Annotated in this window: 55 protein-coding genes (2 of these 55 running past the window's edge); 54 read left to right on the top strand and 1 reads right to left on the bottom strand. The window is 60.0% G+C overall.

The annotated features are described in order from the left end of the window. The 45 genes from ACVWYU_RS13915 to flhB all read left to right on the top strand — a co-directional run. A protein-coding gene (locus tag ACVWYU_RS13915; protein ID WP_457372913.1) for a flagellar hook-associated protein 3 crosses the window boundary here: on the top strand, positions 1–208 show its final stretch. 1,364 nt of this gene lie to the left of the window's left edge; 208 of the gene's 1,572 nt are visible here — the last part of the coding sequence; the start codon falls outside the window, past its left edge; its stop codon occupies positions 206–208. Between the two features lie 115 nt (positions 209–323). After that, positions 324–3,917 (top strand): glycosyltransferase, encoded by a 3,594-nt coding sequence (locus tag ACVWYU_RS13910; RefSeq protein ID WP_457372912.1) that lies wholly within the window; start codon positions 324–326, stop codon positions 3,915–3,917. 283 nt (positions 3,918–4,200) lie between these two features. Continuing rightward, entirely contained in the window at positions 4,201–4,974 is a 774-nt protein-coding gene (rfbF, locus tag ACVWYU_RS13905) for a glucose-1-phosphate cytidylyltransferase (protein WP_457372911.1), read from the top strand. Next, positions 4,956–6,038, top strand: coding sequence for a CDP-glucose 4,6-dehydratase (gene rfbG, locus ACVWYU_RS13900; RefSeq protein ID WP_248914804.1), 1,083 nt, complete (start codon positions 4,956–4,958; stop codon positions 6,036–6,038). The genes rfbF and rfbG overlap by 19 nt, the downstream gene beginning before the upstream one ends. Continuing rightward, positions 6,035–6,595, top strand: coding sequence for a dTDP-4-dehydrorhamnose 3,5-epimerase family protein (locus tag ACVWYU_RS13895; RefSeq protein ID WP_457372910.1), 561 nt, complete (start codon positions 6,035–6,037; stop codon positions 6,593–6,595). Before rfbG ends, ACVWYU_RS13895 begins: the two co-directional genes overlap by 4 nt. Next, positions 6,592–7,818, top strand: a complete 1,227-nt coding sequence (locus ACVWYU_RS13890; RefSeq protein ID WP_248914802.1) for a class I SAM-dependent methyltransferase — start codon at positions 6,592–6,594, stop codon at positions 7,816–7,818. Before ACVWYU_RS13895 ends, ACVWYU_RS13890 begins: the two co-directional genes overlap by 4 nt. Beyond that, entirely contained in the window at positions 7,815–8,936 is a 1,122-nt protein-coding gene (locus ACVWYU_RS13885) for a DegT/DnrJ/EryC1/StrS family aminotransferase (RefSeq protein WP_457372909.1), read from the top strand. The genes ACVWYU_RS13890 and ACVWYU_RS13885 overlap by 4 nt, the downstream gene beginning before the upstream one ends. After that, on the top strand, positions 8,933–9,598 hold the full coding sequence (locus ACVWYU_RS13880) for an acetyltransferase (protein ID WP_457372908.1): 666 nt from the start codon (positions 8,933–8,935) through the stop codon (positions 9,596–9,598). The genes ACVWYU_RS13885 and ACVWYU_RS13880 overlap by 4 nt, the downstream gene beginning before the upstream one ends. A gap of 30 nt (positions 9,599–9,628) precedes the next feature. Continuing rightward, positions 9,629–10,357, top strand: a complete 729-nt coding sequence (locus ACVWYU_RS13875) for a cephalosporin hydroxylase family protein (protein WP_247257692.1) — start codon at positions 9,629–9,631, stop codon at positions 10,355–10,357. A gap of 52 nt (positions 10,358–10,409) precedes the next feature. Beyond that, entirely contained in the window at positions 10,410–13,337 is a 2,928-nt protein-coding gene (locus ACVWYU_RS13870; protein ID WP_457372907.1) for a TIGR00180 family glycosyltransferase, read from the top strand. Positions 13,338–13,366: 29 nt separating this feature from the next. Then, positions 13,367–14,368 (top strand): UDP-N-acetylglucosamine 4,6-dehydratase (inverting), encoded by a 1,002-nt coding sequence (gene pseB / locus ACVWYU_RS13865; protein ID WP_090324317.1) that lies wholly within the window; start codon positions 13,367–13,369, stop codon positions 14,366–14,368. Continuing rightward, positions 14,365–15,522, top strand: a complete 1,158-nt coding sequence (gene pseC, locus ACVWYU_RS13860) for a UDP-4-amino-4,6-dideoxy-N-acetyl-beta-L-altrosamine transaminase (protein ID WP_457372906.1) — start codon at positions 14,365–14,367, stop codon at positions 15,520–15,522. Before pseB ends, pseC begins: the two co-directional genes overlap by 4 nt. A 31-nt stretch (positions 15,523–15,553) precedes the next feature. Further along, a complete protein-coding gene (locus tag ACVWYU_RS13855; RefSeq protein WP_390956964.1) occupies positions 15,554–16,174 on the top strand; it encodes a pseudaminic acid biosynthesis-associated methylase in 621 nt (206 codons plus the stop codon). After that, on the top strand, positions 16,171–16,878 hold the full coding sequence (gene pseF, locus ACVWYU_RS13850; RefSeq protein ID WP_390956963.1) for a pseudaminic acid cytidylyltransferase: 708 nt from the start codon (positions 16,171–16,173) through the stop codon (positions 16,876–16,878). Before ACVWYU_RS13855 ends, pseF begins: the two co-directional genes overlap by 4 nt. Continuing rightward, positions 16,875–18,380, top strand: a complete 1,506-nt coding sequence (pseG, locus tag ACVWYU_RS13845; protein ID WP_457372905.1) for a UDP-2,4-diacetamido-2,4,6-trideoxy-beta-L-altropyranose hydrolase — start codon at positions 16,875–16,877, stop codon at positions 18,378–18,380. The genes pseF and pseG overlap by 4 nt, the downstream gene beginning before the upstream one ends. Continuing rightward, positions 18,373–19,425, top strand: a complete 1,053-nt coding sequence (gene pseI / locus ACVWYU_RS13840) for a pseudaminic acid synthase (RefSeq protein WP_390956961.1) — start codon at positions 18,373–18,375, stop codon at positions 19,423–19,425. The genes pseG and pseI overlap by 8 nt, the downstream gene beginning before the upstream one ends. A 229-nt stretch (positions 19,426–19,654) precedes the next feature. Then, positions 19,655–20,581, top strand: coding sequence for a ketoacyl-ACP synthase III (locus ACVWYU_RS13835; RefSeq protein WP_090324307.1), 927 nt, complete (start codon positions 19,655–19,657; stop codon positions 20,579–20,581). Between the two features lie 93 nt (positions 20,582–20,674). Further along, complete coding sequence (locus tag ACVWYU_RS13830; protein WP_457372904.1) at positions 20,675–21,964, top strand: motility associated factor glycosyltransferase family protein; 1,290 nt, start codon at positions 20,675–20,677, stop codon at positions 21,962–21,964. Beyond that, positions 21,961–22,227: a hypothetical protein gene (locus tag ACVWYU_RS13825; protein ID WP_390956959.1), complete on the top strand. Its 267-nt coding sequence runs from the start codon at positions 21,961–21,963 to the stop codon at positions 22,225–22,227. Before ACVWYU_RS13830 ends, ACVWYU_RS13825 begins: the two co-directional genes overlap by 4 nt. A 242-nt stretch (positions 22,228–22,469) precedes the next feature. After that, a complete protein-coding gene (locus ACVWYU_RS13820; protein WP_390956958.1) occupies positions 22,470–23,321 on the top strand; it encodes a flagellin domain-containing protein in 852 nt (283 codons plus the stop codon). Between the two features lie 72 nt (positions 23,322–23,393). Beyond that, complete coding sequence (locus ACVWYU_RS13815) at positions 23,394–23,747, top strand: flagellar protein FlaG (protein ID WP_390956957.1); 354 nt, start codon at positions 23,394–23,396, stop codon at positions 23,745–23,747. A gap of 83 nt (positions 23,748–23,830) precedes the next feature. Then, complete coding sequence (fliD, locus tag ACVWYU_RS13810) at positions 23,831–25,267, top strand: flagellar filament capping protein FliD (protein WP_390956956.1); 1,437 nt, start codon at positions 23,831–23,833, stop codon at positions 25,265–25,267. A gap of 129 nt (positions 25,268–25,396) precedes the next feature. Further along, positions 25,397–25,792 carry a flagellar export chaperone FliS gene (gene fliS / locus ACVWYU_RS13805; protein ID WP_390956955.1) on the top strand — a complete coding sequence of 132 codons (396 nt, stop codon included), beginning with the start codon at positions 25,397–25,399 and terminating at the stop codon, positions 25,790–25,792. A gap of 10 nt (positions 25,793–25,802) precedes the next feature. Then, the gene (locus ACVWYU_RS13800) at positions 25,803–26,099 is read left to right on the top strand and encodes a flagellar protein FliT (RefSeq protein WP_457372903.1); all 297 of its coding nucleotides are present in this window, start codon (positions 25,803–25,805) and stop codon (positions 26,097–26,099) included. A 173-nt stretch (positions 26,100–26,272) separates the two neighbouring features. Beyond that, positions 26,273–27,748, top strand: a complete 1,476-nt coding sequence (locus ACVWYU_RS13795) for a sigma-54 dependent transcriptional regulator (protein WP_090324293.1) — start codon at positions 26,273–26,275, stop codon at positions 27,746–27,748. Between the two features lie 128 nt (positions 27,749–27,876). Then, complete coding sequence (locus ACVWYU_RS13790; protein WP_457372902.1) at positions 27,877–29,094, top strand: sensor histidine kinase; 1,218 nt, start codon at positions 27,877–27,879, stop codon at positions 29,092–29,094. 5 nt (positions 29,095–29,099) lie between these two features. Continuing rightward, positions 29,100–30,491, top strand: a complete 1,392-nt coding sequence (gene fleR, locus ACVWYU_RS13785) for a sigma-54-dependent response regulator transcription factor FleR (protein ID WP_457372901.1) — start codon at positions 29,100–29,102, stop codon at positions 30,489–30,491. A 258-nt stretch (positions 30,492–30,749) separates the two neighbouring features. After that, the gene (fliE, locus tag ACVWYU_RS13780) at positions 30,750–31,079 is read left to right on the top strand and encodes a flagellar hook-basal body complex protein FliE (RefSeq protein WP_248914789.1); all 330 of its coding nucleotides are present in this window, start codon (positions 30,750–30,752) and stop codon (positions 31,077–31,079) included. 15 nt (positions 31,080–31,094) lie between these two features. Next, positions 31,095–32,882, top strand: a complete 1,788-nt coding sequence (gene fliF / locus ACVWYU_RS13775; protein ID WP_090324285.1) for a flagellar basal-body MS-ring/collar protein FliF — start codon at positions 31,095–31,097, stop codon at positions 32,880–32,882. Beyond that, positions 32,875–33,894, top strand: a complete 1,020-nt coding sequence (gene fliG / locus ACVWYU_RS13770; RefSeq protein WP_007983391.1) for a flagellar motor switch protein FliG — start codon at positions 32,875–32,877, stop codon at positions 33,892–33,894. The genes fliF and fliG overlap by 8 nt, the downstream gene beginning before the upstream one ends. A gap of 4 nt (positions 33,895–33,898) precedes the next feature. Further along, positions 33,899–34,696, top strand: coding sequence for a flagellar assembly protein FliH (gene fliH / locus ACVWYU_RS13765; RefSeq protein ID WP_457372900.1), 798 nt, complete (start codon positions 33,899–33,901; stop codon positions 34,694–34,696). Next, complete coding sequence (fliI, locus tag ACVWYU_RS13760; RefSeq protein ID WP_090324281.1) at positions 34,686–36,044, top strand: flagellar protein export ATPase FliI; 1,359 nt, start codon at positions 34,686–34,688, stop codon at positions 36,042–36,044. Before fliH ends, fliI begins: the two co-directional genes overlap by 11 nt. A gap of 6 nt (positions 36,045–36,050) precedes the next feature. Next, a complete protein-coding gene (gene fliJ, locus ACVWYU_RS13755; RefSeq protein WP_090324280.1) occupies positions 36,051–36,500 on the top strand; it encodes a flagellar export protein FliJ in 450 nt (149 codons plus the stop codon). A 111-nt stretch (positions 36,501–36,611) separates the two neighbouring features. Continuing rightward, positions 36,612–36,920, top strand: a complete 309-nt coding sequence (locus ACVWYU_RS13750) for an STAS domain-containing protein (RefSeq protein ID WP_090324278.1) — start codon at positions 36,612–36,614, stop codon at positions 36,918–36,920. A gap of 5 nt (positions 36,921–36,925) precedes the next feature. Further along, positions 36,926–38,632: an ATP-binding SpoIIE family protein phosphatase gene (locus ACVWYU_RS13745; protein WP_457372899.1), complete on the top strand. Its 1,707-nt coding sequence runs from the start codon at positions 36,926–36,928 to the stop codon at positions 38,630–38,632. A 30-nt stretch (positions 38,633–38,662) separates the two neighbouring features. Next, a complete protein-coding gene (locus ACVWYU_RS13740) occupies positions 38,663–39,013 on the top strand; it encodes an Hpt domain-containing protein (RefSeq protein ID WP_390956950.1) in 351 nt (116 codons plus the stop codon). Between the two features lie 101 nt (positions 39,014–39,114). Beyond that, on the top strand, positions 39,115–40,488 hold the full coding sequence (locus ACVWYU_RS13735; protein ID WP_457372898.1) for a flagellar hook-length control protein FliK: 1,374 nt from the start codon (positions 39,115–39,117) through the stop codon (positions 40,486–40,488). Positions 40,489–40,723: 235 nt separating this feature from the next. Beyond that, positions 40,724–41,224 carry a flagellar basal body-associated protein FliL gene (fliL, locus tag ACVWYU_RS13730; protein ID WP_247257708.1) on the top strand — a complete coding sequence of 167 codons (501 nt, stop codon included), beginning with the start codon at positions 40,724–40,726 and terminating at the stop codon, positions 41,222–41,224. A gap of 9 nt (positions 41,225–41,233) precedes the next feature. Next, on the top strand, positions 41,234–42,202 hold the full coding sequence (gene fliM, locus ACVWYU_RS13725; protein ID WP_090324272.1) for a flagellar motor switch protein FliM: 969 nt from the start codon (positions 41,234–41,236) through the stop codon (positions 42,200–42,202). Between the two features lie 68 nt (positions 42,203–42,270). Further along, positions 42,271–42,729 (top strand): flagellar motor switch protein FliN, encoded by a 459-nt coding sequence (fliN, locus tag ACVWYU_RS13720; RefSeq protein WP_247257709.1) that lies wholly within the window; start codon positions 42,271–42,273, stop codon positions 42,727–42,729. Beyond that, positions 42,730–43,176: a flagellar biosynthetic protein FliO gene (fliO, locus tag ACVWYU_RS13715; RefSeq protein WP_247257710.1), complete on the top strand. Its 447-nt coding sequence runs from the start codon at positions 42,730–42,732 to the stop codon at positions 43,174–43,176. Continuing rightward, the gene (gene fliP / locus ACVWYU_RS13710; RefSeq protein WP_090324267.1) at positions 43,176–43,934 is read left to right on the top strand and encodes a flagellar type III secretion system pore protein FliP; all 759 of its coding nucleotides are present in this window, start codon (positions 43,176–43,178) and stop codon (positions 43,932–43,934) included. The genes fliO and fliP overlap by 1 nt, the downstream gene beginning before the upstream one ends. Beyond that, positions 43,931–44,200, top strand: coding sequence for a flagellar biosynthesis protein FliQ (gene fliQ, locus ACVWYU_RS13705; protein WP_057398373.1), 270 nt, complete (start codon positions 43,931–43,933; stop codon positions 44,198–44,200). Before fliP ends, fliQ begins: the two co-directional genes overlap by 4 nt. A gap of 3 nt (positions 44,201–44,203) precedes the next feature. Beyond that, positions 44,204–44,986: a flagellar biosynthetic protein FliR gene (gene fliR, locus ACVWYU_RS13700; protein WP_390956947.1), complete on the top strand. Its 783-nt coding sequence runs from the start codon at positions 44,204–44,206 to the stop codon at positions 44,984–44,986. A 3-nt stretch (positions 44,987–44,989) separates the two neighbouring features. Next, positions 44,990–46,129: a flagellar biosynthesis protein FlhB gene (gene flhB, locus ACVWYU_RS13695; RefSeq protein ID WP_247257712.1), complete on the top strand. Its 1,140-nt coding sequence runs from the start codon at positions 44,990–44,992 to the stop codon at positions 46,127–46,129. A 68-nt stretch (positions 46,130–46,197) separates the two neighbouring features. On the opposite strand, the gene ACVWYU_RS13690 is transcribed toward flhB, so the two are convergent. Then, positions 46,198–47,274, bottom strand: a complete 1,077-nt coding sequence (locus tag ACVWYU_RS13690) for an RHS repeat-associated core domain-containing protein (RefSeq protein WP_457372897.1) — start codon at positions 47,272–47,274, stop codon at positions 46,198–46,200. Between the two features lie 240 nt (positions 47,275–47,514). Here ACVWYU_RS13690 and flhA point away from each other — a divergent pair, with 240 nt between their 5' ends. From flhA to ACVWYU_RS13645, 9 genes are all read left to right on the top strand, one after another. Further along, positions 47,515–49,644, top strand: a complete 2,130-nt coding sequence (flhA, locus tag ACVWYU_RS13685) for a flagellar biosynthesis protein FlhA (RefSeq protein WP_090324260.1) — start codon at positions 47,515–47,517, stop codon at positions 49,642–49,644. Between the two features lie 11 nt (positions 49,645–49,655). After that, on the top strand, positions 49,656–50,984 hold the full coding sequence (flhF, locus tag ACVWYU_RS13680) for a flagellar biosynthesis protein FlhF (RefSeq protein ID WP_247257715.1): 1,329 nt from the start codon (positions 49,656–49,658) through the stop codon (positions 50,982–50,984). A gap of 116 nt (positions 50,985–51,100) precedes the next feature. Beyond that, the gene (gene fleN, locus ACVWYU_RS13675; RefSeq protein WP_008001746.1) at positions 51,101–51,931 is read left to right on the top strand and encodes a flagellar synthesis regulator FleN; all 831 of its coding nucleotides are present in this window, start codon (positions 51,101–51,103) and stop codon (positions 51,929–51,931) included. Further along, positions 51,928–52,668 (top strand): RNA polymerase sigma factor FliA, encoded by a 741-nt coding sequence (fliA, locus tag ACVWYU_RS13670; protein ID WP_007894214.1) that lies wholly within the window; start codon positions 51,928–51,930, stop codon positions 52,666–52,668. Before fleN ends, fliA begins: the two co-directional genes overlap by 4 nt. 166 nt (positions 52,669–52,834) lie before the next feature. After that, complete coding sequence (locus tag ACVWYU_RS13665) at positions 52,835–53,206, top strand: chemotaxis response regulator CheY (protein WP_003183998.1); 372 nt, start codon at positions 52,835–52,837, stop codon at positions 53,204–53,206. 19 nt (positions 53,207–53,225) lie between these two features. After that, positions 53,226–54,014 carry a protein phosphatase CheZ gene (locus ACVWYU_RS13660; protein WP_090324257.1) on the top strand — a complete coding sequence of 263 codons (789 nt, stop codon included), beginning with the start codon at positions 53,226–53,228 and terminating at the stop codon, positions 54,012–54,014. Positions 54,015–54,060: 46 nt separating this feature from the next. Further along, the gene (locus ACVWYU_RS13655) at positions 54,061–56,319 is read left to right on the top strand and encodes a chemotaxis protein CheA (protein WP_248914785.1); all 2,259 of its coding nucleotides are present in this window, start codon (positions 54,061–54,063) and stop codon (positions 56,317–56,319) included. Between the two features lie 49 nt (positions 56,320–56,368). Further along, entirely contained in the window at positions 56,369–57,499 is a 1,131-nt protein-coding gene (locus ACVWYU_RS13650) for a protein-glutamate methylesterase/protein-glutamine glutaminase (RefSeq protein WP_090324254.1), read from the top strand. Further along, positions 57,499–57,671: the beginning of a flagellar motor protein gene (locus ACVWYU_RS13645; RefSeq protein ID WP_090324252.1), read on the top strand. The gene runs 568 nt beyond the window's last position; 173 of the gene's 741 nt are visible here — the first part of the coding sequence; the start codon lies at positions 57,499–57,501; its stop codon lies off the right edge, out of view. Before ACVWYU_RS13650 ends, ACVWYU_RS13645 begins: the two co-directional genes overlap by 1 nt.

Here is a 57,671-nt window from a genome sequence, read left to right as displayed (position 1 = left end):
CTCGATCGGTGCCCGCGGCCAGTCGCTGGATAATCAGTCCGCGACCAACGAGAGCCTGACCCAGGCGAACGCCACGAGCCAGTCGTCGATCCGTGACTCGGACCCGGCGGAAGTCATGACTCGCCTGACCTTGCAACAGACCATGTTGCAGGCTGCGCAGTTGGCGTTCAGCAAGATTTCTCAACTGGGTCTGTTCAACAAGATCTGATGGTGGTCGGGCGCTCAGGCGCCCGTCTGCCTTGTCCCTTCAGTATTGATCGTCTTTTTTGCGGTATTCGAGGGCTCGCTTTTCAGGGCGGGCTCGCGCCGCCTGTGAGCCCGCCGTGAATTCACTCCCCCTTGTCAGCCTGGTCATTCCCGCCTTCAATCCACGCTTTTTCGGTCGCGCCTTGCACACGGCCGTGAGTCAGAGCTATGGCCATCTGGAAATCATTGTTTGCGATGACAGTCGCGGTCATGAGATCGAAGACATCGTCAACTCGGTGATCGAGCAGGGTGCGCGCATACGTTATGTGCGCAATGCACAAACCCTGGGGTTGGTCGGCAATCTGCAAGCTTGCCTGGAGCAGGCACAAGGCGAGTTCATCAAGTTTCTGTGTGACGACGATCAGCTGTTTTCCGCCTGTATCGAGCGTCAGGCCCAAGTGCTTATCGATTGTGCCGACGTCAATCTGGTGGTCGCCCAACGATTGTTCTGGGATGCCGACGACATGCCGTTGCCATCGCGCATGGAAAACACTCCGCTGTCTCCGGTGGGCGGGGTGTTCAAAGGCGATGACCTGCTGGCGATATTCGAAAACTTCCCGGTCAATATCCTCGGGGGCTTCAGCAACGCGCTGTTCCGTCGGGCAGATCTGCTTGAACTGTTCCCGGCATTGACCCAGCCCGGTCATTGCTTTGTCGCGACGCTCGATTTTGCCTTGTACGTCTGCCTGATGCGACGGGGCAATATGGCGGTGTCCAATCATGTGCTCGGCGTCGAACGCCTGTATCCGGAGCGTTTGAGCAGCCAGCAATCAATGAAGGATGCGGCGGAAATCGAGCGGCAATGGCTGTCGCAGATGCTCAAGGCGCGTAGCGGCGAATCGGCGCCGGCTCCAGGCTGGGTGCGCTACCTGCCGCTGACCAGGGTCGACGAGTCACCACGGGTCTGGGAAGAGTTGCCATTGAGCCGGACCCTGGGCACAAAGCAGACCACCCAGGGTTGGCATGTGGGTATTGACAGTGTCAGTTTCTCCCAGCTCTACGCTCAATGGCTGGAGTGCCGGCATCTGACTGACGGCCAGCGCAACCTGCTGCCAGACACGCTGGCAGCCTGGCCCAAAGTGCCGAAAATCGTTCCGGTCATCATTGATGAGGACGGCAGCCGTTCGGCGCTGGAGATCACGCTGCAGTCGCTCGCCGCGCAGGATTATCCGCCTGAGCTGACCGTGGTTCTGTCGACGTCCTGCACGCGGGTCGAACTGGAGGAGCGGGTTTTCCGCGTGCCGCTGCAAGACGACTGGCAGCAGCAGGTCAACGAGTTGTTGTCGCAACTGGAAGGCGCCGACTGGTTCTATCTGTTGCGTGCCGGCGATCGTCTGGTGGTGCCGGCTTTGTTGGTCATGGCCGAGCGAATTGCCCTCACGCCGGCGATGACCTGCCTGTACAGCGACGAAGGTGGGCTGTACCAGGGTGAATCCGCAGAGCCTGCGTTCAAGCCCGATTTCAACCTTGACCTGATGCGCAGCTACCCCTATGTCGGACGCGCCCTGGCGTTTGAGCGTAAGCGTTTCCTGGCCGTGGGCGGCTTCAATTCCCGGTTCGCCGAGCTGGCGCCTCACGATGTGCTGTGGCGTATGGTCGAAGATGACGGCACGCAGGTGGTCGGCCATATTGCCGAAGTTTTGCTGGAGTCCACCCTGGATCTGGCCAAATGGCTGTCGCAGCCGCAAGTGCTGGACACCAACCCGCTGTTGCTCGAAGCACACCTGCAGCGCCTGGGCATTGCCCATGAGATTCGCCCAGGCAGTTCGACGATCCTCAATCGTGTCGATTACCTTCATGGTGAGCGCTCGCTGGTTTCGATCGTCATCGTCAGCAAAGACCAGACCAGTGCCTTGCAGCGCTGCGTCGAGAGCCTGCTGGAGAAAACGGCCTACAGCGAATACGAGTTGTTGCTGGTGGACAATGGCAGTGAAGGTGTCGAGGCGCGCACCTGGTTCGACGGCATGGCGAAGCTGGGCAGTGAGCGGGTTCGAGTACTGAGACAGGAGCGACAAGGAAGTCTGGCGCAGGCGCGCAACTTTGGCGTGAGTCAGGCTGCGGGCGACTATGTCCTGATGCTCAACCCGTACACGGTCATCACTCAGGGCGAGTGGCTTTCCGAGCTGCTCAATCACGCGCAGCGTCCGGAAGTCGGCGTGGTCGGGGCCAAGCTGTTCAACCCCGATGGTCGAGTGCTGCATGCGGGCCTGATCCTTGGCTTGCAGGGGCCGGCCGGCGTGCCGTTCCATGGCGAGCCGATGCAGGCAGCGGGTTACATGTTCCGCTTGCAGACGGCTCACGATTTGAGTGCCGTGGGCGGTGATTGCCTGATGGTGCGCAAGGCGGTTTTTGAAACCGTCGGCGGCCTGGATGAGCAGGACCTGGCGCAGTCCCTCAACGAGGTTGATCTGTGCCTGCGCATCGGTCAGGAAGGTTATCTGGTGGTCTGGACGCCTCATGCCCAACTGGCTTTGGGGGTGCAACCGCTCGTGGCGGCGCAGGAAGGTGACCAGGCTCGCAGCGAACAGGAGCAGGAGGCTTTCTACAAGCGCTGGCTGCCGATCATTGCCCGCGATCCTGCCTATAACAGCAACCTGGCGTTGCAGGGTGTGGGTAATGCAAGCTTCAGTCTTGAGCCTGGTCTGCGTTCCGGCTGGAGTCCGTTTTCCCAGGCCCAACTGCCTAAAATTCTCGCGTTGCCAGTCAATGCCTCAGCCATCGGTCATTATCGGGTGACTCAACCGTTGATCGAACTGGAAGCCGCCGGCAGGGCACAGGGGCGCATTCACTACAATCTGCCGACCATCATTGAAGTCGAGCGTTATTCGCCTGATGTGATCATCTTGCAGGGGCGCTATTCGGAAGGGCCGATCAACGAAATTCCGAGCCTGCAAAAATACTCCAGCGCGCGACGCATCTACGAGCTGGATGACTACGTGATCAACGTGCCTCATCGCAATGCCCATATCCGCAACATGCCGGGCAAGGACGAGATGGAGAAACTGGTCCGTCGCGCCATCGGCATGTGCGATCGCGTGGTGGTTTCCACCGAGCCGTTGGGCAACGCCTTGTCGGACATGCATCACGACATCCGCGTGGTGCCGAACATGTTGGCGGCCCACTTGTGGACCGATTTGCGCAACCAGCGCCGCACCTCGAAAAAGCCGCGGGTCGGTTGGGGGGGCGGCACCAGTCACCACGGTGATCTGGCGGTCATCGCCGATGTGGTCCGTGAGTTGGCCAATGAAGTCGACTGGGTGTTCTTCGGCATGTGTCCGGATGATCTGCGTCCATACATGCATGAGTTCCACGGGGTGATCGGGTTGGACGTCTACCCGGCCAAGCTGGCCAGCCTGAATCTGGACCTGGCCCTGGCGCCACTGGAGTTCCACATCTTCAACGACTGCAAGAGCAACCTGCGCTTGTTGGAGTATGGCGCTTGCGGCTACCCGGTGATCTGCACCGACACTCAAGCCTATAGCGGCTACTTGCCGTGCACCCGCGTCAAATCCAACTCCACGGACGAGTGGCTGCAAGCCATTCGCATGCATCTGGCCGATCCGGAAGCCAGCTATCGCATGGGCGATGAGTTGCGCGAGATTGTGCTGCGTGACTACGTGCTGCGTGGCGACAACCTGCGTTATTGGGAAAACGGCTGGCTCGCGGACTGACAGTCCGGGCGTTGGTCAAGTCAAGGCAGGCGACGATGAGTCGCCTGCCTTTTTTTTGTCTCGAAGACCTTCGCGCGGCAACGCCGCAACCCTCTCGTCGTATCGCCTGGCGCCGGACCGAAAGAGCTGGCGCGTTTCCTGCAAGTCCCCTCTATATCGCCATAAAACGAGCACTTGCGGTGATTGCGCAGGTGCGTCGAACGGTACGCAGGTATTACCCAGATGGCCCGCAAAAGCTTGATACAGCTTGGCTGAGCCCTGTGACGAACAAGAGGGGAAGGGAATGAAGGCAGTTATTTTGGCGGGTGGCCTGGGCACGCGAATCAGCGAGGAATCGCACCTCAAGCCCAAGCCAATGATCGAGATCGGTGGCAAGCCAATTCTCTGGCACATCATGAAACAGTACTCCGCTCACGGAATACACGATTTCGTGATTTGCCTTGGCTACAAGGGCTACGCGATCAAGGACTTCTTCGCCAACTATTTTCTGCACACCTCTGACGTTACGTTCGACATGCGTAACAACCGCATGGATGTTCACCAGAATTACAGTGAGCCATGGCGCGTCACCCTGATCGACACCGGGGAAGAGACCATGACGGGCGGGCGCTTGCGCCGCGCTCGACGTTATGTCGAAGACGAACAGGCATTTTGTTTTACCTACGGTGACGGTGTGTCTGACCTGAACATTGGTGCGCTGGTCGACTTCCATCTTTCACACGGCAAGATGGCGACCGTCACCGCCGTCCAGCCACCTGGCCGTTACGGTTCGTTGAGTCGCGAAGGTGACCGCGTTCTGGGCTTCACCGAAAAACCGCGTGGCGACGGCGGATGGATCAATGGTGGTTTTTTTGTCCTGTCGCCCAAGGTGCTGCCGTTGATCGACGGCGACGAAACCTCGTGGGAGTCCGGTCCGCTCGATGGTCTTGCCGCGCGCGGCGAGCTCATGGCGTTCCAGCACGACGGATTCTGGCAACCCATGGACACCCTGCGTGACAAGAATCATCTGGAAGCGTTGTGGCAGAGCGGGGAGGCCCCATGGAAGCAATGGGACTGAGCCCGCAATTCTGGCGTGGAAAGCGGGTTCTGGTCACCGGCCACACCGGTTTCAAAGGCAGTTGGCTGACGCTGTGGCTGCAAAGCCTGGGGGCCCAGGTCAGCGGGTTTTCCCTGGATCCGTCCACCGAGCCGAGCCTGTTCGAACTGGCACGGGTGCACGAAGGCATCAACGATCAGCGGGGCGATCTGCGTGATCTCGGCGCCTTGCTGGAGCTGATCGCCGAAACCCAGCCGGAAATCGTCTTGCACCTGGCGGCCCAGCCGCTGGTGCGCGAAGGTTATCGCGACCCGTTGGGTACTTACTCCAGTAACGTCATGGGCACCCTCAACCTGCTCGAAGCGATTCGTCAGGTGGGCGGTGTACGCGCCTGTGTGCTGGTGACCACCGACAAGGTCTACGCCAATCAGGAATGGCTGTGGCCGTACCGCGAGAACGAAGCACTGGGCGGTCACGACCCTTACAGCAGCAGCAAGGCTTGTTGCGAGTTGCTGGCGCAATCCTATGCCGCCTCGTTCTTTCCTCCGGAAAAGCATGCCGAGCACGGCCTGGCCCTGGCCACGGCGCGCGCCGGCAATGTGCTGGGCGGTGGCGATTTTGCGCCGGAGCGTTTGATTCCCGATGTTCTCCGGGCCTGGTCGGCGGATGAGCCCGTGACCCTGCGCTACCCGCAGGCCGTGCGTCCCTGGCAGCACGCGCTGGAACCCTTGGCCGGTTATCTGCAATTGGCTGCCGGCTTGTATGAGCAAGGCCCGCAGTTTGCCGGTGCGTGGAACTTCGGCCCCAGCGAAGCGGACATGTGCAGCGTCGGCGAAGTGGTCGAATTGCTCGCCAATCGCTGGCCGCAGGCACGCGGCTTGCGCATCGAACCGAGCGACTTGCACGAGGCCGGTCTGCTGCGTCTGGACAGCAGCCGCGCCCGTCAATTGCTGGCCTGGCAACCGCGCTGGTCGTTGCAGCAGTGCCTGACCCAGACCCTGGATTGGCATCTGGCGTGGCAGAACGGTGACGACATGCGCCTTATCACCCTGAACCAGCTCAACCTGTACCGAGGCGCGCTGTGAGCGAATTTCTGTTGAAGGCGCTGCCGCTGGACGGGTTGTTCAGCGTGCAGCACAAACGCTTCGAGGACGAGCGCGGACACTTCGCCCGGCTGTTTTGCGAGGGCAGCCTGAGCGCCTTCGGCCAGGCGTTTCACATCCGTCAGATCAACCATTCCTGCACCCGCGAACGCGGCACTGTACGCGGCCTGCATTATCAGAACGCCCAGGCGCCGGAAGCCAAGTTGATCACCTGTTTGCGCGGTGAGGTCTGGGACGTCGCGGTGGATTTGCGCCCAGACTCCGAAACCTTTCTGCACTGGCATGCCGAGCACCTGCGCGCCGGCGATGGCCGCAGCCTGCTGATCCCGGCCGGGTTCGCCCACGGTTTCCAGACCCTGAGTGTCGATGCCGAGCTGCTTTACCTGCACAGTCACGATTACACGCCTGAGCACGAAGGCGGGTTGTCGGTGAACGATCCACGGCTGGCGATTGCCTGGCCACTGCCTGTCAATAATCTGTCGGCACGCGATGCCAGCCATCCGTCGCTCGATGAACACTTCGCCGGAGTGCGTTTATGAACTGCCGTGGTTGCGGTACTCCGCTGGCCTTGCCGTTGATTGATCTCGGCACCTCGCCACCGTCCAACGCCTACGTGCGCGCCGATCAGCTGGAGCAGGCCGAGCAATGGGTGCCGTTGAAAGTCGCCGTATGCCAGCAGTGCTGGCTGGTGCAGACCGAGGACTACACCAGCGCCGACAGCCTGTTCGATGCCGAGTACGCCTATTTCAGTTCGTTCTCCAGCACCTGGCTGGCGCATGCGGAAAAGTATGTGGCCGAGATGGTCGAGCGTTTCAGCCTGACCGCTGAAAGCCGAGTGGTGGAAATTGCCGCCAACGACGGTTACCTGTTGCAGTACGTGGCCAGGCGCGGCATTCCCTGCCTGGGCGTCGAGCCAACCCGCAGCACCGCGCAAGCGGCACGGGAAAAGGGCCTGGATATTCGCGAACTGTTTTTCGGTCGCGACACCGCTGCGCAATTGCTCGGCGAAGGCTGGGGCGCCGACCTGATGGCCGCCAACAACGTGTTGGCCCACGTGCCGGACATCAACGATTTCCTCGGCGGTTTCGCGACCCTGCTCAAGCCGACCGGCGTGGCGACATTCGAGTTTCCACAACTGCTGACCCTGATGGCCGGCCAGCAGTTCGACACGCTGTATCACGAGCACTATTCCTACCTGTCCCTGACCGCCGTGCAGACCCTGTGCGAGCGCAATGGCCTGGAAGTCTTCGACGTCAGTCAACTCTCGACCCATGGCGGTTCGCTGCGGGTATTCGTGCAGCGCCTCGATGGCGAGCGTCGTGAGGTGCAGCCAGCGGTTGCGCAGCAGTTGCAGGCCGAGCTGATTGCGGGGGTGAAAACCCCGGAGTACTACGCGACCCTGGCGCCGGCTGCCGAACGGATCAAGCACGAACTGCTGCGCTTTTTGCTCCAGGCCAAGGCCGAGGGCAAGCGCGTGGTCGGCTATGGCGCCGCCGCCAAGGGCAACACCTTGCTCAACTACGCCGGGGTCAAGCCGGATCTGTTGGCCTGGGTCGCCGATGCCAACCCGCACAAGCAGGGCAAGTTCTTGCCGGGCAGCCGCATTCCGATCGTGTCGCCGCTACAAATCGAAGTCGAAAAGCCGGACTACGTGCTGGTGTTGCCATGGAACCTGCTGGATGAAATCACCCAGGCCTTTGCCGGCATTCGTGCGTGGGACGGTCGTTTTGTCATCGCCATTCCTGAGTTGATTATTCGATGAGCCGAATTCATTACACCAAGCCAAGTGTTGGCGAGCTGGAAGCAGACTATGTACTCGACGCCGTTCGCCACGGCTGGGGGGAACGCTGCTACGAGTACCTCACCCGCTTCGAAAAATCCTTTGCCGGGCACGTGGGCGCGACCTATGCGATTGCAACCTCCAGTTGCACTGGAGCGCTGCACATGGGCATGGCGGCCCTGGGCATTGGCCCCGGCGATGAGGTGATCCTGGCCGATACCAACTGGATCGCTTCGGCCGCGCCCGTGACCTATCTTGGCGCGACCCCGGTATTCGTCGACGTGTTGGCGGACAGCTGGTGCCTCGACCCGCAGCAGGTTCGTGAGGCAATCACTCCAAGGACCAAGGCGATACTGGCCGTACACCTTTACGGCAATCTCTGCGACATGGATGAGCTGCTGGCCATCGGTCGCGAGTTCGGCCTGCCGGTCATCGAAGACGCTGCCGAGGCGATCGGCTCACAATGGCGTGGTCAGGCAGCCGGATCGCTGGGGGCTTTCGGTGCGTTTTCCTTCCATGGCACCAAGACCATGACGACCGGCGAAGGCGGCATCTTCGTGACGTCGGACAAGGCCTTGTATGAGCGAGTGCTGACCCTGTCCAACCATGGCCGGGTCGCAGGCAGCAGCAAACAGTTCTGGCCGGATTTCCTGGGCTTCAAATACAAGATGAGCAACCTGCAAGCGGCCGTCGGTTGTGCGCAAGTCGAGCGGATCGACGAGCTTATCCGGCGCAAGCGCGAGATCTTCGCCAACTACGCCGAGGCATTGCGCGATTTGCCGGGCCTGTCCATGAACCCTGAGCCGGAACATTCGCGCAACGGTTACTGGATGCCCACGGTGGTCTTTGACAGTGAATTGGCGATCACCCGAGACATGTTGATCGCAGCCTTCCAGGGCGCGGATATCGACGCTCGGGTGTTCTTCTGGCCGCTCTCGTCGTTGCCGATGTTCAGCGAGTTGACGGCTGCAACGCCTGTGGCCTGCTCGCTGCCGGAGCGCGCGATCAATCTGCCGAGCTACCACGATATGACCGATGACGATCAGCGTCGGGTCATCGAAGTCTTGCGCACCCTGGTGCTCAAAAGGACCCGGCTATGAAAGTGTATTTGCTGGGGGCCGCCAATCCTGAAGCGGTGCGGATGATCCTCACGCTGCAACGCTGCCAGCCGGATCTGCAGTTTGCCTTTCTCGATAACGACCCGGCGAAGCAAGGCACGCTGTTTTATGGCGTGCCGGTAGTGGGGGGCACCGACAGGGTTGCCGAACTGAAGGGGCCCGACACCCGCTTCGTCAATTTGATTACCGGCAGCACGGCGCTGCGTTATCAAACCACCTGCGAGATTGTCGAGGCCGGTGGCACCCTGGGCAACTTCATACATCCGGGGATCGACCTGACGATGATCACCCTGGGGGTCGGCACGTACCTGCAAGAGGGCGTGATCATGCAGGCGCAAGTCAGCCTGGGCGATAACACCAGTATTAGCGCCGGCAGCGTGGTCGGCCATGAGGGGCAGATCGGCCATTCGGTGTTCATGGCGCCCGGTGTATGCATCGCCGGTTGTGTCGAGATCGGTGACGGCACCTTCATCGGCACCAACGCAACGATCCTGCCGCGTTTGCGGATCGGCCGTTGGGTCACCATCGGTGCAGGCGCGGTGGTGACCAAAGACGTTCCAGACCATGCGGTTGTGGTGGGTAATCCCGCCAGGACCATCAAGACCAATCCTGTTTCCTTTCAAGACGGTCGGGTTTTCAACTAACCACCGCGGCTAAATTCTGGAGAGTGTGCAATGAATCCTCATGAGCTGTTTCGTGAAGAAGTAAAAGAGAACATCGAAGGCCTGCAACAGGACAAAGCCCTGCAAGCCACGTCGCTGGATTGGGTGGGTACGACCGCCCGGCACAAGTACACCTACAACTTCAGCTGGATGGGGCGCCCGATCATTCAGTTTCCCCAGGACATGGTCGCCATGCAGGAGATTATCTGGGCGCTGCGGCCGGACATCATTGTCGAGACCGGTATCGCTCATGGCGGCTCCCTGGTGTTTTACGCCTCGATGCTGGAGCTGATCGGTCATGGTGAAGTGCTGGGCGTCGACATCGACATCCGTCAGCACAACCGCGAGGCAATCGAATCGCACCCGATGAGCAAGCGGATTCAGATGATCCAGGGTTCAAGCATCGATCCGGCGATTGTCGATCAGGTCCGTCAGCGCATCGAGGGCAAGAAAGTGCTGGTGGTTCTGGACTCAAACCATACCCACGAACATGTCCTTGAAGAGCTGCGGGCCTATGCGCCGATGACCTCGGTAGGCAGTTACTGCGTCGTGATGGACACCGTCGTTGAAGACATGCCGGAAGATGCGTTTCCGGATCGTCCATGGGGCAAGGGCGACAACCCGAAAACCGCGGTATGGGCTTACCTGGAAGAGAACCGCGATTTCGAAATCGATCAGGCCATTCACAGCAAATTGCTGATCACCGTCGCGCCGGATGGCTATCTGCGTCGCGTGCGTTAATCGACAAGACATCGTTGGGTTTTTCGGCTAATGGCCGGTTGTGGGGAAATTTATGCAAGGCAAAAACAGTTCTGAACACGGTGCGGCACTTCACGAACAATTGACCGTGGTGCTGATGTCTCACGAACGTCCGGCATTTTTGCGCAGGGCAGTACGTTTTTACAGCGACTTGCCTTGCAGGATTCTGGTGCTGGACTCTTCGGCTCAAGCCCAGCCAGCAGACATGGCCGGGCAGTTTGCGAATGTGGATTACCAGCATGTGCCGCAGTACGGGTACTGGGGCGTTCGGGCCAAGCTGGCCTATGGCGTGGAACAATTGACCACGCCATTCATGGTGTTCGCCGCTGACGATGACTTCCATGTGCATGACGCCCTGCGCGAAGCCGTTGCCTTCATGGATGCCAATCCCGACTACGGCCTGTGCCAGGGTTACAGCCTGATGTACCTGGCACTGCCCAATAGCGTCAATTACTACCGTCGTGACAAGAAGGTCTGCGAAGACTATTCGGCCGAGTTGGCCCAGGATCGTGTACTGGAATACATGCACCAGTACCTCCCGCCTTTCTATGCGGTACAGCGCACCGAACTGGTACAGGACTGGTTTGCAGCCCTCCCTCATGACGCGTCCTTCCAATGGCAGGAAATCGGCCACACGTATTACATGCTGGCGCGAGCCAAGGCGCGGATTCTGCCGATCCCGTATGTCGTGCGCGAGATGAATTACGGGTACTCCGAGCACAATACCGAGATCTTTCACACACTGGTTCATAACGACGCCAAGTCAGTCGCCGAGCGTGAAACCTATGCGACTTTTCTCGCCGGGCTGCCGACTCAAGTTCAAGCGCAGGACCCCGAGCAAGGCAAGCAATTCGCGTTGCAGAGCTTTGAGGCCCTGGCCGATAGCTTGCGCACCGGGCGGGCATTGACGACCGAGCTGATATTCCAGTCTGGCTGGACGAATATCGCGTCAGGCCCCCAGCGCCGCTTCGGCCCCAGGCAGTACGTCGAAATGCCGTTCTACAATCAGGCGTTTTTCGATCAATTGACCCATTTCGAATTCCTGTTGCACGCCATGCCGGCCGGGCGGGTTCAACTCAGTGGCCTGGAGGGTGTATGGACCCGTCAGCAGAATCTGATGCTGGCGCGTAACAACGACACGCCGGAAAGTGTGGTCGATCGTTTGTGGCAGGCTCACGACATCAACGTGTTCAACCGCACGGTGATCAAGCATCTGGCGGCTCAATTGGAACTGCTGGGTGACGACGAAGAGGCGCAGACCCTGCGTGACTGGGCCGCGCGTCTTGAGGCGGTGTCGATCGAGGGCAATCGTGCGACATTCGACAAAACACTGTCCGGTCGATTGCTCAAGTGGCTTGAACCTCGTCAGCCCGATGCACAAGAGGCCGAATCGATTGCCCGCCACCTGGCGGCCAACGACGGTGGTCCACAGTTCGGGATCTTCCTGCTGGATCTGGATAACGATATCGAAAAACTGCAAGTCAGCCTCGACAGCCTGCTTGAAGGTCACAGCAAGGCATTCAAAATTGTCGTGTTCACCACGGGTGAAGCACCGGCGGCCACCACGGCGCAGAACACCTTGCACTTCGTCCGGGTCACTCAAAGCAACTATGTCGACAAGCTGAACCAGAGTGCTCGTCAGTCGCCTTGTGACTGGCTGCTGCTGGCTGAGGCGGGTGACGAATTCACCGCCGGTGGCCTGTTGCGTGCCGGCCTGGAATTGCTGGGCGCTGCGGACTGCCGTGCAGTCGCCACCGACGAAATCCAGCGCACCGCCGAAGGCGCGCTGGTGGACGTGTTCCGCCCTGGCTTCAATCTTGATCTGCTGCAAAGCCTGCCGGCCTTGATGGCGCGTCACTGGTTGGTGCGTCGTGATGTATTCATGGAAGTCGGTGGCTACCAGGCCGATTTCAGCAAGGCCCTGGAGTTTGATTTGTTGCTGCGTATCATCGAGCAGGGCGGCCTGAACGGGCTGGCCCACCTGGACGAGCCGCTGCTGATTGCCCGCGCACCGGTACTGGAAGAAAACGCCGATGAGCGCCTGGCGTTAATGCGCCACCTGGGCAATCGTGGCTACAAGGCCAAGATCACTTCGGCGCAGCCTGGCACTTATCAGATCGACTACCGTCACACCGAGCGCCCGCTGGTTTCGATCGTCTTGCCCGCCGGTGACGATCTGCCGGCCTTGCAACACTGCCTGCAAGGCGTATTGCTGCGTACCCGCTACAACCAGTATGAAGTCATTGTTGCGGTCAATCAGAATCAGTCGGCTGAGGTCAACGACTGGCTCGGCACTTATCAGCATCCGAAAGTCAGCATTCTGCGTACTGACAAGCTCATGAGCGTTCCCGCGCTGTACAACGCCGCCAGTCAGCAGGCCCGGGGCGAATACCTGGTGCTGCTGGCCGCCGACAGTGAAGTGGTCAACCCGAACTGGCTTGAGTCGCTGCTCAATCACGCCCAGCGTCCGGAAGTCGGGGTGGTCGGTCCCAAGTTGATCGACCGTGATGGCAAGGTCACCCAGGCCGGCCTGATTCTGGGCATGAACGGTGGGGTTGGCTCGGCCTTTGTCGGTGAGAAGCACGATGCCGATGGCTACATGCACAGGCTGGCTCTGGAGCAGAACTATTCGGCCGTGTCGAAGGTTTGCCTGATGATCGGTAAAGCGTTGTTCACCGACCTGGGTGGTCTGGACAGCTCGACCTTCGCTGAAGGTTTCAGCGATGTCGATCTGTGCCTCAAGGCAGGCCAGGCGGGCTACCTCACCGTCTGGACGCCACTGGTTCAGGTCATTCATCAGGGTGAAATGCCGCAGGCGCCGAACGCCCTGGATGTGCTGCGTGAAAAATGGGCTGCTGCCTTTACGCAGGATCAGGCCTACAACGCCAATCTGGCCTTGAGCGGCAAAGGGTTCTCCCTGGGTGAAAGCGCCCCGGTGGACTGGGCTCAGTTGCTCGCATAAGCCTGGCGGACAGGTATAAGGATTCAGGCATGTTCAACGGTAAATCGATTTTCATCTCAGGCGGCACCGGGTCGTTCGGTCGCAACTTCATCCGCCGCTTGCTGGAGCAATACCAGCCCAAGCGAGTGGTGGTGTTTTCTCGGGACGAACTCAAGCAGTACGAGATGCAGCAAACATTCAACGCGCCGTGCATGCGTTACTTCCTTGGCGATGTGCGCGATGCCGAGCGTTTGCGTCAGGCCATGCGCGGTATCGATTATGTGGTGCATGCCGCAGCGTTGAAGCAAGTGCCGGCGGCCGAGTACAACCCGACAGAATGCATCCGCACCAACGTCAACGGTGCGGAAAACATCATCGCCGCTGCCATCGACAACGGCGTGAAGCAAGTCGTCGCGTTGTCCACGGACAAGGCGGCCAGCCCGATCAACTTGTATGGCGCGACCAAGCTGCTGTCGGACAAGCTGTTCGTCGCCGCCAACAACATCGCTGGCGAACAGCAGACCCGTTTTGCCGTGGTTCGCTACGGTAACGTGGCCGGTTCCCGTGGCTCGGTGGTGCCGTTCTTCAGCAAGCTGATCAACGAGGGCGCCAAGGAGCTGCCAATCACCGATGAGCGCATGACCCGGTTCTGGATCACCCTCGATCACGGTGTGCAGTTCGTGCTCGACAGCTTCGCGCGCATGCATGGCGGCGAAGTGTTTGTGCCGAAGATTCCGTCGATACGCATTGTCGACCTGGCCTTGGGCATGGCTGAGCACTTGCCGCATAAACATGTGGGGATTCGCCCCGGCGAGAAGCTCCACGAGTTGATGGTGCCGGTGGACGATGCGCGCATGACCCTGGAGTTCGCCGATCACTACACGATCCAGCCATCGATCCGCTTCACCAGCGTCGATGTGGATTTCGCCGTGGATAAGCTGGGCGAGCGGGGGAAACCGGTAGGCGAAGATTTCGAGTACCGCTCTGACACCAACCCGCACTTCCTGTCGGTGGGGCAAATTGCAGATCTGCACGCTCGGTTGTCGGCATGATTCCCTATGGTCGGCAAAGCCTTGATCAGGGGGACATCGATGCGGTGGTCGAGGTCTTGCAGTCCGACTGGCTGACCCAGGGGCCGGCCATCGAGCGTTTCGAACGGGCGATGGCCGAACGCTGCCAGGCTGATTTTGCCGTCGCGGTGTGCAACGCCACGGCCGCCCTGCACATCGCTTGCCTGGCCGCTGGCCTGGGGCCGGGTGATCGGTTGTGGACGACGCCCAACACCTTCCTGGCTTCGGCCAACTGTGGTCGCTATTGCGGCGCCGCAGTGGATTTTGTCGATATCGATCCCCAGACCTGGAACCTCGACGCCGAGGTATTGGCCGCCAGGCTTGCCCAGGCCGAGCGTGACGGCACGTTGCCGAAAGTGCTGGTGGCCGTGGCGTTCTCCGGGCAGAGCTGCGACATGCGCAGGATTGCCGGGTTGGCCGAGCGTTATGGCTTTACGGTCATCGAAGATGCGTCCCATGCGGTCGGCGCGTCCTACGCCGGTCGTCCGGTGGGCTGTGGCGAGTTCGCGGCAATGACGGTGTTCAGCTTCCATCCGGTGAAAATCATAACCAGCGCCGAGGGCGGCATGGTCCTGACCAACCGCCCGGACCTCGCCGAGCGCCTGCAACGCTTGCGCAGCCATGGCATGACCCGGGATCCTGCGCAGATGACCGAGCCGAGCCACGGGCCCTGGTACTACCAACAGGTGGAACTGGGTTTCAACTATCGCCTCACTGATCTGCAAGCGGCGCTGGGGTTGTCGCAGTTGGGCAAGCTCGATGAGTTTGTCGTGCGTCGGCGTGAGCTGGCAGCACGTTATCAGCGCTTGCTGGCGCACTTGCCGCTGACCTTGCCTGGTGCGCAGGCGGACGCTGAATCGGCGTGGCATCTGTACGTGGTGCGCCTGCAACTCGACCGAATCAAGCTCAGTCATCGTCAAGTATTCGAAGGGTTGCGGGCCGCCGGGGTCGGTGTGAACCTGCACTACATTCCCGTGCATTTGCAGCCGTACTATCGCCAACTGGGATTCGCCGAGGGTGACTTCCCGCAAGCCGAACGCTACTACGCCGAAGCCATCAGCCTGCCGCTGTTTCCGTTGCTCAGCGATGAGCAGCAGGATTATGTGGTCGAGCAACTGCGACGGCTGACTGAATAACTGCCGCAGAGCGGCTGATGGAAAATGTGCGATGCGTGAACTGACCGAGCAGGAAAAATTCTGGCAAGGCGACTTCGGCAACCAGTACGTCGAACGTAACGTCGGGCAACCATTGGTGGCGGCCAACCTGGCCTTGTTTGCCAAGGCGTTGACGCGAGCCGGGCGTATTGAAAGTCTGTTGGAGCTGGGTACCAATGCCGGGAACAACTTGCAGGCCTTGCACCAGTTGTTGCCGCAATGCGAATTGTTCGGCGTCGAGATCAACGCCAGTGCCTGCGCCCAGGCCCGAACGCTGGGCATCGGGCAGATCTGGCACGGCTCGCTGTTTGATTTTCCGCGTGAGCGCAGCTTCGACCTGACCCTGAGTAAAGGCGTGCTGATTCATCTCGCTCCAGAGCTGTTGCCAGCCGCCTATGCGCAGCTGTATGAGCTGAGCCAGCGCTACATACTGATCGCGGAGTACTACAATCCTTCGCCGGTTGAAGTCTCGTATCGCGGCAACAGCGGCAAGCTGTTCAAGCGTGATTTTGCCGGTGAAATGCTCGATCGCTACGACGACCTGCAGTTGCTCGATTACGGATTTGGCTACCACCGCGATCGGCAATTCCCGGTCGACGACATCACCTGGTTTCTTCTGGAAAAACGCCCTTGAACAGCGTCGCCATCATTCCGGCTCGCGGTGGCAGCAAACGTATACCGCGCAAGAATCTCAAGCTGTTCGATGGCGTGCCGATGATTGTCCGCTCGATTCGGACCGCCATTGATTCGGGGTTGTTCTCCCAGGTGGTGGTCAGCACCGATGATCCAGCAATCGCCGAACTGGCGCGTTCGGCAGGCGCCCAAGTGCCGTTCATGCGCCCGGCAGCGCTGGCCGACGACTTCACCGGCACCGCCGCGGTAATTGCCCATGCGCTGCAAGCCCTGCGCGAGCAAGGTCAGCAGTTCGATTACGCCTGTTGCATTTACGCCACCGCGCCGCTGCTGCAGGCGCGATTTCTCAAGCAAGGGCTGCAGTTGCTGGAACAGCATCCGGACAGGTCCTTCGCATTCTCGGTGTGCGATTTCGGCTTTCCCGTTCAGCGAGCCCTGACCGTTGACGATCAGGGGGCGCTGACTGCGCTTTACCCTGAGTTTCGCGAAACTCGCTCACAGGATTTGCCAGCGGCATATCAAGACGCCGGCCAGTTCTATTGGGGACGCAGCAAGGCCTGGTTGAACGGTGAGGTGCTGTATTCACCGGCAAGCTTGCCGGTCATCCTGCCGCGCTATCTGGTGCAGGACATCGACACGCCTGAAGACTGGAAGCGCGCCGAATACCTCTACGCCGCTCTGAAGGCGGGAGGGGAGCTGCAATGAGAGTGCTGATCCGTGCCGACGCTTCGCCCACCATTGGCAGCGGACACATCGCCCGCTGCCTGACCCTGGCCAGGGTGTTGCGCGGGCAGGGCAGCCATGTGGCCTTTGCCTGTCGTCTGTTGCCGGGGCATCGCCTGGATGCGTTGCGGGCCGAGGGCTTCGAAACCTTTGCGCTTCCCGAGCGTTATGAGGGTGAAGATCTGCAGCAGGCCATCGAATCCATGTTGCCGTGGCAGGCGGACATTGCCGCGCTGGGGCAGGTGCTGCAAAGCCATTCGGCGTTCGACTGGGTCATCGTCGATCACTACGGCCTGGATCATCACTGGCAGACCGCCGCCCGCCGCTGGGCGCCACGGATCGCCGCGCTGGACGACCTGTCCAGCCGAACCTACAGCGTCGACCTGCTGCTGAACCAGAACCTCTCAGGTACAGCTGAGGCTTACGCATCGCTGCTGGCGCCCGGCTGCCGGACTTTGCTCGGCCCACGATTTGCCCTGCTGCGCGAGGAGTTCTGCTGTCCGCCGATCGAGATCAAACCGAGAGCCAGACGCGTACTGGTGAATTTCGGCGGGTTCGACGCGGCGATGCAGACTCATCACGCGATGCTGGCGCTGATGGATTTCCATGAGTTGGAAGTCGATTTTGTGGCCGGTGCCGATAACCCGGCCTGGACGCAGATGCAGGCCCTGGCGGCAGGTCGTCCGCTCTGGCGTTTGCATGCGTTTGTCAGCGACTTTTACCGGTTGATGACTGAAGCGGACCTGTTCATTGGCGCTGGCGGTGGTACCAGTTGGGAGCGAGCGGCCCTGGGGCTGCCAACGATCAGCATTGCGGTGTCAAACAATCAGCAGGCCAATGGCGAGGTGATGGCGGCTGCGGGTGCGCATGTGTTCATGGGTGCCCGCGAGCAGGTCAGCGTCGAGCAATTGCGCCTGGCCATCGGTTTTGTCGCGGACAATCAGGGCCTGCGCCAGAGCATGGCGGCACGATCGCGTCAGCTGGTCGACGGTCGTGGCGCACAGCGAGTGGCGGCGGCGCTGGCGGGCGCTGTGTTGAGCGTGCGCCGGGCAACCATGGCTGATGCACAATTGTTGTTCGATGGGCGCAATGCCGAGCCGGTGCGGCGCTGGTCGCTGGAGAGCGGTGTGATCGAATGGTCCGCGCATCAGAACTGGCTGACCGCAAGCCTGAGCAACGCCCGGCGGCTGTTGCTGATCGCCGAGGCCGATGACGGGCCGGTCGGCGTGTTGCGTTATGACCTGCGCGGCTTTGCCGCCGAAGTGTCGATTTACCTGTTCGAAGACCGGCTCGGCCTGGGCTGGGGCAGGGCGCTGCTGGCGCGGGGTGAAGCCTTTGCGATGGCCCATTGGCCGCAACTGGAGTCGCTCAACGCAACCGTAATGCCGGGCAACCAGCCTTCATTGAAGGTTTTTCGCGAAGCCGGTTTCACCCAGAGCGCTTGCGCGTTCACTCGCGTATTGAAGGATCACAGAAATGACTAGTTTCAAGATTGGCGAGCGCCTGATCGGTGCCGAAGCGCCGCCATTCATCATTGCCGAGATGAGTGGCAACCATAACCAGTCGCTTGAACTGGCCCTGCGGATTGTCGAAGCCGCTGCCAGGGCCGGTGCTCATGCGTTGAAGCTGCAAACCTACACCGCCGAGACCATGACGCTGGATTTATCCGAAGGTGAGTTCTTCATCAAGGACCCCAACAGCCTCTGGGCGGGTTCCTCGTTGTACGCGCTGTATGAGAAGGCGCATACGCCATGGGAATGGCACGCGCCGATCTTTGCCCGGGCCAGGGAGCTGGGCATGCTGGCATTCTCGACCCCTTTCGATGAGACAGCGGTGGACTTCCTCGAAAGCCTCGACGTGCCGGCCTACAAAATCGCCAGTTTCGAAAACACCGACTTGCCGCTGATTCGACGGGTGGCCGCCACTGGCAAGCCGTTGATCATTTCCACAGGCATGGCCAGCATTGCCGAGCTCGATGAATCCGTACGCGCCGCCCGGGAGGCCGGTTGCAAGGATCTGGTGCTGCTCAAGTGCACCAGCACCTATCCGGCGACGCCCGCCAACAGCAATGTGCGAACGATTCCCCATCTGCGCGAACTGTTTGGCTGTGAAGTGGGTTTGTCGGACCATTCCATGGGTGTCGGGGTGTCCGTCGCGGCGGTGGCGCTGGGGGCTACGGTGGTGGAAAAACATTTCACCCTCGACCGTTCGGCGGGTGGTGTGGACGCCAGCTTCTCTCTGGAACCCGCGGAACTGGCCAGTCTGGTAGTCGAAACCGAGCGGGCCTGGCAGTCCATGGGGCAGGTGCATTACGGCGTGACCGAGGCCGAGCGCAAGTCCCTGGTGTACCGCCGTTCGCTCTATGTGACTCAGGACATGACCGCCGGCGAACCCTTCAGCACCGCCAATCTGCGGGCCATTCGTCCGGGCCTGGGACTCGCCCCCAAACACGCTGAAAGTCTTCTGGGGCGCCGCGCCCGTGGGGCGATCAAGCGTGGAACAGCGCTGGATTGGTCGTTGGTCGAATAACCTGTCGCGGGTCTGATTCGGCAAAATAGCGTGACCTGCGAGTCATAACGCGCATCTTCACTGTATTGTATTAACCGGGAAGGTGGCGCCTGGGGTCTGACTGGCCCAGTGATTGCCTTTTTATTCTTCCCGTTGTCGCCGCCTCGGGGTGACGTTTTTCTCTGTTTGTCGGCGCCCCTCGAATCCTTGCGAGCGGTGGTATTGGGCTGTTTATTATTGGGAAGCCGTAATGATTGGCATAAAAAGCATTGCGAGCTACGTTCCTGTAGCCGGCGTGGACAATTACGCACAAGGTGCAAAATTCGATAAGGATGAAGAGTTCATCCTGGGCAAGATCGGTTCGGCCTTCCTGCCGCGCAAAGGCGCTGAACAGGAAACATCCGATCTGTGCGTTGAAGCGGCCAATGCGCTGTTTGCCAGCAACCCTGATCTGAAACGCGAATCCATTGATGCGCTGATCGTCGTTACCCAGAACGGTGACGAAGAAGGTCTGCCCCACACGGCTGCCATCGTCCAGGACAAGCTGGGCCTGCCGACGACCGTGGCGGCGTTCGATATTTCCCTGGGCTGTTCCGGTTATGTCTACGGCATTTATGCGATCAAGGGCTTCATGGAAGCCGCTGGCCTGAAGAATGGCCTGTTGATCACCGCCGACCCGTATTCGAAAATCGTCGACCCGGAAGACCGCAACACCACCATGCTGTTTGGTGACGCGGCTACCGCCACCTGGATGGGCGAGGACCCGGTCTGGGCGCTGGGCAAGGCCAAGTTCGGTACCGATGGCGCCGGTGCGCCGCACTTGAAGGTGACTGACGGGGTGTTCTTCATGAACGGTCGTCAGGTGTTCAACTTCGCACTGCTCAAGGTTCCGGCGCATTTGCATGAATTGCTCGCTGAATCGAGTCTCTCGGCGGACGATATCGATGCTTTCTGTATTCACCAGGGCAGTGCGGCGATCGTCGATGCGGTGGCGCGACGCTTCGAAGGCGAGCCGGAGAAGTTCATCAAGGACATGGTCGAGACCGGTAATACCGTGTCATCGAGCATTCCGTTGCTCCTGGAGAAGCACGTTCTTGATTCGAGCTGGAAACGCGTGGCGCTGAGCGGTTTTGGTGTGGGGCTATCCTGGGGTTCGGCGATCATCTATCGTTCCTGAGTGAAAGTCTTTTCATAAAAAAGACCGATACAAAAAAAGCGTTCAAGGGGTAACCTTGGACGCTTTTTTTGCTTTAAAGGAATGCGAGGCTGCATGAGCGAATGGTTTGAAGACAATGCTCAAGTGATACAGCGACGCTGGCCGGCGCTGTATTCGCGACTGTTGATGGAGGACGGCGAGGTCCCGGTCGAGCTGCTCAAAGGCATGGACTCGACACTCAGTGTGGATGGCATCCAGCTCACCAGTCGACATGATCGTCTTCACGAAGCCCGTATCCAGGCAGCCAGCCTGCCTCTCGACAAGCCCCGGCTGCACGTCTACGGCACTGGACTCGGGGATCTGCCTCGCGTGTTGCTGGAGCGTCCAGGGCTCGAGAAGTTGTATGTTCACATCCTCAATGGCGCGCTGTTCAAGCTGGTGCTGCAACTGCTTGATCACCAGCAATGGCTTGAACATCCGCGAGTAGAGCTATTGTTTGCCGGCGACCTGCCGGACATCTGCACGCCGTTTTTTGCATTGCCGGCTGAAATGCTGCTGGCGGATGACTTCAACGCGAAGATCCGTGATCGACTGGTCAGCGAAGTGCATCTGAGCTTCAACAATCGCGAGTTCGATCCGCAGTCACCGTTCATTCGGCAGCGCCTGCAGGATTGCCTTGATGTGTTGCTCACCGACGCGGACGTGGCGCAATTGTTTGGCACCTGTGCCGGTCGGGAAATCTATGTGATCGGTACCGGGCCGACGCTCGAAGGGCATTTTCAGCGGCTGGCGGAGGTGCGCAGGCAAGCCGAGCGTCCCCTCTTCATTTGTGTCGATACGGCGTATCGACCCTTGCGCGAAAACGGGATCGCACCGGATCTTGTGGTGAGCATCGACCAGCGCATCAGTTTTCGGCATTTGCCCTTCGAAGAGTCCGACGGTATCCCGCTGGTCTACATGCCCATGAGCGACCCGCAGGTGCTGAAGGCCTGGAGGGGCAAACGCTATGGCGGTTATTCCCCCAGCCCTATTTATGCGCAGTTGCGTCAGCAGTACCCACGGGGACAGTTGCATGTAGGCGGCAGCGTGATCCACCCGGCGGTCGACCTGGCGGTAAAAATGGGTGCTGCGCGCATTACCTTGTTCGGCGCTGACTTCGCCTTTCCGATGAACAAGACCCATGCCGGCTGGAATGACGGTGACCTTGGGCCGGCGGTCAGTCAGGCGCGGCACTGGGTGTTGGACGGGCAGGGTGAGCGTGTCAGGACACAGCTGAATTTCCGCAGTTACCTGTGCGTGCTCGAGCGCTATATCGCCGGGCATCCACAGGTGCGTTTCCTTAACAGCAGTCGGGCCGGGGCAATGATTGCCGGGACACAGTTCAATACGGATTTCGCGCAATGAATGCCAGGTTGAAATGCCTCAATGAATGCCGTCAGTGCGCCCAAATGTTCCGTTTGGGACGAGATGTCGAAGCGGCGTTGACCATGGTCGATGTGATCGATGAGGCGCAGGCATTGGTGTTGACCGCGTCTCAGGATGTTCAGCAGGCATGGACCTGCGTGTTGACTCAAATGCTGGCCTGTCAGGAGCGTCAGGATTGGTTGGGGCTTGCCGACTTCCTGGAGTACGAGTTGTTGGAGCTGCTGGAATCCGTTCCGTCTTGAGCCGGGCCGACCGCGCTGGCGCGCGGGTTTGCGTCAGGGTTGATTTTATGGCGTCATTTTTTTGCGGTTGAGGGGCGCTAAGCCCTTGTTTTCTCGGGGGTGGCAGGGTGATGGCAATTTTTTTTAAAAAAGCCCTCAAGCAACCTGCCAACCCGACGATAACTATTACGAAGGTTCTCTAGGCCATACCCGGCGGTTGCCAGGGCCGGAAGCCGCAGTACCCAACCAACGAGGAATTCGTCATGGCTTTAACAGTAAACACCAACACCACGTCGTTGAACGTTCAGAAGAACCTGAACCGTGCTTCCGACGCTCTGTCGACTTCGATGCAGCGCCTGTCTTCCGGCCTGAAAATCAACAGCGCCAAAGACGACGCAGCTGGCCTGCAGATCGCTACTCGCATGACTTCGCAGATCCGTGGTGGTAACCAGGCAATCCAGAACGCCAACGACGGTATCTCCGTTGCCCAGACCGCTGAAGGCGCTCTGCAAGCATCGACCGACATTCTGCAGCGTATGCGTGAACTGGCTGTTAAAGCACGTAACGGCACCAACGGTACTGCTGACCAGACTGCTACCAACTCCGAATTCGCTCAGATGTCTGACGAATTGACCCGTATCTCGGCTTCCACCAACCTGAACGGCAAAAACCTGCTGGACGGTTCGGCTGGTACTGTACAGCTGCAAGTCGGCGCCAACACCGGTTCGGCCAACCGTATCGACCTGGTACTGAGCTCCAAGTTCGACGCCGTTTCCCTGTCCGTAGGCAGTGGTACTGTTGTTCTGACCGGTGCGACTTCTGCCACTCTGTCTGCGAACATCGACAACGCGATCACTGCGATCGACGCTGCAATTGCAAACATCAACGCCACTCGCGCAAACCTGGGTGCTTCGCAAAACCGTCTGACCAGCACCATCTCCAACCTGCAGAACATCGTGGAAAACACCACTGCAGCACAGGGTCGTGTACAAGACACCGACTTCGCCGCAGAAACCGCGAACCTGACCAAGCAGCAAACTCTGCAACAGGCTTCCACTTCGGTTCTGGCTCAAGCCAACCAACTGCCTTCCGCTGTACTGAAACTGCTTCAGTAATTTCGGAATGAGTTTAAGCGGGAGGGTGTGCTGGTCACGCTCTCTCGCTTTTTACGTTAAGAGGTGATGGACATGGATATGAGCGTAAAGCTTAACGTGTCTTATCCGGCTCCCCAGTCAGCGAGTGCCGTTTCGGATAAGCAGCCAGAAAAGCCTGTGGCCGCCGATGTTGCTCCGGTGGTGGATAAAAAACAGGATGCGAATGACACCAAGCTGAAACAGGCCGTGCAGGAGATCGAAAAGTTTGTCCAGTCGATCAAGCGCAATCTGGAGTTCTCGATAGACGAGCAATCCGGAAAGGTCGTCGTCAAGGTGATTGCAAGCGAGACGGGCGAGGTCGTTCGGCAGATCCCCTCCGCAGAAGCGCTGAAGCTGGCAGATAGCTTGAACAATGCCAGTCACGTATTGTTCGACGCCAAAGCCTGATAGCTGGCACGAATAATGTTTGTACGATCTTTGGGCGCCGGTAAGGGTCAAAAGACTGGCTGCAACTTGAAGGGAGACAAAACATGGCAAGTCCAATTTTACCGGGTACGGGCCTGGGTTCTGGCCTGGACATTGGTTCGATCGTCACGGCACTGGTCAACTCCGACAAGGCGGCCAAGCAGACGCAGATCGACACTCAGACCAAGTCCAACACGCTGAAGATTTCCGGCGTGGGATCATTGAAAAGCGCACTGACGGCTTTCCAGACCGCACTGACCAATCTTGGCAGCACGACCAATCCTGCGTTTGCCGGCTTTACGGCGACTTCGGGTACTCCGTCGATCCTTACTGCGACCTCTGACAACACAGCCGTTGCCGGTACCTACAGTGTTGTCGTGAACAGCCTGGCCACCGGTTCGAAAGTAGCCAGTGCTTCTTTTGCCGGCGGAGCGGCCAGTGCCATTCCGAGTGGTACCCTGAAAATCAGTCAGAATGGCACTGATTACAATGTCACGATTCCTGCCAATGCGACCTTGCAGTCAACGCGGGATGCGATCAACTCGGCGCAGGCGAGCAACGGTATTTCCGCCAACATCGTGACCGACAGCAGCGGTTCGTCGCGTCTGGTGATCAGCTCCAGCAAGACCGGCGCGGGCTCGGATCTTGTTGTCAGCGGTATTGCGGGTCTTGCAATCGATGGCACTCAGCCGATGGGGGCTAATCCTTCGGCCTCCGCTTCCGGGGCTGTCAACGGGATTGCCACGGATGCATCGCTGAGCATCGATGGTCTGGCAGTGACCAGCAAGAGCAACACGGTGACGGGCGCCATCAGCGGTTTGACCCTGAACCTGGCGTCCGTGAGCACCGGCACTCCTCCGGCTGCGGCGACTGTCACGGTGGGGACCAACTCCACCGGTCTGCAAACATCGATCCAGTCGTTCGTCGATTCCTACAACACCCTGATGAACACCATCAACAGTCTGTCAAAGGCAACAGCGGACAAAGATGGCAAGCTCACGGTTCAGGCGGCGTTTACCGGTGACTCGATGCCACGTGCGTTGATCTCCGATATCCGCGGCGTGTTGACTGCTCCCGGGGCGGGCGGCCCGTTGGCTGTGTTGTCGCAGATCGGCGTAATGACGGACCAGAACACCGGCAACCTGGCGTTCGATACCACTGCGTTCAACAAGACGATGTCCACCAGCGGCATGAGTGGTCAGGTGCAGCAGTTATTCAGCGGAACCGACGCCACCAATGGCCTGCTGGCGCGCATGGGCAAGGCAATCACGCCGTACGTTCAGACCGGTGGCTTGCTCGATCAGCGCAACTCCAACCTGCAAACCGTGAGCAAGACCCTCTCCGATCAGCAGGCTGCGCTGGATTTGCGAGTCACCAACATGACGGCGACGCTGACCGCCAAATACAACGCCATGGACCTGCTGGTCGGGCAAATGAAGGCGACGGCGAGCAGCATCACCTCGTTCTTCACTTCGTTGAACGCGCAGAAATCCAACGGCTAGTCATGAGCTGACGACAAAAACCCGGCTACGCCTTTTGGCGTGCGCCGGGTTTTTGTCTTTTGAACTAAAGTTTTCTGACTCTCGGGCGATACACTGGTCATACGAGTCAGTGTGGTAATGAGGTAGAACATGAATCCAATGTTAGCCCTTCGGCAATATCAGAAAGTGGGCGCGCATGCCCAGGCGTCCGAAGCGAGTCCGCATCGTTTGGTGCAAATGCTCATGGAAGGTGGCCTGGATCGAATTGCTCAGGCCAAAGGCGCCATCGAGCGCAAGGATATTCCCGGCAAGTGCGTGTCCATCAGCAAGGCCATCGGCATCATTGGCGGCCTGCGTGAAGGCCTGGATCTTGAAAGCTGCGCCGATGCGGTGGGCGAACTCGACAGTCTCTACATCTACATGATGAAGCGTCTGGCAGAGGCGAACATCAGCAACGATCTGAAGATCCTCGATGAGGTTGCCGGGTTGCTTCGTACGGTGAAAGAAGGCTGGGACGGTATTGCTACGCCAGGTCCGCAGTTCTAGGGAGATCGCCATGAGTCTTGTGTTGCAGCGAATTGAACACACGCGTGAAGCGCTGGTTGATGCGCTTGCCGAGCGCAACTGGGAGGCTATCGGTCAATTGGACCTGGATTGCCGTTCCTGCATGGAAGACGTCTTGAGTGAGGCTTCGCTGGACGAGGAGGTGCTTCGCAGCAATCTCGAAGAGCTGCTGTATGTCTACAAGCAGTTACTTGAGGTGGCGATGGGGGAGAGGCAGGCGATAGTCGACGAAATGTCTCAGATCCAGCAAGCGCGGAACGCGGCAAAGGTTTACCATCTGTTTGGTTAATTAATCCTCGGTTAATCCAAACATAGTGCGCCATAAATTTGACTGTGCACGGTTTTTTGACTTAACTAGTGGCTGGTTCCAGATTTCAGTCGTCTTCAGGCATGACCTGCCTGCAAGCGTTTAGCTTGCCCCAGCATTTTGGGCATTGAGTTGACTAGGGAAGTTGCTATTGCATGTGGCGTGAAACCAAAATTCTGCTGATTGATGACGATAGCGTCCGCCGCCGCGACCTGGCGGTGATTTTAAATTTTCTGGGCGAAGAAAATTTACCCTGCGGTAGCCACGACTGGCAGCAGGCTGTCGGCTCTTTGTCGTCAAGTCGTGAAGTAATCTGTGTCCTCATCGGGACGGTCAATGCTCCTGGTGCACTGGTGGGCTTGTTAAAGACACTCTCGAACTGGGATGAGTTCCTTCCGGTTTTGCTGATGGGCGATAATTCTTCGATTGATCTGCCTGAAGACCAGCGTCGCAGAGTGCTTTCGACCCTCGAAATGCCACCCAGCTACAGCAAGCTGCTCGACTCCCTGCACCGTGCCCAGGTCTATCGCGAGATGTACGACCAGGCCCGTGAGCGCGGTCGTCATCGCGAGCCCAATCTTTTCCGTAGCCTTGTCGGCACCAGCCGGGCGATTCAACACGTCCGTCAGATGATGCAGCAAGTCGCCGATACCGATGCCAGCGTGCTGATCCTCGGTGAGTCGGGGACGGGCAAGGAAGTGGTTGCGCGCAACCTGCATTACCACTCCAAGCGCCGTGAGGCACCATTCGTGCCGGTCAACTGCGGGGCGATCCCTGCAGAGCTGCTGGAAAGCGAATTGTTCGGTCATGAGAAGGGCGCCTTCACCGGCGCGATCACCAGCCGTGCCGGGCGTTTCGAGCTGGCCAACGGCGGCACCCTGTTCCTCGACGAAATCGGCGACATGCCGTTGCCGATGCAGGTCAAATTGCTGCGCGTTTTGCAGGAGCGCACCTTCGAGCGTGTGGGCAGCAACAAGACCCAGAGCGTCGATGTGCGCATCATTGCTGCGACCCACAAGAATCTCGAAAGCATGATCGAGATCGGCACCTTTCGCGAAGACCTGTATTACCGCCTGAATGTGTTCCCGATCGAGATGGCGCCGCTACGCGAACGTGTCGAAGACATCCCGCTGTTGATGAACGAATTGATCTCGCGCATGGAGCACGAAAAGCGCGGTTCGATCCGATTCAACTCGGCGGCAATCATGTCGCTGTGCCGTCATGGCTGGCCAGGTAACGTCCGCGAGCTGGCGAACCTGGTGGAGCGCATGGCGATCATGCATCCGTACGGTGTGATCGGTGTGGTCGAGTTACCGAAAAAATTCCGCTACGTCGATGACGAAGACGAGCAACTGGTCGACAGCCTGCGCACCGATCTGGAAGAGCGGGTGGCCATCAACGGCCACACTCCGGACTTCAGCGCCAACGCCATGCTGCCGCCGGAAGGCCTGGACCTGAAGGACTACCTAGGCGGTCTGGAGCAAGGCTTGATTCAGCAGGCCCTGGATGATGCCAACGGTATTGTGGCGCGCGCTGCCGAGCGCCTGCGTATCCGTCGCACCACCCTGGTGGAGAAGATGCGCAAGTACGGCATGAGTCGTCGTGAGGGTGATGAACAGGCGGATGATTGACGCCTGTTTTTCAAGTCCTTCATTTATGGGCGGTTTTTTTTAGGCACGGGTATTGCTAAGTCCCTCGCAACGTTCCGTTTCACTGACGGTCAGCCACGCGAGAGAGCACGATGCCCCAAGCCGCCCAGATGTCTCCTGTCTCAGATGCTTTTGGCCAAGCCCTGGGGCAACCGTCGTCGGTAGAGCAGGCAAGCCGGCAGGGTCTTGAAGAGGCTTTTGCCCTGTTCAACCAGATGTCGAGCCAGTTGACCGATTCCTACAGCATGCTCGAAGCCCGGGTCACTGAACTCAAGGGTGAGCTGGCGGTGGTCAGTGCCCAGCGCATGCAGGAGCTGGCGGAAAAGGAACGCCTGGCCAACCGCCTGCAAAACCTCCTGGATCTCTTGCCTGGCGGCGTCATCGTCATTGACGCCCAGGGCATCGTGCGCGAAGCCAATCCCGCGGCCTGCGAACTGCTCGGGCTGCCCCTTGAGGGCGAGCTGTGGCGCCATGTCATTGCACGGTGCTTTGCGCCCCGCGAGGACGATGGTCATGAAGTCTCCCTCAAGGATGGCCGGCGTTTGTCGATTGCCACGCGCTCGCTGGATGCGGAGCCCGGTCAATTGGTGTTGCTTACCGATCTGACTGAAACCCGTCATCTGCAAGATCAGCTGGCCCGTCACGAACGTCTGTCGTCTCTGGGGCGAATGGTCGCGTCGCTGGCTCATCAGATCCGTACGCCCTTGTCTGCCGCGTTGCTGTACGCCAGTCATTTGACCGAGCAGGCATTGCCGGTCGAGACACAGCAACGGTTCGCCGGGCGCCTCAAGGAACGCCTGCATGAGCTGGAGCATCAAGTGCGCGATATGTTGGTGTTTGCCCGTGGCGAGTTGCCCTTGACCGATCGGGTCACCCCCAGGCAACTGATGCAGTCGCTGCAAGCGGCGGCGCTGACCCATGTGCAGGGCCTGCCGATCCGCTGGCAGTGCGACAGTCATGCCGGCGAGTTGCTGTGCAGTCGCGACACCCTGGTCGGAGCCATTCTGAACCTCATCGAAAACGCCATTCAGGCCAGCGGCGGTGATGTCCGTCTGAAGGTTCATCTGTACACCCGTGAAAACACGTTGCGCCTGTGTGTCAGTGATAGCGGCAGCGGTATCGATGATGCCGTGCTGGCGCGTTTGGGGGAGCCGTTTTTCACTACGAAATCCACCGGAACCGGCCTGGGCCTGACCGTGGTCAAGGCGGTTGCGCGTGCTCATCAGGGAGAATTGCAACTGCGCTCGCGGTTGGGGCGCGGCACGTGTGCGCAGGTGGTACTGCCGCTTTTTTCCGGTGAAAAAACCGGTGCCCCGGGAGTCGAGTAAACGTCATGGGTATCAAGGTTCTGCTGGTCGAGGACGACCGCGCGCTACGCGAGGCGCTGGCCGACACGCTGTTGCTCGCGGGGCACGATTACAAAGCCGTCGGTTCGGCAGAAGAGGCACTGGTTGCCGTTGGGGGCGAGGCGTTCAGCCTGGTGGTCAGTGACGTCAACATGCCGGGCATGGACGGCCATCAGTTGCTCGGTTTGCTGCGCACGCGTCAACCGCAACTGCCGGTGTTGCTGATGACGGCACATGGTGCCGTCGAGCGCGCGGTCGATGCGATGCGTCAGGGCGCTGCGGATTATCTGGTCAAGCCGTTCGAGCCCAAGGCCTTGCTTGATCTGGTCGCCCGCCATGCCCTGGGCAGTCTCGGCGTCCCCGAGAGTGAAGGGCCGGTAGCGTTCGAACCGGCCAGTGCGCAATTGCTCGAACTGGCTGCGCGGGTTGCCCGCAGTGATTCCACGGTGTTGATTTCCGGTGAGTCGGGCACGGGCAAGGAGGTGCTGGCGCGCTACATTCATCAGCATTCCCATCGTGCCAGCCAGCCATTCATTGCGATCAACTGTGCGGCGATCCCGGACAACATGCTGGAGGCCACGCTGTTCGGTCATGAAAAGGGCTCGTTCACCGGTGCCATAGCCGCGCAGGCCGGCAAGTTCGAACAGGCCGATGGCGGCACCATCCTGCTTGATGAAATTTCCGAAATGCCTCTGGGTCTGCAGGCCAAACTACTGCGGGTGTTGCAAGAGCGCGAAGTGGAGCGGGTCGGTGCGCGCAAGCCGATCACCCTGGACATTCGTGTCGTCGCGACCACCAACCGTGATCTGGCCGCAGAAGTGGCGGCGGGGCGATTCCGTGAAGACCTTTACTATCGCCTGTCGGTGTTTCCGCTGGCCTGGCGTCCTCTGCGCGAGCGCGCTGCTGACATCCTGCCTTTGGCCGAGCGACTGCTGGCCAAACACGTCAATAAAATGAAACATGCCGCGGCGCGACTGTCGCCCGAGGCGCAGGCTTGCCTGGTCGGTTACCCGTGGCCCGGGAACGTCCGTGAGCTGGATAACGCGATTCAGCGTGCGCTGATCCTGCAGCAGGGCGGCTTGATTCAGCCACAGGATTTCTGCCTGAGCGGCCCGGTCGCCTGTGCGCCTTTGCCGGCCATGGCGTCGGTGCCGACCTCTGTTCGGGTTTTGGAGGTCGAAGCCGAATCTGCCGGGGCGCTTGGCGATGATCTGCGTCGCCGTGAGTTCCAGATGATTATCGACACCTTGCGCACCGAGCGTGGCCGACGTAAAGAGGCCGCCGAGCGCCTGGGCATCAGCCCGCGTACCTTGCGCTACAAGTTGGCGCAAATGCGCGATGCGGGAATGGACGTGGAAGCCTGTCTGTTCGCCACCTGAACGCGTGCTTGTGTAGGCGCGAGCCTGCTCGCGATGGTCGTTAACGATGACTCGGGGTTTCAGGATAAACGCGGTGCTCTTGCGCTCATCGCGAGCAGCCTCGCTCCTGCAGGACGAGGTTCGGCTCAGGGCCGTGGATGGCTTTTATTGGGCGCAGTCGCGGAGCTGGCACCCTTGTTGCTAACACCTCACTACCCGCCGAGTGAGTGTCAAAAAATTGCGGGACGCTAACGACGTAGTTCGTCAAAGAGAGAGACCATGAGCCAAGGTATTGAATTCAATCGGTTGATGCTGGATATGCGCGCCATGCAAATGGATGCCATGTCTGCGCCGAAGTCGACTGCCGCGGTCCCTGAAATGGGTGGCACCAGCTTTTCCGACATGCTCGGTCAGGCCGTCAATAAAGTGAACGACACCCAACAGGCGTCCAACCAGTTGGCTAACGCCTTCGAGATCGGCAAGAGCGGCGTCGACCTGACGGACGTGATGATTTCCTCGCAAAAGGCCAGTGTGTCCTTTCAGGCATTGACCCAGGTGCGTAACAAGCTGGTTCAGGCTTACCAAGACATCATGCAGATGCCGGTTTAAGGACGAGATTGAGTCATGGCAGAAGCAGTCGCCGATAATGTTCCGGCCAAGGCCACACCGGTAGACGGCAAACCGCCGTTGTTCGGCTTGTCCTTCCTGGAAAACCTTTCCGAGATGACCATGCTGCGTCAGGTCGGCCTGCTGGTCGGCCTGGCCGCGAGCGTGGCGATTGGTTTTGCCGTGGTGTTGTGGTCCCAGCAACCGGACTACCGGCCGTTGTACGGCAGTCTTGCCGGTATGGATGCGAAACAGGTCATGGATACCCTGGCCTCCGCCGATATTCCTTACACCGTTGAACCCAATTCCGGTGCCCTGCTGGTCAAGGCCGATGACCTGTCCCGTGCGCGGCTCAAGCTCGCGGCCGCTGGTGTCACTCCCAGCGATGGCAATATCGGTTTTGAAATCCTCGATAAAGAGCAGGGGCTGGGCACCAGCCAGTTCATGGAAGCGACCCGCTACCGTCGCGGCCTCGAAGGCGAGCTGGCGCGGACCATCTCCAGCCTGAACAACGTCAAGGGTGCCCGCGTGCACCTGGCGATTCCAAAAAGCTCGGTGTTCGTGCGCGACGAGCGCAAGCCAAGTGCCTCGGTTCTGGTCGAGCTTTACTCCGGTCGCTCCCTGGAGCCGGGTCAGGTCGTGGCCATCATCAACCTGGTGGCGACCAGCGTTCCCGAGCTGAGCAAGTCGCAGATCACCGTCGTCGACCAGAAAGGCAACCTGCTGTCCGATCAGGCGGAGAACTCCGAACTGACCATGGCCGGCAAGCAGTTCGACTACAGCCGTCGCATGGAAAGCATGCTCACCCAGCGCGTGCATAACATCCTGCAACCGGTACTGGGCAATGATCGCTACAAGGCCGAAGTCTCGGCCGATGTCGATTTCAGCGCCGTCGAATCGACCTCCGAGCAGTTCAACCCGGACCAGCCGGCGTTGCGCAGCGAACAGTCGGTCAACGAACAACGTACCGCCAGCAATGGCCCGCAAGGCGTGCCGGGTGCCCTGAGCAACCAGCCGCCATCGCCGGCCTCGGCGCCGCAAACCACCGGTGGCGCCACTGCGTCGGCCGGCATGGTGCAGCCAGGCCAGCCATTGCTCGATGCCAACGGTCAGCAAGTCATGGACCCGGCCACCGGCCAGCCGATGCTGGCACCGTACCCGGCGGACAAGCGTCAACAATCCACCAAGAACTTTGAGCTCGACCGTTCCATCAGCCACACCAAGCAGCAGCAGGGCCGTTTGAATCGCCTGTCGGTGTCGGTGGTGGTGGATGACCAGGTCAAGATCAACCCGGCCAACGGTGAAACCACCCGTGCGCCGTGGAGCGCCGACGAATTGGCGCGCTTCACGCGTCTGGTGCAGGACGCCGTCGGTTTCGACGCCAGCCGTGGCGACAGCGTCAGCGTGATCAACATGCCGTTCTCCGCCGAGCGCGGTGAAGTGATTGCCGATATTCCGTTCTACTCCCAGCCGTGGTTCTGGGACATCGTCAAGCAAGTGCTGGGCGTCCTGTTCATCCTGGTGCTGGTCTTCGGTGTGCTGCGTCCGGTGCTCAACAACATCACCGGTGGTGGCAAAGGCAAGCAGCTGGCCGGCATCGGCAGCGACGTCGAGTTGGGTGGCATGGGCGGCCTGGACGGCGAACTGGCCAACGACCGCGTCAGCCTCGGTGGCCCGACCAGCATCCTGTTGCCGAGCCCGAGCGAAGGCTATGACGCACAGTTGAACGCAATCAAGAGTCTGGTGGCAGAAGATCCGGGTCGTGTGGCCCAGGTCGTGAAAGAGTGGATTAACGCAGATGAGTGATAACCGAGCCGTTGCCGCCAAGCTGTCCAAGGTCGACAAAGCCGCGATCCTGCTGCTGTCCCTGGGTTCTACCGATGCGGCCCAGGTGCTGCGCCACATGGGGCCCAAGGAGGTCCAGCGTGTTGGCGTGGCGATGGCGCAGATGGGTAACGTGCACCGAGAGCAAGTCGAGCAGGTGATGAGCGAGTTCGTCGACATCGTCGGCGACCAGACCAGCCTGGGCGTCGGCTCCGACGACTACGTGCGCAAAATGCTCACCCAGGCCCTGGGCGAAGACAAGGCCAACGGCCTGATCGACCGGATCCTGCTGGGCGGCAACACCAGTGGCCTCGACAGCCTGAAGTGGATGGAACCGCGCGCCGTCGCCGACGTGATCCGCTACGAGCACCCGCAGATCCAGGCAATCGTGGTGGCGTACCTCGACCCGGATCAGGCCGGTGAAGTGCTCGGCAACTTCGACCACAAGGTGCGACTGGACATCATTCTGCGGGTTTCCTCGCTGAATACCGTGCAGCCGGCAGCCCTGAAAGAGCTCAACCAGATTCTCGAGAAGCAGTTCTCCGGCAACTCGAATGCTTCGCGCACCACCCTGGGCGGCATCAAGCGCGCCGCGGACATCATGAACTTCCTCGACAGCTCGATCGAAGGTCAGTTGATGGACTCGATCCGCGAAGTCGACGAAGACCTGTCCGGTCAGATCGAAGACCTCATGTTCGTGTTCAACAACCTGGCCGATGTCGACGACCGCGGTATCCAGGCATTGCTGCGCGAAGTGTCCTCCGACGTGCTGGTACTGGCCCTCAAAGGCTCGGACGAAGGCGTCAAGGAAAAGATCTTCAAGAACATGTCCAAGCGTGCGGCCGAACTGTTGCGCGACGACCTCGAGGCCAAGGGCCCGGTGCGCGTCAGCGACGTGGAAACCGCGCAGAAGGAAATCCTCACCATCGCCCGCCGTATGGCCGAAGCCGGGGAAATCGTTCTCGGCGGCAAGGGCGGCGAGGAAATGATCTAACACCATGGCCAAGCATGATGAGTCGCCCACTGACCTGATCCGGGCCAGGGATGTCAGTGGTTTCGATACCTGGGCACTGCCCAGCTTCGATCCGCCTGAGCCCGAGCCTGAACCGGAGCCGGAACCCGAACCGCCGGAAATGGAAGAAGTGCCGCTGGAAGAAGTCCAGCCACTGACCCTCGAAGAGCTCGAAAGCATTCGCCAGGAAGCCTACAACGAAGGCTTCGCGACCGGTGAGCGAGAAGGTTTCCACAGCACCACGCTCAAGGTTCGTCAGGAAGCCGAAGTGGCGCTGGCGGCGAAGATTGCCGGCCTGGAACAACTGATGGCGCACCTGTTCGAGCCTATCGCCGAGCAGGACACGCAGATCGAAAAGTCTTTGGTCGACCTCGTGCAGCACATCAGCCGACAAGTGATTCAGCGCGAACTGGCCATCGATTCGACGCAGATCGAACACGTCATGCGCGAGGCCCTCAAGCTGCTGCCGCTGGGCGTCGGCAATGTGCGGTTGTACATCAATCCGCAGGATTTCGAGCAGGTCAAAGCCCTGCGCGAGCGTCATGAGGAAACCTGGCGCATCGTTGAAGATGAAGCGTTGCTGCCGGGCGGTTGCCGGGTCGAGACCGAACACAGCCGTATCGATGCCACGATCGAAACCCGGATTGCACGGGTGATGGACAAGCTGTTCGATCAATTGCACGAACAGTCCCTGCACCCGGCCGCCCCCGACCTGAGCCTTGAACTGCCGATTGAAGCCAGGCCTGCCGTTGCGCCAGTGCCGGACGCCGCCGATGCGTCTTGATCGCACCAGTTTCGCCAAGCGCCTGGGCAGTTACGCCGAGGCCACGGAACTGGCTGGCGCGCCAATCCTGGAAGGGCGTTTGCTGCGCATGGTCGGCCTGACCCTCGAAGCCGAAGGCTTGCGCGCCGCCATGGGCAGCCGTTGCATGGTGATCAACGACGACAGCTATCACCCGGTGCAGGTCGAAGCCGAAGTCATGGGTTTCTCGGGCAGCAAAGTATTTCTGATGCCCGTCGGCAGCGTCGCAGGTATTGCGCCTGGCGCTCGTGTGGTGCCCCTGGCCGATACCGGTCGCCTGCCGATGGGCATGAGCATGCTCGGGCGGGTACTCGATGGCGCCGGGCGTGCGCTGGACGGCAAGGGCGGGATGAAGGCCGAGGACTGGGTGCCGATGGACGGCCCGACCATCAACCCGCTCAAGCGCGAACCGATCAGCGAGCCGCTGGATGTGGGCATTCGCTGCATCAACGGTATGTTGACGGTTGGCCGTGGCCAGCGGCTCGGGCTGTTCGCCGGTACCGGCGTCGGTAAATCCGTCTTGCTGGGCATGATGACCCGCTTCACCGAGGCCGACATTATCGTCGTCGGGCTGATCGGTGAGCGGGGTCGTGAAGTCAAGGAGTTCATCGAGCACATCCTCGGTGAAGAAGGGCTCAAGCGTTCGGTGGTCGTTGCGTCGCCAGCGGACGATGCGCCTTTGATGCGTCTGCGCGCGGCCATGTACTGCACGCGAATCGCCGAATATTTCCGCGACAAGGGCAAGAACGTCCTGTTGCTGATGGATTCGCTGACCCGTTTCGCCCAGGCTCAGCGGGAAATCGCTCTGGCCATCGGCGAGCCGCCGGCCACCAAGGGCTATCCGCCGTCAGTGTTTGCCAAGTTGCCGAAGCTGGTGGAGCGGGCCGGTAATGCCGAGAAGGGTGGTGGCTCGATCACTGCGTTCTACACCGTACTGTCCGAAGGCGATGACCAGCAGGACCCGATTGCCGACTCGGCACGGGGCGTACTCGATGGTCACATCGTCCTGTCCCGGCGCCTGGCCGAAGAGGGGCATTACCCGGCCATCGACATCGAGGCTTCCATCAGCCGGGTGATGCCGGCGGTGGTATCGGCGGAGCACATGGCTCGTGCGCAGTATTTCAAGCAGTTGTGGTCGCGCTATCAACAGAGTCGCGATTTGATCAGTGTCGGTGCCTATGTCGCCGGTGGTGATCGCGAGACCGACCTGGCGATTTCCCTGCAGCCACAATTGGTCAAATACCTGCGTCAGGGGCTCAACGACAGCATCAGCCTGGGCGAAAGCGAAGCGTATCTGGCCTCGATCTTCGCGCCAGCGGCGAGCGGCTAACCGGTCATGGCCCAGACTCGAGCAGGGCGCCTGGCCCCGGTGGTGGAGATGGCCGAAAAGGCCGAGAAAACCGCGGTCCAGCGTCTTGGGCACTTTCAGGGACAGGTGCGTTTGGCCGAAAGCAAACTCGCCGACCTCGAAGCCTTTCGTCTCGACTATCAAGAGCAATGGATCGTGCGCGGCAGCGGTGGTGTCTCGGGCCAATGGTTGCTGGGCTACCAGGGATTCCTTGCGCAACTGGGTACGGCCATCGACCAGCAGCGCCAAAGCCTGGCCTGGCACCAGAACAACCTGAACAAGGCCCGGGAAACCTGGCAGCAGGCGTTCGCCCGGGTCGAAGGTTTGCGCAAACTGGTACAGCGCTACGCGGATGAAGCGCGAGTGCTCGAAGACAAGCGCGAACAGAAACTGCTGGATGAATTGTCCCAGCGCTTGCCGCGCCAGGATGCGTATTGAATCGGGTGAGCGGCGATCGGATGGACACCACCCTTTTCCAGCCTTGCCCCAACCTTTACCAAATGCTAAACCTTGTACAGGCAGGTTCCCCAATGACAAGGAAGCCATGACATGTCAGTCGTTAAAGAAATCTCTGCGGATGGGAAAAAGCTGACGATTTCGGTCAAGGGGCGATTCGATTTCGCCAAGCACCAAGAATTTCGCGAATCCTATGAGCGCACCGATGGCGCCATGCCGAGATCCGTTGTAGTCGACCTCAAAGAGGCGACTTATCTCGACAGCTCTGCGCTCGGCATGTTGTTGCTGCTTCGGGATCATGCGGGTGGCGACCACTCCGATGTTCGCCTCGTCAACAGCAGTTCCGATGTGAAGAAAATCCTCGCGATCTCCAATTTCGACAAGCTGTTCGACATCAGTTGAACGCCGTGCAGCCTGCACTCGAATCGCTGACGATTCTGATTGCCGAGGACAGCGCGGCCGATCGCATGCTGTTGTCGAGCATCGTTCGTCGCCAGGGGCATCAAGTGCTGACCGCGGCCAACGGTGCCGAAGCGGTCGAAGTCTTTCGCCTGCAATGTCCGCAATTGGTGTTGATGGACGCGATGATGCCGGTGATGGATGGCTTCGAAGCGGCCCGGCAGATCAAGGCGTTGGCCGGGGAAACCCTGGTGCCGATCATCTTCCTGACGTCATTGTCGGAAAGCGAAGCCCTGGCCCGTTGCCTGGAAGTGGGCGGCGACGATTTTTTGGCAAAGCCTTACAACCAGGTGATTCTCTCGGCCAAGATCAAGGCGATGGATCGCTTGCGACGATTGCAGGCCACTGTGCTGCAGCAGCGTGATCAGATCGCCCGGCACCACGAGTATTTGCTCAACGAGCAACGCGTGGCGAAGGCCGTGTTCGATAAGGTGGCCCATTCCGGCTGCCTCAATGCCCCCAATATCCGTTACTTGCAATCGCCCTATGCGTTGTTCAACGGCGATTTGCTATTGGCCGCGTTCACCCCCGCGGGCGACATGCATGTGCTGCTCGGCGACTTCACCGGTCATGGTTTGCCGGCTGCCGTCGGTGCGATGCCCCTGGCTGAAGTCTTTTACGGCATGACCGCCAAGGGCTATGGCCTGGCAGAAACCTTGCGCGAGATGAATGCCAAGCTTAAACGCATCCTGCCGGTGGACATGTTCTGCTGCGCGACGCTGCTGTGCTTGAGCTTTCAGCGGCGTTCGGTGGAGGTCTGGAACGGTGGCATGCCGGACGGTTACCTGCACAGTATTGCCAATGGCGAACGAACACCGCTGACCGCCCGGCATTTGCCCCTGGGGGTGCTGAGCCCGCAAGCATTCGATGACCGCACCGAAGTGTTTCCCATGGCGCTCGGGGATCGGGTATTCCTGCTGTCGGACGGGGTGATCGATACCTGCGATGCCGACGAACAGCTGTTTGGCGTGCAGCGGCTGCAAGCGGTGTTCGCCGCCAACCGTCATCCGGATGCCTTGTTTGAGGAAATCGAACAGGCGCTGCGGGATTTTGGCGGCGTAACACGCGACGACGTCAGCATGGTCGAAATCAGTCTGCTGGAGCCCGCACAGCTGAATCCGCCCGCCCTGGTTTATTCCGACAGCGGCCAGTCCTGCCCGCTGGACTGGTCGGTGAGTTTCGAGTTTCGTGCCGCCACGCTCAAGCGCTTCAACCCGTTGCCCTATTTGCTGCAATTGCTGCTGGAGGTTCACGGTCTTCGAGCGCAAAGCGGGGCGCTCTACAGCGTACTGGCGGAACTGTATTCCAACGCGCTGGAGCATGGTGTGCTGGGACTGGACTCAAGCCTCAAGCGCGATGTCTCGGGTTTTACCCGCTACTATCAACAGCGCAATGCACGTCTTGATGAGCTGCAGGACGGTTTTGTCCGGGTGCATTTGCAGGTCGCACCGCAAGGCGAGGGTGGTTGTCTGGCGATTCGTGTCGAAGACAGTGGCAAGGGATTTGATGTCGAGCGGGTGCTGGAGCGTCCGCTTGACCCTGTCCGTCTGTCGGGACGCGGTGTCAGTCTGATCCGCCAGTTGGGGCGAAATGCCAGTTGGTCCGACGATGGTCGCAGTGCCCGCGTGGAGTTTTACTGGGAGGCTCTGGCATAATCCGCGCATTCTTGATCAAGGAGTGAACAAGTGGCTGACACACATCTCGACCCGAACGTGCTGAGCGCGTTGCAAGAGATCATGGAGGACGAGTATCCGACCCTGGTGGATACCTTTCTCGCTGATTCCGAACAGCGCTTGCAGCTGCTCAAGCAGGCTGCCGATGCTACACAATTCCTTGAGACAGCCCACAGCTTCAAGGGCAGTAGCAGCAACATGGGCGCGATTCGCCTGGCTGATCTGTGTCATGAGCTGGAGCAGCAGGCCAAGGGGCTGGATCTTTCAGGCATCGAAGCGCTTGTCGCGGCAATCGACCGCGAATTCGCCTTCGTCCGGCCGCTTTATGAAGAGGAACGACGGCGTTCGTCTCCACCAGTTTGACCATTCGACGCTAATAAAACGCCTCCAGAGCAAAGCTGGCGCGACCCTTGCAGTAATCCCCCCAACTGTACCTACGATCCCAGTGCAGCGGAGACCGTTTCATGCCCGTTACCCCCCAAGTGCTTCTTCAGGCCGCCACGCAGGCCAAGACTCAAGCCGCCGCCAATTCCACGGCGCCGGCCGCTGAGACCGGGGATAAAGCGTCCAGCTTCGCGCAGGTCTACGCCAGGCAAGCCCAAAACAAACCCTCTGTGGCAGTGGATGGATCGGCCAGGCCGGTACGTGATAAATCCCCGGACAATGCCGGTAAAAAAGATCGCCTTGCCGACAAATCTGCCGCCCCGGAACCGGCGGTTGCCGATAGCGGCAAAACCTTGCCCGCCGATAAACCGGCGCAAGCCAGCGACTCGAACGGCAACGATAATGCGTCGGACCCCCAGCAAACCCCGGTAGCCGATGCCGCGCCCGTTGACCCGACGCTCGATCCTGCCCAGATGCAAGCCGCACAGCCCGTGGTGAGCGTACCTGTCCCGGTAACGCCGCCAGTGGCTGAACCCGTGCAACCATCGGTCCAGGCGCCGGTCCAGGCACCGGTTGCAGCGGGGGTGACGGCAACGACGACGGCTGCCACTGCCACCACCGATACCCATTTCGATCCTGAAGCCGATCCCCTCGATGCGCTGCCAGCCTTGCGCATGGCCATGGAGCAAAGCGGACACCTTTCCGCCTCCAGTCAGGCACAGCCTAAAGCGGCGTCGACCTCCGCGCAGGCGCAGGCCGATGGCGAGCAGACACCGGCGCAAGTCTTCGCCGCCGGTATGGCGAGCATGCTCGATGTGCAGGCTGACAAGGACAGCGCCAGTCAGGGCGGGGACAAGGCGTTCAGCGGCCTGATCGATGACGGTCTCAAGGACCTCAAGTCCGCCAGCAGTGACACTCGGGTCGACGACTTCGCCAACCGTCTGGCGGCACTGACGCAAGCGGCCACGCCGAAAACCGCCAACGCGTTGCCGGTGAACCAGCCGATCGCCATGCATCAAAGTGGCTGGACCGAAGAAGTGGTGAATCGGGTCATGTACCTGTCCAGCGCCAATCTCAAGGCCGCTGACATCCAGCTGCAACCGGCTGAACTGGGGCGCCTCGACATTCGCGTGAACATGGTGCCGGACCAGCAGACCCAAGTGACCTTCATGAGTGCTCACCCTGGCGTCCGTGAAGCGCTGGACGGTCAGATGCATCGTCTGCGGGACATGTTTGCGCAGCAGGGCATGGGGCAGGTTGACGTCAATGTGTCGGACCAGTCCCGTGGTTCGCAGCAAGGTCAGAATCAGGCCCAGCAACAGCAAAGCGGGCGTACCAGCGCCAGTGGCGGGCGCCTCGATGCGATGGATGAAGATATCGCCCCGAGCGTGGCTGAAGTGGCGGCAACGACCACCAGCGTGATCGGCTCCAGCGCTGTCGACTACTACGCCTGATCCAGCCAGAGACTTAACCCTGTGGGAACGGGCTTGCCCGCGATGACGCCATTGCATTCAGCATCATCGTTGATTGTTACATCGCTCTCGCGGGCAAGCCCGCTCCCACAGGGTGTTGCTGCGTGCTTCGGATCGTACACATCCCCACCCATCTCCCTTCCGATACTTCTGGCATAACACTTGCTCTTGCCTTGCCGTGCGACTGTGAAAACCCGAATAGTGACGGATTATTGGCATGGCGAAGAGCGAAGCAGCAGTAAAAGACCCCGCAACCAAAGGCAAACTCAAGCTGATTATCTTGATCGTGGTGGCCCTGCTGCTGGCGATCGGTTTGTCCGTGGGCGCGACCTGGTACTTCATGCACAGCGCTCAGAGCAAGCCTGCCCCTGTGGCTGAAACCGCCCCGGTCGGCAAGCAGCCGGCGATTTTCGAATCGATGGCACCGGCGTTCGTCGCCAACTACAACCAGAACGGCCGTCAACGCTACATGCAGGTGAGCATCACCATGCTCGGCCGCAACCAGGCCGATCTGGACGCGCTCAAAGTCCACATGCCGGTGATCCGCAACAACCTGGTCATGCTGTTCTCCGGGCAGGACTTCGCCACGCTGGCGTCGCCGGTCGGCCAGGAAATGTTGCGGCAGAAGGCCACGGCCAGCGTCCAGGAAGTGGCGCAGAAAGAACTCGGCAAAGTGGTCGTCGAACAGTTGCTTTTCACTAATTTCGTACTGCAGTAGGAACACGACATGGCCGTGCAGGACCTGCTGTCCCAGGATGAGATCGACGCGCTGTTGCATGGCGTCGACGATGGTCTGGTACAGACCGATACCGTTGCCGAACCCGGCACCGTCAAAAGCTACGACCTGACCAGCCAGGATCGCATCGTCCGTGGACGCATGCCGACCCTGGAAATGATCAACGAGCGTTTCGCCCGTTACACGCGCATCAGCATGTTCAACATGCTGCGTCGCTCGGCAGACGTGGCGGTCGGTGGCGTGCAGGTGATGAAGTTCGGCGAATACGTGCACTCGCTGTACGTGCCGACCAGTCTCAACCTGGTCAAGATCAAACCGCTGCGCGGCACGGCGCTGTTCATCCTCGACGCCAAACTGGTGTTCAAGCTGGTGGACAACTTCTTTGGCGGCGACGGCCGGCACGCGAAGATCGAAGGGCGTGAATTCACCCCGACCGAACTGCGTGTCGTGCGCATGGTATTGGAGCAGGCCTTCGTCGATTTGAAGGAAGCCTGGCAGGCGATCATGGAAGTGAACTTCGAGTACATCAACTCGGAAGTGAACCCGGCCATGGCCAATATCGTCGGCCCGAGCGAGGCCATTGTGGTGTCGACCTTCCACATCGAACTCGATGGCGGTGGCGGTGACCTGCACGTCACCATGCCGTACTCGATGATCGAGCCGGTGCGCGAAATGCTCGACGCCGGCTTCCAGTCGGACCTCGACGATCAGGACGAACGCTGGGTCAATGCCCTGCGCCAGGACGTGCTGGATGTCGATGTGCCCATCGGCGCCACGGTTGCCCGTCGCCAACTGCGCCTGCGCGACATCCTGCACATGCAGCCCGGGGATGTGATCCCGGTGGACATGCCGGAAGAGATGATCATGCGTGCCAATGGCGTACCGGCCTTCAAGGTCAAGATGGGCTCGCACAAGGGCAACCTCGCGTTGCAAGTGATCGAGCCGATCGAACGCCGCTGACAGGCACCCCATACATTCGCTTTTAACTGACGGCTTCCAATCGAATGGTTGCCTGCCGAGGACAAATGATGGCTAACGATATCAATACCCAGGACGACCAGGCGCTGGCGGACGAATGGGCTGCGGCCCTGGAAGAAACCGGTGATGCCGGGCAGGACGACATCGATGCCTTGCTGGCGGCCGATGCGGCCAGTTCGTCATCCAATCGCTTGCCCATGGAAGAGTTCGGCAGTGTGCCGAGGAACAACGAGCCGGTCAGCCTCGAAGGTCCGAACCTGGACGTAATCCTTGATATCCCGGTGTCGATCTCCATGGAAGTCGGCAGTACCGACATCAACATCCGCAACCTGCTGCAACTGAACCAGGGTTCGGTGATCGAGCTCGACCGCCTGGCCGGTGAACCACTGGACGTGCTGGTCAATGGCACGCTCATCGCCCACGGCGAAGTGGTGGTGGTCAACGAGAAGTTCGGCATCCGCCTGACCGACGTGATCAGCCCAAGTGAACGCATCAAGAAGCTGCGCTGAGTGAAAAGGCTTCTGGGGTGTGTACTGGCGCTGCCGCTCAGCGTGCTGGCGGCCGAACCGGTGGCGACGGCTGCGAGCGCGGCTGCCGCGCCGGCGGTCACGAGCGGAGTGGCCGGGCAATTGACGCAACTGGTATTCGGCTTGCTGCTGGTGCTGGTGCTGATTTTTTTCCTCGCCTGGCTATTGCGCCGGGTGCAGCAGGCCGGACCGGCCGGCAAGGGGCAGGTGATCGAACTGATCGGTTCCCGTGCCTTGGGCCCGCGCGACCGATTGATGCTGGTGCAGGTGGGCAATGAACAGATTCTTCTGGGCCTGAGCCCTGGCACCATCACGGCATTGCATGTGCTCAAGGAGCCGGTGCAAGTGCCGACGACCGAGACGACGACCCCCGAGTTTGCCCAGCGCCTGATGGAGTTGTTGGGCAAGGATCAGAAGGATAAGAAGTAATGGGTGCGTTACGCATCGTCTTGACGCTGGCGCTGATGCTGGCCGCGCCGCTGGCATTCGCCGCCGATCCGTTGTCGATCCCGGCGATTACCCTGGGCACCAACGCCCAGGGGGCTCAGGAGTACTCGGTCAGCCTGCAGATCCTGCTGATCATGACCGCGCTGAGTTTCATTCCGGCGTTCGTCATGCTGATGACCAGTTTCACCCGGATCATCATCGTCTTTTCGATCCTGCGCCAGGCCCTGGGCCTGCAGCAGACGCCATCGAACCAGATCCTCACCGGCATGGCGCTGTTCCTGACCCTGTTCATCATGGCGCCGGTATTCGATCGCGTTAACCAGGATGCCTTGCAGCCGTACCTGGCGGAAAAACTCACCGCCCAGGATGCCGTGGCCAAGGCCCAGGTACCGATCAAGGACTTCATGCTCGCCCAGACCCGCACCAGCGATCTGGAACTGTTCATGCGCCTGTCCAAGCGCACCGACATTGCCACGCCGGATCAGGCACCGCTGACCATCCTGGTACCGGCGTTCGTGACTTCCGAGCTGAAAACCGCATTCCAGATCGGCTTCATGATCTTCATTCCGTTCCTGATCATCGACCTGGTCGTGGCCAGTGTGCTGATGGCCATGGGTATGATGATGCTGTCGCCGCTGATCATTTCCCTGCCGTTCAAAATCATGCTGTTTGTACTGGTGGATGGCTGGGCGCTGATCATCGGCACCCTGGCCAGCAGCTTTGGAGGTGTGTCGCCATGACCCCTGAAGTGGCGGTCGATATCTTCCGCGAAGCGCTGTGGCTGACCACCATGATGGTGGCAGTGCTGGTGATTCCGAGTCTGCTGGTGGGCCTGCTGGTGGCAATGTTCCAGGCCGCCACGCAGATCAACGAACAGACCCTGAGCTTTTTGCCGCGCCTGTTGGTGATGCTGGTGACGCTGATCGTCGGCGGCCCATGGCTGGTGCAGACCTTCATGGATTACATCCTGCAGTTGTACGGCAGTATTCCGCAGGTCATTGGTTAAACCATGTCGCTGCTCGCATTGACCGACACCCAGATCAGCACCTGGGTGGCGTCATTCATGTTGCCGCTGTTTCGCGTCGGGTCGCTGCTGATGGTCATGCCGGTTTTCGGTACGACCCTGTTGCCACGGCGAATACGCCTGTATTTCGCCGTGGCGATCACCGTGGTCATCGCCCCGGGCCTGCCCCCCATGCCGCCGGTGCATGCGCTGGACCTGAGCGGATGGATGCTGATCGCCGAGCAGATTCTTATCGGCGCCGTAATGGGCTTCTCGTTGCAGCTGTTCTTCCAGGCCTTCGTCGTGGCGGGGCAAATCGTCGCCATTCAGATGGGCATGGGCTTCGCCTCCATGGTCGATCCCACCAATGGAGTCTCGGTGGCGGTGATCGGGCAATTCTTCACCATGCTGGTGACGCTGTTGTTCCTCTCGATGAATGGCCACCTGGTGGTGTTCGAGGTGCTCACTGAGAGCTTCACCACGCTGCCGGTCGGTGGCGGCCTGACGGTCAATCATTTCTGGGAACTGGCCGGCAAGCTCGGCTGGGTGCTTGGCGCGGCGCTGCTGCTGGTGTTGCCGGCGATCACGGCGCTGTTGGTGATCAACATCGCCTTTGGCGTGATGACCCGGGCGGCGCCGCAACTCAACATCTTCTCTGTCGGCTTTCCGCTGATCCTGGTACTCGGGCTGTTTATCGTCTGGGTCGGGCTGGCGGACATTCTCAATCAGTATCAACCGCTGGCCTCCGAGGCCCTGCAGTTTTTACGCGAACTGGCACAGGCGCGCTGAGTCATGGCAGAGAGCGAAAGCGGTCAGGACAAAACAGAAGACCCCACGGAGAAAAAGAAAAAGGACGCCCGGGAGAAGGGTGAGATTGCCCGCTCCAAGGAGCTCAACACCCTGGCCATCATGCTGATCGGTGCCAGTGCGCTGCTGATTTTCGGCGGGGCGATGGCGCAAGACATGATGGAGTTGATGCGCCTGAACTTCTCGCTGCCGCGGGAAGTGATCCTGGATCAACGGTCCATGGCCACCTACCTGATGCATTCAGGGCAAATAGCGCTATGGTCGATTCAACCGTTCATGATTGCGATGGTGCTGGCGGCGGTGATCGGCCCGATATCCCTCGGTGGCTGGTTGTTCGCGGCAGGGTCCATGGCGCCCAAATTCAGTCGCTTGAACCCCGTCCCGGGCCTCAAGCGCATGTTCTCCACCAAGGCGCTGGTCGAGCTGCTCAAAGCCCTGGCCAAGTTCATCATCATCCTGTTCGTGGCCCTGGCGGTGTTGTCCTCCGACATCGACGACTTGTTGCGCATCGCCCACGAACCGCTGGAAATGGCGATCATCCACAGCCTGCAAGTGGTGGGCTGGAGCACCTTGTGGATGGCGTGCGGGCTGATCATCATCGCCGCCGTGGACGTCCCGGTGCAGCTGTGGGAAAGCCACAAGAAACTGCTGATGACCAAGCAGGAAATCCGCGACGAACACAAGGACCAGGAGGGGCGGCCGGAGGTCAAGCAGCGGATTCGCCAGCTGCAGCGCGAGATGTCCCAGCGGCGGATGATGGCGGCAATTCCCCAGGCAGATGTGGTCATCACCAACCCGACCCACTACGCCGTGGCGCTCAAGTACGATCCGGACAAGGGCGGGGCGCCGATGCTGATCGCCAAGGGCAGCGACTTCCTCGCCCTGAAGATTCGGGAGATCGCGGCGGCCAACGAGATTCTGTTGCTGGAGTCGCCTGCGCTGGCGCGGTCGATCTACTACTCAACGGAGTTGGAGCAGGAAATTCCGGGTGGGTTGTATCTGGCGGTGGCGCAGGTGCTGGCTTACGTTTATCAGATCCGCCAGTACCGCGCGGGCAAAGGAAAGCGGCCGGAGCCGCTTAAGGATGACTTGCCGATTCCGCCGGATTTGCGGCGGGATGCTTGAGTGGTGCAATCACCCGCACTTTTTTTTAGTAATTGGCACCGGTCGATAACAGTTCAGGCCGATTGGTGTCAGCGGTAACTATCTCGAATGGACTTACTGTCGGGGAGAGCAAAGGCTGGGAACGCGCTATGTAGGCGTCCGCTTCCAGGTTGTTGCAGTTCGTAGGTTAATGCGGCCGTTGTTTCTGCTCTGCTGATATTTCCATATTTTCCACTGAGTGCTGCTTTGTAAGTTTCAATTTTTACGGAGTTGATACTATCTGGTGTTATGTAATTGATTCTTTTAATATTGGCAGAGATTGTATCTGCAAGATTTGGATCGGGGATTGTGTCAGGAAGATCTATGTAGAGCTTCAGCTTTTGCAAATCGCGGCTATCAATTTTTCCAGCGGCAATGGATCTGAGCGATATTGGGCGCTTGAGTTCCATTGGGGCAGTGTGTGAGTACGTGGTCAGGAAAGATTGATTGGAAGCATTCGTGTATTTATTTTGGGTTAGATAGGTGGTGTTTGTCGTTGACTTAGTGAATGTCATGGCTTCTATGGTTTTTGTTGTAGGACCTTTTTTTAATCTGGAAAGGAATTGCATTGCCAACCCTGCGGATTTAAAAGATATATGGCCACTGGGGTCGCTTCGATTGGTTGGGTTTCCCAAGCAGTATGTATATGAATTCAATCCACCCTTCCCAAACGGACTCCAACTATCCGGACTGTTAAATCGCATCAACACCGGATTAAACGCCCGATACCCATTCCCCAATAAATAACACCCGGTCACCGGGTCCGGTCGTTCGCCGTTGAAACCCAACAGACTGAGCAAGGCACTGAGTAACGGGTGATGGCCGTAGGGAGAGTAGGCGATGGGGCGTGGCTGAAGGCCTTTCTTTAGGGTGTGCAGCACCGAGCGTTGCAGGTCCGTGGCCAGCAGCGTGGTATCGAGTGCATTACCTTCGTGTTGCTGCTGAGCCAGTAGAAGGTCGTCGTGCTGAATGATCGAATGCTTCGTCGCGCCCTGAATTTCGGTCGCCAGGCGGCTTTTGCAGTAGAAGCGCTGATGTACCGGCGTATCAGGCTGTGTCTGGTGGACCAGCCGATCCAGTGGGTCGTAGCGATATTGGCAACGCAGGGTTGTGGATGGGGCGGTCATTGGCTCACTCCGCAGATAAAAAATGGAGAGCTTGAGTATCTGCGCAGGTGCCTGGGTGGGGTACTAGCAGAACTGATAGTCCTCGAGCATCGCTCCTTTTCATAGCCAAACAGGTCGACCCATATCCCCCTGAAAAAACGATCTATTTCCCCTTCGCAAAAGTTGGAAGGCTTCTTGCAGTAGCCGCCCTGCGCCCGCTTCAGGCGTCAAAAGTTTGCTTTAAAGGAACGGGGAAAACCGGTGGATCGCTCTCAGTTAATCAACAGTGCCCGCAGCAATATCGCTGACCTCAGTCGAGGCAACATGGGCGTGCCGCTGTTGCTGCTGGTCATGCTGGCGATGATGATGCTGCCGGTGCCGCCGTTCCTGCTCGACGTGTTCTTCACCTTCAACATTGCCCTGTCGATCGTCGTGCTGCTGGTGTGCGTGTACGCCTTGCGGCCGCTGGATTTTGCGGTGTTCCCGACCATCCTGCTGGTGGCGACCTTGCTGCGGCTGGCGTTGAACGTGGCTTCCACGCGGGTGGTGATGCTCCACGGCCAGGACGGTCATGCCGCGGCAGGCAAGGTGATCCAGGCGTTCGGTGAGGTGGTGATCGGCGGTAACTACGTGGTCGGTATCGTGGTGTTCGCGATTTTGATGATCATCAACTTCGTCGTGGTGACCAAGGGTGCCGGACGCATCTCCGAGGTGAGCGCGCGTTTCACCCTGGACGCGATGCCCGGCAAACAGATGGCCATCGACGCCGACCTCAACGCCGGCCTGATCGATCAGAGCCAGGCCAAGCTGCGCCGGATGGAGGTTGCCCAGGAGGCCGAGTTCTACGGCTCCATGGACGGTGCCAGCAAGTTCGTTCGCGGTGACGCCATTGCCGGCCTGCTGATTCTGTTCATCAACCTGATCGGCGGCATGGCGGTCGGGATCTTCCAGCACAACATGAGCTTTGCCGATGCCGGCAAGGTGTACGCGCTGTTGACCATCGGTGACGGTTTGGTGGCGCAATTGCCATCACTGCTGCTGTCCACCGCTGCCGCGATCATGGTGACCCGTGCTTCCGGTTCGGAAGACATGGGCAAGCAGATCAATCGCCAGATGTTCGCCTCGCCCAAGGCGCTGGCGGTGGCGGCGGGCCTGATGGCGGTCATGGGCCTGGTACCCGGCATGCCACACTTCTCGTTCCTGAGCATGGCGGCCCTGGCGGCAGGCGGCGCCTACCTGTTCTGGAAGAAGCAGAACGCGGCCAAGGTCCAGGCGCTGCAAGAGGTCAAGCGTCAGCAGGAACTCTTGCCTTCGCCGGCCCGCGCCCAGGAAACCAAGGAGTTGGGTTGGGACGATGTGACGCCTATCGACATGATCGGCCTGGAAGTGGGTTATCGCCTGATTCCGCTGGTCGACCGCAATCAGGGTGGCCAGTTGCTCGCGCGAATCAAGGGCGTGCGCAAGAAGCTCTCCCAGGATCTCGGTTTCCTGATGCCCACCGTGCATATTCGTGACAACCTCGACCTGGCACCCAGTGCCTATCGCTTGACCCTGATGGGTGTGATCCTGGCCGAAGCCGAGATTTACCCGGAGCGCGAGTTGGCGATCAACCCAGGGCAGGTCTACGGCACGCTCAACGGCATTAACGCCAAAGATCCGGCTTTCGGCCTGGAGGCGGTCTGGATCGAAATCAGTCAGCGTTCACAGGCGCAATCGCTGGGTTACACCGTGGTCGATGCCAGTACAGTAGTGGCAACCCACTTGAACCAGATTTTGTACAAGCATTCGAGCGAGCTGATCGGTCACGAAGAAGTGCAGCAACTCATGCAGTTGCTGGCCAAAAGCTCGCCAAAACTGGCGGAAGAGCTGGTGCCGGGCGTGGTTTCGCTGTCGCAGCTGCTCAAGGTTCTGCAGGCGCTGTTGGCCGAGCAGGTGCCGGTGCGGGACATCCGCAGCATTGCCGAAGCCATCGCGAACAATGCCGCCAAGAGTCAAGATACTGCCGCATTGGTGGCCGCTGTGCGCGTCGGCGTATCCCGCGCCATCGTCCAAAGCATTGTAGGCACTGAGTCGGAGCTACCGGTTATCACGCTGGAGCCAAGGTTGGAACAAATATTGCTCAATAGTCTGCAGAAGGCAGGGCAAGGCTCGGAAGAGGGCGTTCTGCTGGAGCCAAGCATGGCCGAGAAGCTGCAGCGCTCATTGATCGATGCGGCGCAGCGTCAAGAGATGCAAGGTCAACCGGTGATTCTGCTGGTGGCCGGTCCGGTTCGCGCGATGCTCTCGCGATTTGGCCGGCTGGCAGTCCCGGGTTTGCATGTGTTGGCTTACCAGGAAATCCCTGACAACAAGCAAGTGACCATCGTTGCGACAGTAGGGCCCAACGGCTGAGGTAGTGGTTTATGCAAGTTAAGCGTTTTTTCGCCGCCGATATGCGTCAGGCCATGAAGCTGGTTCGTGATGAGCTGGGCGCCGACGCCGCCATCATTGGCAACCGCCGCATTGCCGGTGGTGTCGAGCTCACGGCTGCCCTGGATTACAAACTGTCGGCGCTGGCCCCGCGTGTTCCGAACATGGAGCTCGAAGACGAGCTGCGCAAGACTCAATCGCGGATCGTCACCGCCCAGGCTGAACTGAGCCTGCGAGGCGATGGCGAGAGCGACAAGAGCACCAATCGCCAGTTGTTCGCCGGCCTGCCGTTGACCGCCGCCGAGCCGTTGATCGAGCCCACCTATGCCGAACCCCGTCGTCCTGCGCCGGCCGCTGCGCCAGCCTCAAGTGGGGTGGACCCGCGGGCGCTCGATTCGATGCGTTTCGAGCTCAACAGCTTGCGTGAACTGATGGAAGTGCAGCTGGGCTCCCTGGCCTGGAATCAGCTGCAAGGCAGCCGCCCTGAACAGGCGAACCTGTGGCGCCGCCTGCAGCGCATCGGTCTGTCCGGCCCGCTGTCGCGGGATTTGCTGGCGCTGATTACCGATATCGACGAGCCCCGTCAGGCCTGGCGCATGTTGCTGGCGCATCTGGCGCGGATGATCTCCACGCCGGAACTGGAACCACTGGAAGAGGGTGGCGTGATTGCCATGGTCGGCCCCGCCGGCATGGGCAAGACCACCACCCTGGCCAAGCTGGCCGCCCGTTACGTGCTCAAGTACGGCCCGCAGAACATCGCGCTGGTGAGCATGGACAGCTTCCGTATCGGAGCTCAGGAGCAGCTCAAGACCCTCGGTCGGATTCTCAACGTGTCGGTGACCCACGTCGACCCGGGGCAATCGCTGGTGCAAGCGCTGGATCCGCTGCTGCGCAAACGCGTGGTGTTGATCGACACCGCCGGCCTGCAGGCCAGCGATCCGGCCCTGCGCATGCAGCTGGAAAGCCTGGCCGGGCGTGGCATCAAATCGAAAAATTATCTGGTTCTGGCAACCACCAGCCAGAAACAGGTTCTAACCGCCGCTTATCACAGTTACAAGCGCTGCGGGCTCGCGGGCTGCATCCTGACTAAACTGGATGAAACGGCAAGTCTGGGCGAGGTGTTGAGCCTGGCCATCAGTCATGAATTGCCGGTGGCCTACCTGACCGATGGCCCGCGGATCCCGGATGATTTGCATCTGCCGCGTCGTCATCAGTTGGTCAGTCGCGCCGTCAGCGTGCAAATGCAGGAAGAACCCAGCGAAGAAGCCATGGCTGACATGTTCGCTGACATCTACCACAGCCCGACCAAGCAGGTTGGCTGAGGTAAAAATGAATAGTTTTTGTACCTACATCGATGGTCTGCCATGCATTGTTCCGGTTGAGAACGCGCAGCCAGTAATGTGGCCTCCGTCTATGCAAGACAAGGTAAAGAAATAACATGGGCAGCATGCATCCCGTACAGGTGATCGCGGTGACCGGCGGCAAAGGTGGCGTCGGGAAGACTAATGTGTCAGTGAACTTGTCCCTGGCTTTGGCTGAGCTTGGCCGGCGCGTCATGCTGCTGGACGCCGATCTGGGGCTGGCGAACGTCGACGTTCTGTTGGGGCTGACACCCAAACGTACCCTGGCCGACGTGATCGAAGGCCGCTGCGAGCTGCGCGACGTCCTGTTGCAGGGCCCCGGCGGCATCCGCATCGTTCCCGCCGCGTCCGGGACCCAGAGCATGGTTCATCTGAGCCCGGCGCAACACGCTGGCCTGATCCAGGCATTCAGCGATATCGGCGACAATCTCGACGTACTGGTGATCGACACCGCTGCGGGCATTGGTGACTCGGTAGTCAGTTTTGTCCGCGCGGCGCAGGAAGTCCTGCTGGTGGTCTGCGACGAGCCGACGTCGATCACCGACGCCTACGCCTTGATCAAGTTGCTCAACCGCGATTACGGCATGAACCGTTTCCGCGTCCTGGCCAACATGGCGCAGAGCCCGCAGGAAGGCCGCAACCTGTTCGCCAAGTTGACCAAGGTCACGGACCGCTTTCTCGACGTTGCCCTGCAATACGTCGGTGCCGTGCCTTACGACGAAAGCGTGCGCAAGGCCGTGCAGAAGCAGCGCGCCGTCTATGAAGCGTTTCCGCGTTCCAAGTGTTCGCTGGCGTTCAAGGCCATCGCCCAGAAAGTCGATACCTGGCCGCTGCCGGCCAACCCCCGTGGGCACCTGGAGTTTTTCGTCGAGCGCCTCGTGCAACAAACGGCAGGACCCGTGCTATGACCGCCAGCGGTTACAACCTCTACAAGAAGTCGGCACGTGACGCGCAGTACGAATTGATCGAGCGTTACGCGCCACTGGTTAAACGCATTGCCTACCACTTGCTGGCGCGTCTGCCGGCCAGTGTCCAGGTCGAAGACCTGATCCAGGCCGGCATGATCGGCCTGCTGGAAGTCTCGACCAAATACGACGCCAGCAAAGGCGCCAGTTTCGAAACGTACGCGGGCATCCGAATCCGCGGCGCCATGCTCGATGAGGTGCGCAAGGGGGACTGGGCACCTCGTTCGGTTCACCGCAACACGCGCATGGTCAGCGACGCAATTCGCTCGATTGAAGCTAAAACCGGCCGTGACGCTAAAGATCACGAAGTTGCGGCCGAACTCCAATTGAGTCTCGACGATTATTACGGGATTTTGAACGACACCCTGGGCAGCCGGTTATTCAGTTTCGACGATCTGTTGCAGGACGGCGAACACGAAGGGCTGCACGAGGATGGCGCGAGTGCTCATCTCGAGCCGTCACGCGACCTGGAAGATGAACGCTTCCAGGCGGCGCTGGCGGACGCGATTGCCAATTTGCCGGAGCGTGAGCGACTGGTGTTGGCGCTGTACTACGACGAAGAGTTGAATCTCAAGGAAATCGGTGAGGTCCTGGGGGTTAGCGAATCTCGGGTCAGCCAGTTACACAGCCAGTGCGCGGCCCGTTTGCGGGGGCGTTTGGGAGAGTGGCGAGCGCGTTGAAGGCAGTGTGGGGGCACTGCGACGTGGCGGGTGGGGTGTTGAACCGCGCCGGTCTCGATCCGTTGTACTCCAGACAGTCATTGAGTGCTTTGCCAGATTGATTGAAATGGCGCGTCCAGGTGCTGGGCGCGTTTTAGTCTGCTTGGAGGTCGAATTGGACAAGAACATGAAAATCCTCATCGTTGATGACTTCTCAACGATGCGGCGGATCATAAAAAACCTGTTGCGTGACCTTGGGTTCACCAACACGGTCGAGGCCGACGATGGCACTACCGCCATTCCGGTTCTCAACAGCGGGAGCATCGACTTTCTGGTGACGGACTGGAACATGCCTGGCATGACCGGTATCGATCTGCTGCGCCACGTGCGTGCCGATGAAAAGCTCAAGCATCTGCCGGTGCTGATGGTGACCGCCGAAGCCAAGCGCGAGCAGATCATCGAAGCCGCCCAGGCCGGAGTTAACGGCTATGTGGTCAAACCCTTCACGGCCCAGGCGTTGAAAGAAAAAATCGAAAAGATTTTCGAACGCATCGGTTGAACTGCGCCACGGGGGAGCTATGGGGCATAACGAATCATCGCAGGGCGATTTCGAATCGACCCTGAAAAAACACGCCGTCGAACTGGTCGCGAGCCTTGAAAAGGGCAGGTTCGGCGATGCTGTGCAATTGATCCATGAGCTCAACCAGACCCGTGACCGCGGCCTGTACCAGGAAGTGGGCAAGCTCACCCGCGAGCTGCATAGTGCGATCGTCAATTTTCAGATTGACCCGCACATGCCGCAAGCCGAGGAAGTGTCACAGATCACCGATGCCACTGAGCGTCTGGGGTATGTGGTCAAGCTGACGGAGGCCGCGGCCAACCGCACCATGGACCTGGTGGAAAACGCCACGCCGCTGGTCAATCGCCTGAGTGAAGAAGCCCAGGCCTTGAGCACGGACTGGGGACGGTTCATGCGCCGCGAAGTCGGGGCTGAAGAGTTCCGCGAGCTGGCCCGGCGAGTCGACGGGTTCCTGGCGCGCAGCAGTGAAGACGGGCGTGCGGTGTCGAGCAACCTCAACGACATTCTGCTCGCCCAGGATTACCAGGACCTCACCGGTCAGGTGATCAAGCGTGTGACCCAACTGGTCACCGAAGTCGAAAGCAACCTGCTCAAGCTCGTGCTCATGGCCAGTCAGGTGGACCGCTTCGCGGGCATCGAACATGACCGTGAAGCGATGCTTGCAGAAAAAGATCCACAAAAACATCTCTCTCAGGGTGAAGGTCCGCAGATTCATGCCGATAAAAGAGAAGACGTTGTGTCCGGTCAGGACGATGTGGACGATTTGCTATCCAGCCTAGGGTTTTAGAGTTCTAGGTATTTTAGGTTTTTAGACCTGTAGGAGCACACCCTTAATGAGCTTCGGCGCCGATGAAGAGATCCTTCAGGATTTCCTGGTTGAGGCCGGCGAGATTCTAGAGCAACTGTCCGAACAACTGGTCGAGCTGGAAAGCCGGCCGGATGACGCGGACCTGCTCAATGCAATTTTTCGCGGTTTTCACACTGTAAAAGGGGGCGCCGGCTTCCTCCAGCTCAACGAGTTGGTGGAGTGCTGTCACATCGCCGAGAACGTGTTCGACATCCTGCGCAAGGGCGAACGTCGCGTCGACTCGGAATTGATGGACGTGGTTCTCGAAGCACTGGACGCGGTGAACAGCATGTTCAGCGAAGTCCGCGAGCGCAGCCCGATCACGGCGGCCACACCCGAATTGCTCGCAGCCCTGGCCCGTCTGGCCGAGCCGCAAACCGCTGACGAGGCGGCGCCTGCACCTGCGGCAGAAGAAGTGGTGCAAGAGCCTGTTGCCGAAAGCGACTCGGGCGACATCACTGACAATGAATTCGAACAACTGCTGGACTCGCTGAATGCCGTCAAGGCTCAGGCCGAAGCGCCAGCCGTTCCAGCAGCAGATAGCGCTGCCGCTGCCAGTGACGAAATCACTGACGCCGAGTTCGAGTCACTGCTCGATCAATTGCATGGTAAAGGTCAGTTCGCCGTCGATGCCCTGGCAGCACCTGCGGCGTCCAGCGAACCGCCAGCGCCTAAAGCGCCAGGCGACAGCTCCGACATCACCGACGACGAATTCGAAGCGTTGCTCGACCAGTTGCACGGCAAGGGCAACTTTGCGGTCGACGCACTGGAATCGGCCATCGCTTCGGTGCCGACGCCGGCAGCACCTGTCGCTGCGGCGGCGGGTAGCGATCTGATCACCGATCACGAGTTCGAATCGCTGCTCGACGAATTGCACGGCAAAGGCAAGTTCACTGATGTGGGTACTGCTGCAACCGGTACCGCCGCTTCGGTGGCCACGCCAGTCGCCAAGGCAGCAGCGCCGAAACCTGTCGCCAAAGCCCCTGAACCCAAAGCTGAAGCGCCGGCGCCTGCCGCCGCACCGGCAGCCGCCCGTGCCCCGGCCGCTCCGCCTGCGGAGAAGCCGGCCAGCGAAGCCGAGACCACCGTGCGGGTCGATACCGCGCGTCTCGACGAAATCATGAACATGGTCGGCGAATTGGTATTGGTGCGTAACCGCCTGGTCCGCCTGGGGGCCAACAGCGCCGACGAGGCCATGTCCAAGGCGGTGTCGAACCTGGATGTGGTTACCGCCGATCTGCAAACCGCGGTCATGAAGACCCGGATGCAACCGATCAAGAAGGTCTTCGGTCGCTTCCCGCGTCTGGTTCGCGACCTGGCTCGCCAGCTCAAGAAAGAGATCAACCTGGAACTGGTCGGCGAAGAAACCGACCTCGACAAGAACCTCGTCGAGGCCCTGGCCGACCCGTTGGTCCACTTGGTCCGTAACGCGGTCGACCACGGCATCGAGTCGCCGGAAGAACGCGAAGCCTCGGGCAAGGCCCGTGGTGGCAAGGTGATCCTGGCCGCGGAACAGGAAGGCGACCACATCCTGCTGTCGATCTCCGATGACGGCAAGGGCATGGACCCGAACGTCCTGCGCTCCATCGCGGTAAAACGCGGAGTGATGGACAAGGACGCGGCTGATCGCCTGAGCGACACCGAGTGCTACAACCTGATCTTCGCCCCGGGCTTCTCGACCAAGACCGAGATTTCCGACGTGTCGGGTCGTGGCGTGGGCATGGACGTGGTGAAAACCAAGATCTCCCAGCTCAACGGTTCGATCAACATCTACTCGGCCAAGGGCCAGGGATCGAAGATCGTCATCAAGGTGCCGTTGACCCTGGCGATCATGCCGACACTGATGGTCATGCTCGGCAACCAGGCGTTCGCGTTCCCGCTGGTGAACGTCAACGAGATTTTCCACCTCGACCTGTCGACCACCAACGTGGTGGACGGCCAGGAAGTGGTGATCGTGCGGGACAAGGCGCTGCCGTTGTTCTACCTCAAGCGCTGGCTGGTCAGCTCCGCCGCTCATGAAGAGCAGCGCGAAGGCCATGTGGTGATCCTTTCCGTGGGCACTCAGCGGATCGGCTTCGTTGTCGATCAACTGGTGGGTCAGGAAGAAGTGGTCATCAAGCCATTGGGCAAAATGCTCCAGGGAACCCCGGGCATGTCGGGCGCCACCATTACCGGTGACGGCCGCATCGCGCTGATTCTCGATGTTCCGAGCATGCTCAAGCGTTACGCCACGCGGCGTATTTGATTCTGATGGAGCGGGGCGACTGAGCCTCGCTCCGTCTAACGGAGTGTTTATGGCAGTCAAAGTCCTGGTGGTGGACGATTCGGGGTTTTTCCGCCGCCGCGTCTCGGAAATTCTTTCAGCGGATTCGAATATCCAGGTCGTCGGCACGGCGACCAACGGAAAAGAGGCGATTGATCAGGCACTGGCCCTCAAGCCCGACGTGATCACCATGGACTACGAGATGCCGATGATGGACGGCATCACGGCGGTGCGGCACATCATGCAGCGCTGCCCGACCCCGGTGTTGATGTTTTCCTCGCTGACCCACGAAGGCGCCCGGGTCACCCTGGATGCGCTGGACGCCGGCGCGGTGGACTTCCTGCCGAAGAATTTCGAAGACATCTCGCGCAACCCCGAGAAGGTCAAGCAACTGCTGTGCGAGAAGATTCTCAGCATCGCGCGCAGTAACCGTCGTGTCAGCACCTACACGGCACCGCCACCGGTAGCGGCCCCCGCGCCGACACCAGCACCTTCGAGCGTTGGCAGTTTCAGCGGCAACGTGCCCGCGCGTCCGGCCCCGGCTCCGATCCCGGCTCGTGCGCCAGCGCACGCACCCACGTCGCCTGCGCCAAAACGCAAAGCTTACAAACTGGTGGCCATCGGCACCTCCACCGGTGGCCCGGTGGCCTTGCAGCGGGTCCTGACCCAGTTGCCGGCCAACTTCCCGGCACCGATCGTGCTGGTCCAGCACATGCCCGCGGCCTTCACCAAAGCGTTCGCCGAGCGTCTGGACAAGCTCTGCCGCATCAGCGTCAAGGAAGCCGAGGACGGCGACATCCTGCGTCCAGGCCTGGCGCTGCTGGCACCGGGTGGCAAGCAAATGATGATCGATGGCCGTGGCGCGGTGAAAATCCTGCCGGGCGACGAGCGTTTGAACTACAAGCCTTGCGTGGACATCACCTTTGGTTCTGCGGCCAAGTCCTACGGTGACAAAGTTCTGGCGGTCGTGTTGACCGGCATGGGCGCCGACGGTCGCGAAGGCGCGCGCCTGCTCAAGCAGGGCGGCAGTTCGATCTGGGCCCAGGACGAAGCCAGCTGCGTGATCTATGGCATGCCGATGGCCATCGTCAAAGCCGAACTCGCCGACGCGGTGTATAGCCTCGACGACATTGGCCGGCACCTGGTCGAGGCTTGTGTCTGATGGACGTTCTAAGCCTGATCGGGATCATTCTGGCGTTCGTTGCCATCATCGGTGGCAACTTCCTCGAAGGCGGTCACCTCGGTGCATTGGCCAACGGCCCGGCGGCGCTGATCGTACTCGGCGGCACCTTCGGCGCGGCGTTGCTGCAATCGCCGATGAGCGCCTTCAAGCG

This window comes from Pseudomonas sp. TE12234 (assembly GCF_054061835.1).
Note: the sequence above shows the minus strand (reverse complement) of the source record. Positions and strands in the feature narration are given on the sequence as shown.

Excerpts from the sequence above, each read along its gene's own strand:
- ACVWYU_RS13885 (WP_457372909.1), top strand. The coding sequence starts at position 7,815 with ATGAGCCGAATTCATTACACCAAGCCAAGTGTTGGCGAGCTGGAAGCA.
- flhF (WP_247257715.1), top strand. The coding sequence starts at position 49,656 with ATGCAAGTTAAGCGTTTTTTCGCCGCCGATATGCGTCAGGCCATGAAG.
- ACVWYU_RS13815 (WP_390956957.1), top strand. The coding sequence starts at position 23,394 with ATGGATATGAGCGTAAAGCTTAACGTGTCTTATCCGGCTCCCCAGTCA.
- ACVWYU_RS13875 (WP_247257692.1), top strand. The coding sequence starts at position 9,629 with ATGAATCCTCATGAGCTGTTTCGTGAAGAAGTAAAAGAGAACATCGAA.
- ACVWYU_RS13820 (WP_390956958.1), top strand. The coding sequence starts at position 22,470 with ATGGCTTTAACAGTAAACACCAACACCACGTCGTTGAACGTTCAGAAG.
- ACVWYU_RS13830 (WP_457372904.1), top strand. The coding sequence starts at position 20,675 with ATGAGCGAATGGTTTGAAGACAATGCTCAAGTGATACAGCGACGCTGG.
- pseC (WP_457372906.1), top strand. The coding sequence starts at position 14,365 with ATGATTCCCTATGGTCGGCAAAGCCTTGATCAGGGGGACATCGATGCG.
- rfbG (WP_248914804.1), top strand. The coding sequence starts at position 4,956 with ATGGAAGCAATGGGACTGAGCCCGCAATTCTGGCGTGGAAAGCGGGTT.
- rfbF (WP_457372911.1), top strand. The coding sequence starts at position 4,201 with ATGAAGGCAGTTATTTTGGCGGGTGGCCTGGGCACGCGAATCAGCGAG.
- fliS (WP_390956955.1), top strand. The coding sequence starts at position 25,397 with ATGAATCCAATGTTAGCCCTTCGGCAATATCAGAAAGTGGGCGCGCAT.
- fliL (WP_247257708.1), top strand. The coding sequence starts at position 40,724 with ATGGCGAAGAGCGAAGCAGCAGTAAAAGACCCCGCAACCAAAGGCAAA.
- ACVWYU_RS13870 (WP_457372907.1), top strand. The coding sequence starts at position 10,410 with ATGCAAGGCAAAAACAGTTCTGAACACGGTGCGGCACTTCACGAACAA.
- ACVWYU_RS13665 (WP_003183998.1), top strand. The coding sequence starts at position 52,835 with ATGAAAATCCTCATCGTTGATGACTTCTCAACGATGCGGCGGATCATA.
- fliD (WP_390956956.1), top strand. The coding sequence starts at position 23,831 with ATGGCAAGTCCAATTTTACCGGGTACGGGCCTGGGTTCTGGCCTGGAC.
- fleN (WP_008001746.1), top strand. The coding sequence starts at position 51,101 with ATGGGCAGCATGCATCCCGTACAGGTGATCGCGGTGACCGGCGGCAAA.
- fliF (WP_090324285.1), top strand. The coding sequence starts at position 31,095 with ATGGCAGAAGCAGTCGCCGATAATGTTCCGGCCAAGGCCACACCGGTA.
- fliM (WP_090324272.1), top strand. The coding sequence starts at position 41,234 with ATGGCCGTGCAGGACCTGCTGTCCCAGGATGAGATCGACGCGCTGTTG.
- pseI (WP_390956961.1), top strand. The coding sequence starts at position 18,373 with ATGACTAGTTTCAAGATTGGCGAGCGCCTGATCGGTGCCGAAGCGCCG.
- ACVWYU_RS13655 (WP_248914785.1), top strand. The coding sequence starts at position 54,061 with ATGAGCTTCGGCGCCGATGAAGAGATCCTTCAGGATTTCCTGGTTGAG.
- fliI (WP_090324281.1), top strand. The coding sequence starts at position 34,686 with ATGCGTCTTGATCGCACCAGTTTCGCCAAGCGCCTGGGCAGTTACGCC.
- fliH (WP_457372900.1), top strand. The coding sequence starts at position 33,899 with ATGGCCAAGCATGATGAGTCGCCCACTGACCTGATCCGGGCCAGGGAT.
- ACVWYU_RS13800 (WP_457372903.1), top strand. The coding sequence starts at position 25,803 with ATGAGTCTTGTGTTGCAGCGAATTGAACACACGCGTGAAGCGCTGGTT.
- ACVWYU_RS13855 (WP_390956964.1), top strand. The coding sequence starts at position 15,554 with ATGCGTGAACTGACCGAGCAGGAAAAATTCTGGCAAGGCGACTTCGGC.
- pseB (WP_090324317.1), top strand. The coding sequence starts at position 13,367 with ATGTTCAACGGTAAATCGATTTTCATCTCAGGCGGCACCGGGTCGTTC.
- flhB (WP_247257712.1), top strand. The coding sequence starts at position 44,990 with ATGGCAGAGAGCGAAAGCGGTCAGGACAAAACAGAAGACCCCACGGAG.
- fliN (WP_247257709.1), top strand. The coding sequence starts at position 42,271 with ATGGCTAACGATATCAATACCCAGGACGACCAGGCGCTGGCGGACGAA.
- ACVWYU_RS13750 (WP_090324278.1), top strand. The coding sequence starts at position 36,612 with ATGTCAGTCGTTAAAGAAATCTCTGCGGATGGGAAAAAGCTGACGATT.
- ACVWYU_RS13880 (WP_457372908.1), top strand. The coding sequence starts at position 8,933 with ATGAAAGTGTATTTGCTGGGGGCCGCCAATCCTGAAGCGGTGCGGATG.
- ACVWYU_RS13790 (WP_457372902.1), top strand. The coding sequence starts at position 27,877 with ATGTCTCCTGTCTCAGATGCTTTTGGCCAAGCCCTGGGGCAACCGTCG.
- fleR (WP_457372901.1), top strand. The coding sequence starts at position 29,100 with ATGGGTATCAAGGTTCTGCTGGTCGAGGACGACCGCGCGCTACGCGAG.
- ACVWYU_RS13835 (WP_090324307.1), top strand. The coding sequence starts at position 19,655 with ATGATTGGCATAAAAAGCATTGCGAGCTACGTTCCTGTAGCCGGCGTG.
- fliA (WP_007894214.1), top strand. The coding sequence starts at position 51,928 with ATGACCGCCAGCGGTTACAACCTCTACAAGAAGTCGGCACGTGACGCG.
- ACVWYU_RS13795 (WP_090324293.1), top strand. The coding sequence starts at position 26,273 with ATGTGGCGTGAAACCAAAATTCTGCTGATTGATGACGATAGCGTCCGC.
- ACVWYU_RS13890 (WP_248914802.1), top strand. The coding sequence starts at position 6,592 with ATGAACTGCCGTGGTTGCGGTACTCCGCTGGCCTTGCCGTTGATTGAT.
- ACVWYU_RS13825 (WP_390956959.1), top strand. The coding sequence starts at position 21,961 with ATGAATGCCAGGTTGAAATGCCTCAATGAATGCCGTCAGTGCGCCCAA.
- fliE (WP_248914789.1), top strand. The coding sequence starts at position 30,750 with ATGAGCCAAGGTATTGAATTCAATCGGTTGATGCTGGATATGCGCGCC.
- fliR (WP_390956947.1), top strand. The coding sequence starts at position 44,204 with ATGTCGCTGCTCGCATTGACCGACACCCAGATCAGCACCTGGGTGGCG.
- ACVWYU_RS13650 (WP_090324254.1), top strand. The coding sequence starts at position 56,369 with ATGGCAGTCAAAGTCCTGGTGGTGGACGATTCGGGGTTTTTCCGCCGC.
- fliQ (WP_057398373.1), top strand. The coding sequence starts at position 43,931 with ATGACCCCTGAAGTGGCGGTCGATATCTTCCGCGAAGCGCTGTGGCTG.
- pseG (WP_457372905.1), top strand. The coding sequence starts at position 16,875 with ATGAGAGTGCTGATCCGTGCCGACGCTTCGCCCACCATTGGCAGCGGA.
- fliP (WP_090324267.1), top strand. The coding sequence starts at position 43,176 with ATGGGTGCGTTACGCATCGTCTTGACGCTGGCGCTGATGCTGGCCGCG.
- fliG (WP_007983391.1), top strand. The coding sequence starts at position 32,875 with ATGAGTGATAACCGAGCCGTTGCCGCCAAGCTGTCCAAGGTCGACAAA.
- ACVWYU_RS13690 (WP_457372897.1), bottom strand. The coding sequence starts at position 47,274 with ATGACCGCCCCATCCACAACCCTGCGTTGCCAATATCGCTACGACCCA.
- fliJ (WP_090324280.1), top strand. The coding sequence starts at position 36,051 with ATGGCCCAGACTCGAGCAGGGCGCCTGGCCCCGGTGGTGGAGATGGCC.
- ACVWYU_RS13660 (WP_090324257.1), top strand. The coding sequence starts at position 53,226 with ATGGGGCATAACGAATCATCGCAGGGCGATTTCGAATCGACCCTGAAA.
- ACVWYU_RS13735 (WP_457372898.1), top strand. The coding sequence starts at position 39,115 with ATGCCCGTTACCCCCCAAGTGCTTCTTCAGGCCGCCACGCAGGCCAAG.